Here is a 54,903-nt window from a genome sequence, read left to right as displayed (position 1 = left end):
CTTGGCCGACGCACGCGCCACCTTGTCCACGTCCACATGCTGCATGTGGATGTTGTGCGACCGGCGCAGCGCGAAGTGCAGCATGCCGGCGCCCACCGTGTTGTTGGTCAGGCGGTTGATGAGAATGAAACCACCCGTGTCACGGTTGTCCGTGTAGGCGTCGAACGCGATGGGACGGTCCAGGGCGAGGTTGACCACGCCGATCTCGTTCAGGTCGAGCTTCTTGGCCGCCAGGTGCTCCATCGTGTTGACGTTCACCTTGTACTTCGGCTCGGTGATCGAGGCGGTGACGGTCTGCGTGCCCACCTTCAGCAGGTAGGAGCGGCCAGGCATCATCGGCTCGTCGTGCATCCACACGAGCGTGGCCTCGAACTGGTCGGCCACCTCGGCGGGCGATTCCGCACCCGAGATGACGTCGCCGCGCGAGATGTCGATCTCGTCCTCGAGCGTGATGCAGACCGACTGCCCGGCCACGGCCATGGGCAGGTCGCCGTTGACGGTGACGATGCGCGCCACCTTGCTCTCGCGGCCCGAAGGCTGGGCGCGGATGCGGTCGCCCGGCTTGACCATGCCGCCGGTGACCACGCCGCAGAAGCCGCGGAAGTCCAGGTTGGGGCGGTTCACCCACTGCACCGGCATGCGGAAGGGCTGCTTCTGCATGCGGGTCTCGTCGATCTCGCAGGTTTCCAGGAAGCCCATCAGCGTGGGGCCGTGGTACCACGGCGTCTTCTCGCTGGCCACCAGCATGTTGTCGCCCTTCAGGCCCGACAGCGGGATGCTGGTGATGTCGGTCATGCCGATCTGCTTGGCGAACTCGCGGTATTCCTCGTTGATCTGGTTGAAGACCTTCTCGGAGTAGTCCACCAGGTCCATCTTGTTGATGGCCAGCACCACCTTGCGGATGCCGATCAGGCTCACCAGGTAGCTGTGGCGGCGCGTCTGCGTGAGCACGCCCTTGCGCGCGTCGATCAGGATCACGGCCACGTCGGCGGTGGAGGCGCCGGTGATCATGTTGCGCGTGTACTGCTCGTGGCCCGGGGTGTCGGCGACGATGAACTTGCGCTTGTCGGTGGAGAAGAAGCGGTAGGCGACGTCGATCGTGATGCCCTGCTCACGCTCGGCGGCCAGGCCGTCGACCAGCAGCGCGAAGTCGATGTCACCGCCCTGGGTGCCCCACTTCTTGGAGTCGTTCTCGATGGCGGCGAGCTGGTCCTCGAAGAGCATCTTCGATTCGTACAGCAGGCGGCCGATGACGGTGGACTTGCCGTCGTCCACCGAGCCGCAGGTGATGAAGCGCAGCAGGCTCTTCTTCTCGTGCTGCTTCAGGTACTTCTCGATGTCGACGGAGATCAGGTCCGATTGGTGGGCCATGATGAATCCTTAAATGCGTTCGTGTGTTCTGCCAAGTGGCACTCGGAAGGCGCAGGCATGTGCCAGCCCGGTGGCGTGCGCGGATACGGCTTCGCCGGTCCGCTGCGCGAGCCCCCTCGGGGGGGCAGCGCGCGCCAGCGCGCGTGGGGGCCTCAGAAATAGCCTTCTTGCTTCTTCTTCTCCATCGAGGCGGCGGCGTCGTGGTCGATCATGCGGCCCTGGCGCTCCGACGTCTTGGTCAGCAGCATCTCCTGGATGATCGACGGCAGCGTGTCGGCCTCGGACTCGACGGCACCCGACAGCGGGTAGCAGCCCAGCGTGCGGAAGCGCACCTTCTTCTTCATCGGGACCTCGCCCTCGCGCAGCGGGAAGCGGTCGTCGTCCACCATGATCAGCGTGCCGTCACGGTCGACCACGGGACGCTCGGCCGCGAAGTACAGCGGCACGATGGGCACGTTCTCGAGGTAGATGTACTGCCAGATGTCCAGTTCGGTCCAGTTGGAGATCGGGAAGACGCGGATCGACTCGCCCTTCTGCTTGCGGCCGTTGTACAGGCGCCAGAGCTCCGGGCGCTGGTTCTTCGGGTCCCAGCGGTGCTGCGCCGAGCGGAAGCTGAAGATGCGCTCCTTGGCGCGGCTCTTTTCCTCGTCGCGGCGGGCGCCGCCGAACGCGGCGTCGAAGCCGTACTTGTCCAGGGCCTGCTTCAGGCCCTGCGTCTTCCACATGTCGGTGTGGATCTGCGAGCCGTGGGTGAAGGGGTTGATGCCCATCTCCATGGCCTCGGGGTTGTGGTGCACCAGCAGCTCCATGCCGAGCTCCTTGGCCATGCGGTCGCGCATCTCGTACATCGCCCGGAACTTCCAGGTGGTGTCCACGTGCAGCAGCGGGAACGGCGGGGGCGACGGGAAGAAGGCCTTCTTCGCGAGATGCAGCATCACCGCGGAGTCCTTGCCGATGGAGTACAGCATCACCGGGTTGTCGGCCTCGGCGACGACCTCTCGCATGATGTGGATGCTCTCGGCCTCCAGCCGCTGCAGGTGGGTCAGGTTCATGGCAGTACGGTGTCCGTTTCTGGGTTCAGGCGGAAGGGAAAGGGAGGGGGCACCGGGCGAGGCCGGTGCGGCGGTTCGGGCACCCGGCGCGGCCGGTGCGGTCGGTGGCGCGGGGATGATCGCCGCGGTATCGGGCGCCTCCGGCGCCGCGGCAGGGGAAAACGTGACGGATGTGGCTGGCGCCGGCGAGCGGGGCAGGGGCGGCGCCTCGGCCGGCGGCGGCTCGGCCGCCTGCCGGGCGCGCGGCGCCACCGGACCGGTGTCCAGCGTCAGCCGGGGATGCGCGGTCAGCCAGCGCTGCACCGCCGGCACGCGCCGGAAATCCGGCCCGTGCAGGAACAGCTGCCAGGGCCCGACGGCGCTGCGCAGCAGCCGCGAGAAGAACTCGATGTAGGTGTCGGCAGCGGCCAGCGTGCCGGCCACCGGCCACCACATCAGGCTGCCCACCGGCCGGCTGGCCACCAGCAGGCCGCCGGGATGGGGCAGCTCCGGGTGGGCCAGGCTGCCGGCCCACGCCACCTGCGCCTTGCGAGCCCGGGCCGCCTCGACGGCCGGCGACCAGGTGTGCGCCAGCCACGCGGACTCGGCCGCGGGGCGTTCCACGCCCTCGGCCCGCAAGGGCACCAGTGCCAGCCCCCAGCGCTCCAGCATCCGGGAGACGGCGCGCGGCTCCAGCGCCGCGCCGAAGTGGCGCTCGGCCAGCGCGCGCAGGCCCGAGCCCGTCCAGAGCCCAGGCGGCAGCCCATGCTGCTCGGGCGTGTCGTGCAGGGCGGCCCGGCGCAGGGATGATTCTTGCGTGAGCGTCAGCACCCGCCCGTCGCCACGAGGGCGACCCCGCGGCCGCACGGCCACCGCCGCCCAGCCGCCGGCTTCGAAGGCCTTGCTCGCCTGGATGATCGTGGGCACGCTCAGGCCCGTGGCCTCGCGGATCCGCGCCAGGCTCAGGCCGTCGATGCGCAGCTCCACCGCACGCCGACGGCGCGCGTTCAGCGCAGCGATCTCGGGGGTCGGTGGAGAGGCCAATCACGGTCAGTAAATGTTTTAGGGGATTGGATTGTGGCATGCCCCGGGCACAATGGCACATCCCTCATTTGTTCATGAGTATTTCGATGACCACCTTCACGCCGACCGATGCCGCCGCTCTGCTCGACCGCCTGACGCCGCTGATCCGGGCTGCCGGTCAGGTGATCATGGACATCTACGCCACCGATTTCGATGTCACCCGCAAGGGCGACGATTCGCCCGTGACCCAGGCCGACCAGAAGGCCGAGGCGGTGATCCTGGCGGGCCTGAAGGAGATTGCACCTTCCATTCCCGTCGTGGCCGAAGAGGAAGTGGCCGCCGGCCGGACGCCTGATGTGAGCGATCGCTTCTTCCTGGTGGACCCGCTGGACGGCACCAAGGAGTTCATCAGCCGCAACGGCGAGTTCACGGTGAACATCGCCCTCATCGAGCAGGGCCGCCCCGTGCTGGGGCTGGTGTATGCACCGGCCGTGGGCGCCAAGGGGCGCCTGTTCACCGGCGCCGCCGGGCTGGGCGCCTGGCTGGAAGACACCGAGGGCAAGCGGGCCATCCAATGCCGTGCCGTGCCGGCCGAGGGGCTCACGGTGGTGGCCAGCCGCTCGCATGGCGACGAGACGGCGCTCGACGCCTTCCTCAACGGCCGCAAGGTGGCATCGCGCACCAACGCCGGCTCCTCGCTCAAGCTGTGCCTGGTGGCTGCCGGCGAGGCCGACCTGTACCCGCGCCTGGGCCGCACCATGGAATGGGACATCGCCGCCGGCGACGCCGTGCTGCGTGCCGCGGGCGGCCGGGTCACCGTGGTGGCCGACGGCACCGACCTGCGCTACGGCAAGCCGGGCTTCGACAACCCCCATTTCGCCGCCCAGGGCCTGTGATCCGGGTCGCCCCCCGCGGGGCACGCCGTGGTGCTTGATCCGCTGGCCGGCTGGCAGCGCGCCTGGGTGCAGCGTCCGCTGCTGCGGCGCACGTCCAGCCTGGCGGCGCTGCTGCCCGGCGTCACCCTGGTGCACGACCAGCGCCAGGGACGGCCCGACGGCGTGCTGGCCTGGGGCCGCAAGCCCAGCGCGGCGCGGGCCGAAGCCCGCGCGGCCGCGCTGGGCGTGCCGCTCGTGCGCGTCGAGGACGGCTTCCTGCGCTCGCTCGGGCTGGGCGAGGACGAGCCGCCGCTGGCGGTGGTGCTGGACGACCAGGGCATCTACTACGACGCCAGCCAGCCCTCGCGGCTGGAGCGGCTGATCGGCTTGCCGCTCAGCGCGGAACGTGCGATGCGCGCGCGGGCACTGGCGGCCGCCTGGCGGGCAGGCCGCGTGTCCAAGTACAACGCCGCGCGCGAGCAGCCCGGGGCCGTGGCGCCGGGCGACGTGCTGGTCGTCGACCAGACCTGGGGCGATGCCTCCATCACCTTCGGCGGCGCGGGTCCGGACCACTTCGCGCGCATGCTGGAGGCCGCGCTGGACGAGCATCCCCGCGCGCGCGTCGTGCTGAAGGTGCACCCGGATGTGCTCGCCGGTCGCAAGCGCGGCCACTTCGACCGCCTGTCGCCCGGCGCGGCGGCCAGGGTGCAGGTGCTGGCCACCTGGGCCCATGCGGCCGGGGTCATCGAGCCGGCCGCGGCCGTCTACACGGTCACCTCGCAGATGGGCTTCGAGGCGCTGCTCTGGGGGCGGCCGGTGCGCTGCTTCGGCCTGCCGTTCTATGGTGGCTGGGGCCTCACCGCGGACGAGCTGCCCCGGCCGGACCGCCGCACGCCGGTGCCGCTGGAGGCGCTCGTCCATGCCGCGCTGGTGGACTACGCGCGCTTCCTCGATCCGGAGACGCAGCAGCGCTGCGAGCCCGAGCGCCTGGTGGCGTGGATGGCCCTGCAGCGCCGCATGCGCGAGCGCTTTCCTGCGCACCTGGCCGCGGTGGGCTTCTCGCGCTGGAAGAAGCCCATTGCCCGGGCCTTCCTCGCGGGCAGCCAGCTGCGCTTCCAGCGTCCCACGCGCCCGGTGCCGGACGGCCTGCCCATGGTGCTGTGGGGGCGCCGGCCCGTGCCGTCGTCGGCCGTGCCCGCGGGGGCGCCGGTGCCGCCGGTCATCCGGCTGGAGGACGGTTTCCTGCGCTCGGTGGGCCTGGGCGCCGAGCTGGTGCGGCCGCTGTCGTGGGTGGTGGACGACCTCGGGCTGTACTACGACGCCAGCGCGCCGTCGCGACTGGAGCGGCTGCTCGCCGACACCACCTTCGACACCGCCCTGTGCGAGCGGGCGGCCCGGCTGCGCGAACGCATCCTCGCGCTCGGCCTGACCAAGTACAACGTGGGGCTCGCGCCCTGGTCGCGCCCCGACACGGCGCGACCGGTGGTGCTGGTCGTGGGCCAGGTGGAGTCCGACGCCTCCATCCGCTGGGGGGCGCCCGCACTGCGTGGCAATGTCGCCCTGCTCAAGGCGGTGCGCCAGGCCCGGCCTGACGCGCACCTGGTCTACAAGCCGCACCCGGATGTGGTGGCCCGCCTGCGCGAGCAGGGCCAGGGCGAGGGCGCGGCGGCGCGCTGGTGCGACGAGGTGGTGACCGATGCGCCGATGGACCACGTGCTGCGGGCGGTGGACGAGGTGCACGTGCTGACCTCGCTCGCCGGCTTCGAGGCGCTGCTGCGCGGCAAGCCGGTGGTGTGCTGGGGCGCGCCCTTCTATGCCGGCTGGGGGCTCACCGAGGACCGCGTGCCCACGCCGCGCCGCGGGCGTGCGCTGACCCTGGACGCCCTGGTGGCGGGCGTGCTGCTGCTGTACCCCACCTACGTGAGCCGCACCACGGGCCACTTCACGACGGCCGAGTGGGCGCTGGAGGAGCTGCAGGCCTGGCGGGAAGAGTCGCCCGGCGGCTCCACGGGCGTGACGCCGGTGCGGCGGGCCTGGCGCTGGACCTTGCGCCACCTCGTCGCCTGGCGCCGCCTGTGGACGGGTGAGGCGGCCTGAGCGCACCCGGGCGCCCGGCCTGCCGGCGCAGCATTTGCGGCAGGAACGACCGTCAACAACCGTCAACTCCCCCACGCAGACGGCCGAATCGTGGGATCGTCACATTCCCGGGCTTTCCCTAGAGTGTCACAGTGATTCGCCATCGTGGTGCCCAGCCGGGCGCCGCCTGGTGCCCGCGGGAACGCGGGTTGCTTCGCATTGCCGTTCCGCGCGACCGACCTCCGCCCGCATGATTCCCACCTCCCTCGAACGCCTGCTCGGCCAGCGACGCACGCTGCTGCTGCAAGGGCCGATGGGGCCGTTCTTCGAACGGCTCGGGGAGACCCTGCGGGCGCACGGCCAGCAGGTCTGGAAGGTCAACTTCAACGCCGGCGACGACTGGTTCCACCGGGGCGAGGGCGTCATCCGCTTCCAGCAGCCGCTGGACGCGTGGCCGGCCCGCCTGCGCGAGCTGCTGGCCGAGCTGCGCATCGACGCCATCGTGCTGTTCGGGCAGTCCCGCCGCATGCACCAGGCGGCCATCGAGGTGGCGCGCGCGCAGGGCATCACGGTGTTCGTGTTCGAGGAGGGCTACGTGCGGCCCGACTACGTCACGCTGGAGGTGGGCGGGGTCAATGCGGCGTCGCCGCTGCCGCGCGACCCGGCCTTCTACCGCGCGCTGAACCCGGAGCCGCAGGCCGCGCCGCAGCCCACCGGCCAGACCTTCGGCCGGGTGGCGCGCGCGGCCATGACCTATTCGCTGGCCCGCTGCATCGGCCATGGCCGCTACCCGCACTACCGCCACCACCGGTCCATCGCGCCGGTGCGTGAGGGCCTGAAGTGGGCCCACGGCGCGTGGCGCAAGTGGTGGTACCGGTTCGCCGAGCGGGGCATGCAGGACGCCCTCGCCGCGCCGCACAACCACAAGCAGTTCTTCCTGGTGCCGCTGCAGGTCTACAACGACAGCCAGATCCGCCGCCACTCGCGTTTCAAGGAAGTGCCGGCCTTCATCCGCGAGGTGCTCGGGTCCTTCGCCCGCCACGCGGCGCCGGACCAGCTCCTGGTGTTCAAGCACCATCCGCTGGACCGCCCCTACAACGATTACACCCGCCTCATCTCGCGCGAGGCGGAGGCGCTGGGCGTGGCCGACCGGGTGCAGTACCTCCATGACCAGCACCTGCCCACGCTGCTCAAGCACGCGGCTGGCGTGGTCACCGTCAACAGCACCACGGGCCTGCAGGCGCTCTACCACGGCACGCCGGTGATCGCGCTGGGCGAGTGCATGTGGGCCATCCCCGGCCTGGTGCACCCCGGCCCGCTCGACAGCTTCTGGCGCGACCCGGGCCCGGTGGACGCGGAGCTGTTCCAGCGCTACCGCAGCCACCTGGTGCGGCAGACGCAGCTCAACGCCAGCTTCTACGCCGCAGCGCCCGGCCTGCCGTCGATCACCGAGACGAGCCGCCGCCGCGCGGCATCGGCCGAGATGCCCAGCGCCGCCGCCCAGGCGCCCAGCTGGTCCTCGCCCACCGGCCCCACGTTGAAGTAGCGCGCCTCGGGGTGCGCCAGGTAGAAGCCGCTCACGCTGGCGGCCGGGGTCATGGCCAGGCTCTCGGTCAGGCCCATGCCGATCTCGTCGCAGCCCAGCACGCGGAACATGTCCGCCTTCACGCCGTGGTCCGGGCAGGCGGGGTAGCCGGGCGCCGGACGGATGCCGCGGTACTTCTCCGCGATGAGCGCCTCCAGGCTCAGCTGCTCGTCGGCCGCGTAGCCCCACAGCTCGCTGCGCACTCGCTGGTGCAGGCGCTCGGCGAAGGCTTCGGCGAGGCGGTCGGCCAGTGCCTTCAGCAGGATGGCGGAGTAGTCGTCGTGCGCCGCCTCGAAGGCGGCGGCGCGCGCCTCGCAGCCCACGCCGGCCGTCACAGCGAACAGGCCGATGTGGTCGGGCTGCACGCCCTTGGGGGCGATGAAGTCGGCCAGGCTGCGGTTGGGGCGGGGCACGCCGTCGATCACCGGGCGCTCGGTCTGCAGGCGCAGCGGCGCCCAGCGCATCAGCACCTCCTGGCGTGACTCGTCGGCATAGATCTCGATGACGTCGTCGTCCACGGTGTTGGCCGGGTACAGCGCCATCACGCCGTGCGCTTGCAGCCAGCGGCCGTCGACGATGCGCTTGAGCAGGGCCTGGCCATCGGCGAACACGCGCCGCGCGGCCTCGCCCACCACGGCGTCGTCCAGGATGGCAGGGTAGGGCCCGGCCAGGTCCCAGGTCTGGAAGAAGGGGCCCCAGTCGATGCAGCGGGCCAGCTCGGCCAGGTCGTACTGGCGGAACACGCGTCGGCCGATGAAGCGCGGCGCGGCCGGGGGCGAGGACCAGTCGATCGGCGTCTTGTTGGCCCGCGCCTGCGCCAGGCTGACCAGCGGCGTGGCCTTCTTGCCCGCGTGCAGCGTGCGCACGCGCTCGTAGTCGGCCTTCAGCTCGTCGATGTAGGCCGCGGCCCGGTCGTCGGACAGCAGCTCGGCGCACACGCCCACCGCGCGCGAGGCGTCGGGCACGTAGACCACGGGCCCTTCGTAGTGCGGCGCGATCTTCACGGCGGTGTGCACCCGGCTGGTGGTGGCGCCGCCGATCAGCAGCGGCAGCTTCTTCTCGCGGAACCAGGCGTCACGCTGCATCTCCGCGGCGACGTGCTGCATCTCCTCCAGGCTGGGCGTGATCAGGCCGGACAGGCCGATCAGGTCGGCCCCTTCGGCGCGCGCCTTCTCGAGGATGTCCTGGCACGGGACCATGACGCCCATGTTGACCACCTCGAAGTTGTTGCACTGGAGCACGACGGTGACGATGTTCTTGCCGATGTCGTGCACGTCGCCCTTCACGGTGGCGATCACCACCTTGCCCTTGGCGCGGGTCTCGCCGCCGGCCGCCGCCAGCGCCGCCTTCTCGGCCTCGATGTAGGGCAGCAGGTGGGCGACCGCCTGCTTCATCACGCGCGCGCTCTTGACCACCTGCGGCAGGAACATCTTGCCGGCGCCGAACAGGTCGCCCACGATGTTCATGCCGGCCATCAGCGGGCCTTCGATCACGTGCAGAGGCCGGCCGCCCCGCGCCTCGATGGCGCGCCAGGCTTCCTCGGTGTCCTCGGTGATGAAGTCGGTGATGCCGTGTACCAGGGCGTGCGACAGGCGTTCGTCCACCGTCGCCTGGCGCCAGGCCAGGCGCGTGGTCTCGTCCTTGGCCGCGCCCTTCACGCTCTCGGCGATCTCCAGCAGCCGCTCGGTGGCGTCGGTGCGGCGGTTGAGCACCACGTCCTCCACCCGCTCGCGCAGGCCGGGCTCGAGCTCGTCGTACACGCCCACCATGCCGGCGTTGACGATGCCCATGTCCATCCCCGCCTGGATGGCGTGGTACAGGAACACGGTGTGGATGGCCTCCCGCACGGGATCGTTGCCACGGAAGCTGAAGCTCACGTTGCTGACGCCGCCCGAGACCTTGGCACCCGGCAGGTGCTGCTTGATCCAGCGCGTGGCCTCGATGAAGTCCACCGCGTAGTTGGCGTGCTCCTCGATGCCGGTGGCGATGGCGAAGATGTTGGGGTCGAAGATGATGTCCTCGGCCGGGAAGCCCACCTCGTCCACCAGGATACGGTAGGCCCGGGCGCAGATCTCCGTCTTGCGCGCGAAGGTGTCGGCCTGGCCCTGCTCGTCGAAGGCCATCACCACGGCCGCCGCGCCGTAGCGGCGCACCAGCGTGGCCTGGCGCCGGAACTCGGCCTCGCCTTCCTTCAGCGAGATGGAGTTGACGATGCCCTTGCCCTGGATGCACTTCAGGCCGGCCTCGATCACGCTCCACTTGGACGAGTCGATCATGATCGGCACGCGCGCGATCTCGGGCTCGCCGGCGATGAGGTGCAGGAAACGCACCATGGCCGCCTGGCTGTCCAGCATGGCCTCGTCCATGTTGATGTCGATGACCTGGGCGCCGTTCTCCACCTGCTGGCGCGCGACGGCCAGCGCCTGCTCGTACTGGCCGGCCAGGACCATGCGGGCGAAGGCCTTGGAGCCGGTGACGTTGGTGCGCTCGCCGACGTTCACGAACAGCGAGCCGGCGCCGATGGACACGGGCTCCAGGCCGGACAGGCGCATCGGGGGCACGAGGGGAGAGGGTTCGGCGGCGGTGGTCATGGCGGCGGCAGGAAGGGGGCGGCCGCTGGAGCGCCACGGCTCACCCGCGGCGGCCGCGGCGCGGCCTGGGGTGAGCGCCGTTGTCGCACACGCGCCGAGCCGGCGGGGTGTGCCCGTGCCGAGCCTGGCGGGGCCCAGTAGGCGGGGCCACCGTCGCAACGCTCCTCGGACGGAAGAGCCGGGGATTGTACGGGGGCACCGTTCACCGCCACTGACGGCGCTTACACCTGGTCGCCGAGGGGTCGGCCGCCCGTTTGCTGCAATGGCGGCCATGCGTGACATCCTGCACGGCGCCGGCCGCCGCCCTTCGCCCCGCTTTCGCTGGCTCGCTGCGCTGGGCGCCATCGCGGCGCTGAGCGCTTGCCAGACCCCCACGCCGCCCAGCGGGCCCGCCGGCGCGGCGTCGGCGCCCACGTCGCCGGCCGCCCCGGCCGACCCGGCCGGCGGCCTGCCGCCCGGCGCGGCGCTGGCGGCCGAGGCGCGCTGGCTGGGGGAGCTTTTCGCCGGCACGCCGGTGCGTGTCGCCGGCGAGCGCGACGGTTCGGTGCGCCTGTCGGTGCCGGTGAAGTACGCCTACGACACCCCGGCGGCGCTGCCGCCGCGGCCGCCGCTGCAGGCGGTGCTGGACAAGCTGGCCCAGAGCCTGCAGCGCCAGCCGACCGCCCGCCTGGTGGTCAGCCCGCCCGGCAGCGCCGTCGCGGCCGGCCGCGTCGCCGCGATCGAGACCCACCTGGGCCGCCGCGGCGTGTCCGCCGCGCGCGTGTCCGCGGGGTCGGCCGGGGCCACCGAGGCGGCCGTGCTGCTGCGCCTGCTGCCGGGCCCCACCGCGATCCGCCGGCTGGACGACAGCCAGCTGCCGCCGCCCCCCCCGCCACCCTCGGCGGCCCGCTGAGCGCGGGGCCGGCCTCAAGAACCGGGCCGGCGCGCCGACATCCCTACCGAATGCGCCGAGTTGCCCCACGTTCATGAAGCTCGTCCCGATCAGCCCCGATGGCCTGGTTCCCGGCCACCCGCTGCCCTTCTCGCTGAGGGATGTGGAGGGGCGCGTGCTGGTCCAGCGCGGGGCGCCGATCGCGGACCGCCACCAGCTCAGCCTGCTGCTCGGACGCCGCCTGTTCGTGGAGGAAGGCGAGAGCGAGCTCGTGCAGCGCCGGCTGAACAACCAGGTGGACATGGCGTTCCGGGCCGGGGACACCACGCTTGGCGCCATCGCCGCGCTGCGGCCCGAATACGACCTGCGCACGCTGGAGGCCAGGCCGGTGGAGCGGCCGCTGGAGTGGCCGGACCTGGAGGGCCGGGCGCGCGTGCTGCTGGCCGACACCCAGGCCCCGGGCTGGCTCGGCCGCCTGGATGAACTGGGCGACACCATGCTGGCCCGGCTGGACCGCCAGCCCGATGGCACGCTGCTGCGCTTCGTCCACATGGCCGGCACCCGCCCGGAGGACTACAGCACCCACCACGCCATCCTCGTGATGATGCTGTGCGCACTGGCCGGGCCGCGCCTGCACGGCTGGGACGACGCCTGGCGCCGGCCGCTCACCCGCGCGGCGCTCACGATGAACGTCGGCATGGTGCCCCTGCAGAACGAGCTGGTGCGCCAGAGCACGCCGCTGACGGCCACCCAGCGCGCCGCGGTCGAGGGCCACGCGACCCGCGGCGCCGGGCTGCTGCAGGCCGCCGGCGTGGACGATGCGCTGTGGCTTGAGGCGGTGCGCCACCACCATAGCGCGCCCAGCGGCCCCCTGGCGACGCTGGCGCCGGGGCTGCGGCTGGCGCGCCTGATCCTGCGCGCCGACCGCTACGCGGCGCGCCTGAGCGCGCGCCGCAACCGGGCGGCGCTGTCGGCCAAGGCCGCGGCCCAGGCGGCCTTCTTCGACGAAGGCGGCCACCCGGACGAGGCGGGCCAGGCCCTGCTCGCGGAGACGGGCCTGCACCCGCCGGGTGCCTGGGTGAAGCTCGCGTGCGGCGAGATCGCGCTGGTGATGAAACGGCAGCCTAACCCGCGCGCGCCGCTCACGGTGGTGAGCCTGATCAACCGCGACGGGATGCCGCTGGCGGTGCCCGCGGTGCGCCACACGGCCTTGCCGAAGTTCAAGGTGGAGGCCGGCGTGCCCTCTGGCGAGGTGAAGCTGCAGCCCAACCTGGAGGCGCTGCAGAAGCTGGTCTGACGCCCCGCGCGCGGCTCAGGCGGCGGCGCTCACCAGGTGCGTCAACAGCGGGTCGCGGCGCGAGCGCGGGCGGTAGGTGCCCAGGCGCCGTGCGATCTCGGCGATGTGCGCGGGCGTGGTCCCGCAGCAGCCGCCGGCGATGTTGAGAAAGCCGCTGCGCGCGAAGTCCTCCAGCAGGCCGCCGGTGATCTCGGGCGTCTCGTCGAACCCCGTCTCGCTCATGGGGTTGGGCAGTCCCGCGTTGGGGTAGCAGCTGACGAAGGTGTCCTCGGCCAGGCGCGACAGCTCCTCGATGTAGGGCCGCATCAGCGTGGCGCCGAGCGCGCAGTTCAGCCCGATGGCCAGCGGCCGGGCATGCCGCACCGAGTGCCAGAAGGCCCCCACCGTCTGGCCGGACAGGATGCGGCCCGACGCGTCGGTCACCGTGCCGGAGATGATCACCGGCAGGCGCTCGCCCGTGTCCTCCATCAGCTCGTCGAGCGCGAAGATCGCCGCCTTGGCGTTCAGCGTGTCGAAGATGGTCTCCACGAGGAACATGTCCACGCCGCCTTCCAGCAGGCCTTCGGCCTGTTCGCGGTAGGCGTCACGCAGCTCGTCGAAGGTGACGTTGCGCGCGCCCGGGTCGTTCACGTCGGGGCTGATGCTGGCCGTGCGCGGCGTGGGGCCCAGGGCGCCGGCCACGAAGCGCGGCGAGTCCGGCGTGGCGCGGCGGTCGGCCTCCTGCCGGGCGATGCGCGCGGCGGCCACGTTCATCTCCCGCGCCAGGTGGGCCAGCCCGTAGTCCTCCTGGGCGATGGCGGTGGCGCCGAAGGTGTTGGTCTCGATGATGTCGGCGCCCGCGTCCAGGTACTGGCCGTGGATCTCGGCGATGACATCGGGGCGCGTCAGGACGAGCAGGTCGTTGTTGCCCTTCAGGTCGCGCGGGTGGTCCGCCAGCGCGGCGTGGCGGAAATCGGCCTCGCCGAGCCGGTAGCGCTGGATCATGGTGCCCATGGCCCCGTCGAGGATCACGATGCGCCGGGCCAGCAGCTCGGGCAGCCGGGCGGCACGGGTGTAGGGGGGCAGGGCACGGGTCATGGCCGGGATTGTAGGAAGCAGGCGCCGGGCCGGCAGGGAACGGGGCTTGCTGGGCGGCGCGGTCGCCACGGCTATGCTGCCTGCCGGACACCCACCCCATGAGCCCGTCGCCCGCCGCCCTCCCTTCCGCCCTGGCCTTCGTGGTCAACCCGGGCAGCGGGCAGTTGCAGGGGCAGCAGCGGCTGCAGGCCATCGCCGAGCGCATGGCCGGCGACGGGCGGCCGTTCCAGCTGTGGCCGCTGGGCGGCGCCGTGCCGGTCGAGGCGGCGGTGGACCAGGCCGTGGACTGGGCCATGGCGCGCGGCGGTGCCGTGGTGGCGGCGGGCGGTGACGGCACGTTGAACGCGGTGGCGCAGCGTGCGGTGGCCACCGGCTGCCCCATGGGCGTGCTGCCGCAGGGCACGTTCAACTACTTCGCCCGGGCACAGGGCATCCCGCTGGACCCGCCGGCCGCGCTGGACCACCTGCTGGCCGCCCGGCCCCGGCCGGTGCAGGTGGGCGAGGTCAACGGGCACGTGTTCCTGGTCAACGGCAGCCTCGGCCTGTACCCGCAGCTGCTGCAGGACCGCGAGGCCTTCAAGCGCCAGTACGGCCGCAACCGCTTCAACGCGCTGCTCGCCGCCGTGGGCACCATCATGAAGGACCACCGCGACTGGCTGCTCGACCTGGACCTGGGCGAACGCCGCCTCAGCCTGCGCACGGCCACGCTCTTCGTGGGCAACAACCCGCTGCAACTGCAGCAGGTGGGGCTGCCCGAGGCGGAGGTGGTGCCGCACGGGGCCCTGGCCGCGGTGGTGGTGCGGCCCATGGGCCGGCTGGCGATGATGGGCCTGGCCCTGCGCGGTGCGCTCGGCAACCTGGGCGACGACGACCGGGTGCTCAATTTCGCCTTCCGCGAGCTGGTGGTCGTGCGTGCGCGGCGTGCCGGCTGGCGCCGCGCGCGGCCGGTGCGCGTGGCGGTGGACGGCGAGCTGCTGCGCCTGCCGTCGCCGCTCACCTTCCGGGTGGGGCCGCGGCCGCTGCACCTGCTGCTGGCCGACGCGGGCGCCGACGGGGTGGCTCAGCCGTGAGCCCGCCGGTGCGCCTGCTGCAGGTCTCGGACGCCCACTTCGGCACCGAGAGCCCCGAGATGGTGGCGGCCCTGCGCCACCTGGTGAACCACCTCGCGCCCGAGTGGGCGGTGTGGACGGGCGACATCACGCAGCGCGCGCGCCGCGCGCAGTTCGACGCCGCCCGGCGTTTCATCGATTCGCTCTGGCCGGTGCGCTCGGTGGCCACGCCGGGCAACCATGACCTGCCCCTGTTCAACCTGCCGGGCCGGCTGCTGCGGCCCTACGGCGGCTTCCGCCGCGCCTTCGGCGGCGAGCTGGAGCCGGTGATCGACCGCCCGGGGCTGCTGCTGGTGATGGTGGACACCACGCGCCGCTGGCGCCACCAGCACGGGGAGCTCTCGCCGGCGCAGATCGACTGGGTGGCGCGCCGCCTGGCGGGCGCGTCGCCGGGACAGTGGCGCCTGGTGGCCACGCACCAGCCGCTGCACGAGATGGCGTATGCCAGCACCGGCCGGCGACGCCCCTGGGTGCGCCGGGGCGAGCAGGCCCTGTCGGTGTGGGCCGAGGCCGGGGCGGACCTGCTGCTGGCCGGCCACACGCACCACCCGGGGTGCTTCCCGCTGCGCCGGGGTGGACGCGACCTGTGGCTGGTGCAGGGCGGCACCTCGCTGTCGCACCGCGTGCGCGGCGGCGAGCCGAACTCGGTGAACCTGATGTCGCTGGGCACCGGCGACACCCTGCAGGGCGAGGTGCAGCGCTGGGACCACGACCCCCGCGACGGGCATTTCCGCTGCGTGGAGCGCGTGGCGCTGGCGCCCTCGCGTTGACCCGCTGGCCCGCCGAGAGGCCGGCTCCCCCGGCGCGCCCGCTCAGTCCAGGCTCAGGCCGACGTAGTTCTCGGCCATGGCGGTCATGGCGGCCTCGGAGTTCACGAGGTAGTCCAGCTCGGCCTGCTGCATGCGCCGGCCGAAGTCGCCCGTCTCCGGGAAGCGGTGCATCAGCGTGGTGAACCACCACGAGAAGCGCTCCGCCTTCCACACCCGCGACAGCGCCCGCTGCGAGTAGGTGTCGATGCCGGTGTCCGAGCCGCGGTAGTGCTCGGCCAGCGCGCGGCCCAGCAGCCCCACGTCGGACGCGGCCAGGTTCAGCCCCTTGGCGCCGGTGGGCGGCACGATGTGCGCGGCATCGCCGGCCAGGAACAGGCGGCCGAAGCGCATGGGCTCGACCACGAAGCTGCGCAGCGGCGCGATGCTCTTCTCGATGGACGGGCCTTCCACCAGGCGGGCCGCGTCGGCCTCGGGCAGGCGGCGCTTCAACTCGGCGAAAAAGCGCGCGTCGCTCCAGTCCTCCACATGGTCGTCCAGCGAGCACTGCACGTAGTAGCGCACGCGCGTCTTGCTGCGCATGCTGCACAGGGCGAAACCGCGCGAGTGGTTGGCGTAGATGAGCTCCTCGTGCACCGGCGGCACGTCGGCCAGCACGCCCAGCCAGCCGAAGGGATAGACCTTCTCGAAGTTCTGGATGGCGCTGGGCGGCACGCTGGCGCGCGCCACCCCGTGGAAGCCGTCGCAGCCAACGATGAAGTCGGCCTCTAGCGTGGCGTCCTCGCCGGCATGGCGGTAGCGCACCTGCGGCCGGGTGCCGTCGAAGCCGTGCAGGCTCACCTGCTCGGCTTCGTACACGGTGGTCAGGCCGGCGGCGTGCCGGGCATCCATGAGGTCGCGCGTCACCTCCGTCTGTCCATAGACCATCACCCGCTTGCCGGTCAGGCCGTGCAGGTCGATGCGGTGGTGGCGGCCGTCGAAGGCGAGCGAGAAGCCGTCGTGCGGCAGGCCTTCGCGGTGCATGCGCGCCCCCACGCCGGCCTCGTCGAGCAGGTCCACGGCCACCTGCTCCAGCACCCCGGCGCGGATGCGGCCCAGCACGTAGTCCGGCGTCTGCCGCTCCAGGATCACGTGGTCGATGCCCTGCTTGTGCAGCAGGGCGCCGAGCAGCAGGCCGGCCGGGCCGGCGCCGATGATGGCGACTTGGGTTCGCATGGGCTTGTCTCCTGTCTTGTGGGGGGCGATGGGCCGCCAGCGTAGGCGCCGGCACCGCCGGCCTCAATGGACGGATGCGGCAAGCACTTGCACAATTCGAACATGCCCACCCGCCCGGTGCCGTCGCGGCTGCCCACCTACCAGCTCTATGGCGACGCCGGCACTTCCGGCGTTCCGGAGCGGCTGCATGTGGAGACCATCTCGTCGCGCAGCCGCCTGCACGACTGGGAGATCGCGCCGCACCGCCACGAGGTGCTCTTTCAAATTCTGTACATCGCCAGTGGGCAGGCCGAGGCCCAGGTGGACGGCCGGCGCCAGGCCCTGGGCGGCCCGGCGGCGGTGCTGGTGCCGGCGGCCGCGGCGCACGGCTTCCGCTTCGAGCCGGGGGTGCAGGGCTGGGTCGTCACGGTGCAGGAGGCGCATGTGCGCCAGCTGCTGGCCAGCGAGCCGGGCCTGTGGGCCGCGCTGGGTCAGCGGCCCCAGGCGCTGGGCTGGGGACGCGCCGGCCCCGGCTGCCTGCGCGCCCAGGGGCTGCCGAACGACGTGGCGGCGCGCGTGGCTGAGCTGGCGGACGAGCACGCCGGCCATGCGCGCTGGCGCCAGGCGGCGCTGGACGCCGCACTCACGCGGCTGCTGCTGGCGCTGGCCCGTGCGCTGCCCCCCGTGGCGGAGGGGCCCGGCGCCGTGCCGGCGCCCGACGGCCACCTGGCCCGCTACCGGGCGCTGGTGGAGGCGCGCTTTCGCCTGCAGCCCAGCGTGGCGTCGCTGGCGGACGAACTCGGCATCACGCCCACCCAGCTCAACCGCATCTGCCGCGCCCAGCTCGGCCGCGGTGCGCTCGCGCTGCTGCACGCGCGCATGGCGCTCGAAGCCCAGCGCCAGCTGGCCTACACCACACAGAGCGTGAAGCACATCGCGCTGGACCTCGGGTTCGCCGACCCTGGCTACTTCACCCGCTTCTTCCAACGCGAGTGCGGGCTGTCCCCCACCGCCTGGCGGCGGCAGGCGCACCGCTGAACGCCCGCGTCAGACCCGCTCGAGCACCAGGGCGATGCCCTGGCCGACGCCGATGCACATGGTGCACAGCGCATAGCGGCCGCCGGTGGCGTGCAGCTGGTTCACCGCGGTGGTGGCCAGGCGGGCCCCGGAGGCGCCCAGCGGGTGGCCGAGCGCGATGGCGCCGCCGTTGGGGTTGACGCGCGGGTCGTCGTCGGCCACGCCCAGCTGCCGCAGCACGGCCAGGCCCTGCGCGGCAAAGGCCTCGTTGAGCTCGATGACGTCCATCTGCGCGATGGACAGCCCGGCCAGCGCCAGCACCTTGCGCGAGGCCGGTGCCGGGCCGATGCCCATGATGCGCGGCGCCACGCCGGCCGTGGCCATGGCCACCACGCGGGCCCGGGGCGTCAGCCCGTGGCGGCGCGCGGCCGCCTCGCTGGCCACGAGCAGCGCGCAGGCGCCGTCGTTCACGCCCGAGGCGTTGCCGGCGGTCACCGTGCCGTCGGGGCGCACCACGCCCCTGAGCTTCGCCAGCGCCTCCAGCGAGGTGTCGCGCGGGTGCTCGTCGCGGGCCACCACCAGCGGGTCACCTTTCTTCTGGGCGATGGTGACGGGGGTGATCTCGGCGTCGAAGAAGCCGCGCGCCTGCGCCGCCACGGCCTTGCGCTGGCTGGCCAAAGCCATCTTGTCCTGGTCCTCGCGGGAGATGCCGAACTCCGCGGCCACATGCTCGGCCGTCTCGGGCATGGAATCGATGCCGTGCTGCGCCTTCATCAGCGGGTTGACGAAGCGCCAACCGATGGTGGTGTCGTACACCGCGTTGTCGCGGCTGAAGGCGCTGGTGGCCTTGGGCATGACGAAGGGCGCGCGGCTCATGCTCTCCACGCCGCCGGCGATGACGAACTGCGCCTCGCCCGCGCGGATGGCCCGGGCGGCCGAGCCGACCGCGTCCAGCCCCGAGCCGCACAGGCGGTTGATCGTGGCGCCCGGCACGTCCACCGGCAGCCCGGCCAGCAGGGCCGCCATGCGGGCGACGTTGCGGTTGTCCTCGCCGGCCTGGTTGGCGCAGCCGTACAGCACCTCGTCCACGGCGGCCCAGTCGGTGCCGGGATGGCGGGCCATCAGGGCGCGGATGGGCACCGCGCCCAGGTCGTCGGCGCGCACGGGCGCCAGGGCGCCGCCATAGCGGCCGAAGGGAGTGCGCAGGGCGTCACACAGGAAGGCGTAGGTCATGTCGGGGCAGGGTTGGCAGGCGCAGCGCGCCATGCTAACGCCGGCCGGGCGGCGGGGTGGTGGCTCAAGTTGCGGCGGGAAACGCCGATCTTTCCCCGTAACGAACCGGGCTGTGGCCCGCCACGATCAGGGAGAACACCGTGTCCATGACCGCCACCGTCGAGCCCAACGACCTCCGGGTCGGGATGTTCATCCATCTCGACGGAGGCTGGATGTCGCATCCCTTTCCGCTGTCGAGCTTCAAGATCAGCAGCCAGGACCAGATCGACACGATCCGCGCCCTGGGGCTGACGCGGGTGCGCTGGTCGCCCGAGCGCAGCGACCTGCCGGTGGAGGCGCAGGTGGCCGCGACCGTCGGCGGGGGCGACGAGCCTGGGGCAGCCGGGGCCGTGGCGGTGCCCGTGGAGGACCCCGCCACGCGGGCGCGCCGGCTGGCCGATGCCCGCGACGAGGCCGACCGCGCCGCGGTGCGCCTGTGCGAGCGCCAGTACCAGGAGGCCTGCCGGGACCTGCGCCGCATCAATGACACCGTGGGGGCCGACCCCGAGCGGGCGCGCGACAGCGCCCAGGCCCTCACCCGGGCGATGCTGGACAAGATGATGGTGGACGGCGAGCTGTGCGTGCGCGTGCTGGGCGAACCCGCCGGCGACCGCCACAGCGCCCATGCCGTCAACGTCTCGGTCGTCTCGCTGCTGCTGGCCAAGTCCATGGGCGTGGCCGAGCCGGAGCTGGCCGACCTGGGTACGGGGGCGCTGCTGCACGACGTGGGCAAGCTCGACCTGCCCGACCGCGTGCGCCTGCCGCACGACGACTTCACGCACGCCGAGACCACGCTGTACCGCGACCACGTGAGCCACGGCATCGTGCAGGGCCGGCGCATGGGCTTGCCGCCCACGGCGCTGCTGGTGCTGGCCCAGCACCACGAGCTGGCCGACGGCAGCGGCTTTCCCAAGGGGGTGCCCACCGAGCGCATGGCCATGGCCGCGCGCATCGTGTCGCTGGTGAACTACTACGACAACCTGTGCAACGGGCCCACGCCCGCGCGTTCGCTGACGCCGCACGAGGCGCTGTCGCGCATGTTCGCGCAGTCGCGCAGCAAGTTCGACCCCGCCATCCTGAACGGCTTCATCCGCATGATGGGCATCTACCCGCCGGGCTCGCTGGTGCAGCTGTCCGACGACCGCTATGCCATCGTCACCTCGGTCAATTCCGCCCGGCCGCTCAAGCCGCACGTGCGGGTGCACGACCCGGCCCGCGGCGGCCGCAGCGTGCTGCTCAACCTGGAGGACTGCCCCGACCTGGGCATCCGCCGCAGCCTGAAGGCGGCCCAGCTGCCGGCGCGCGTGGCGGACGTGCTGTCCCCGCGCCAGCGCGTGGCCTACTACTTCGACGTGGCTGCCCGGCCGACGGCGGACGAGGCGTGATGAGCGGCCCAGACGCGGGGATCGCCTGGCTCGCCGGGCAGGCCAGCGCGCGCGCCGAACTGGTCGACAGCCTGGACGACCCGGCGTGGCTGGTCGATGCCGTGGACGCCACGGTGCAGCACGCGAACCGCGCCGCGGCGGCCTGGTTCGGCAGCGAGCCGGCGGCGCTGATCGGCCGGGCGGCCGACAGCCTGCTGCCCACGCTGGAGGACGCGGCGTTCTGGGGCGCGGTGCGCTGCGGTGCGCCGGGCGCCCTGGCCAGCGACACCGAGCTGCCGCGCCCCGGCGGTGAGACGGCCTGGGTGCACCGCCGCGTGGTGCCCATCGGCGGGCTCGCGGCCGGCGCGGCCGGCGTGCGCGGCTACCTCGTCATGCTGCGCGACCGCAGCGGCGAACGCCGGGCCGAGGGCGAGCGCGACCAGCTGCTGGCCGAGCTGCGCGCCACCCTGGAGGCGACGGCCGACGGCATCCTGGTCACGGGCCTGGACGACCGCATCCATGCGTTCAACCGGCGCTTTGCCGAACTGTGGTCGCTGCCGGAATCCGCCCTGACGCAGCGCGACGACGCGGCGGTGTACCGCTGGATGAGCCGCCAGACGGTGGCGCCCGCCACCTACGACGCCCGCCTGCAGCAGATCATGGCCCAGGCGCTGCTGTCGGCGGTGGACACCGTGCAGCTGGTCGACGGCACGCAGCTCGAGCGCCACATGCAGCCGCAGTGGAGCCAGGGCCGACCGATCGGCCGCGTGTTCTCCTTCCGCGTGCTCAACCCCCACCGCCGCGGCGTGCCGCGGCACCAGCGTGCCGTGCTGGACGAGACCAGCGGCCTCATCGAGCGCAGCGGCTTCGTGGCCGAGCTCGACGATGCGGTGGGCCACGCGCGCCGCGACGGCAGCCCGCTGGCGGTGCTGGCGGTGGAATACGACCGCGATCAGCTCTATGCCCTGGACGGCTCGGGCCAGGCCCGCAGCCTGAGCGACATCGTGGAGGGCCTGCGGGCGCTGGTGCCGGTGCGCTGCCGGCTGGCGCGCCTGGGCGGCATGCGCTTCGGGCTGCTGCTGACCGACGAAGGCGAGGCGACGGCGCAGGCGCTGGCGCGGCGCCTGGTGGAGCATGCGCGCGCCGACGGCGGCCTGCTGGCCACCCGGGCGCTGACGGTGTCGGTGGGCATCGCCACCTACCCCCACGGCGGGCTGGGTGCCGAGGACCTGCTGGCCAGCGCCGAGCTCGCGCTCGAGCACGCGCGGCTGGATGGGCGCAGCGCCTGGCGCGTGCAGGGCTACGACGGCGGCGACGACGGCGCCCGGCTGGCCCGCCTGCACCATGCGCTGCACGCCGGCGGCGGCGACGCGCTGCGGCTGCGCTACCTGCCGCGCGTGGACGCGGCCACCGGCGAGGTGCAGGCCATCGAGGCGCTGCTGCGCTGGAACGACGGCGCCAACGGGCTGCTGCCTCCCTCGCAGTTCCTGCCCCTGGCGGACAAGGCGGGCCTGGCCGGCGCGCTGGACGACTGGGCGCTCGAGCATGCGCTGCAGCAGGCGGCGCGCTGGCGCAGTGCGGGCCACACCTGGACCATCAACGTGAACCTGGGCAGCGTGCAATGCCTGCAGCCCGGGCTGGCGCGCCGCGTGGCGGCCGCGCTGCAGGCCGCCGACTGGCCCGCCGCGCGGCTGGAGCTCGACATCACCGAGGCCGCGCTGCGGCACGATCCGGTGCTGGCGCGCGCCCAGCTGCAGGCGCTGCGCGGCCTCGGCGTGCGCCTGCTGCTGGACGACTTCGGACGCGGTGAGGCCGGCCTGAACCTGCTGCGCCGCTTCCCGCTGGACGGCGTGAAGCTGGACCGCGACACGGTGCACGGGCTGGCGCGGGGGACCCAGCCGGACACCGGGCTGGCCACGGCGTTGGCCGGCGCGGCCCGGGCCTGCGGCCTGACGGTCTACGCCGAGGGCGTGGAGTCGGAGGCCCAGCGCCAGCCGCTGGCGGCGCTCGGCGTGAGCGGCTGGCAGGGGTTCCTGCGCACCCGGCCGCTGGACGCGGCCAGCGTGCCCGCCTGCGTGGCCACCTCGCCGGCGGCACGCAGCCTGCGCTAGGGTCTCCGCCCCCGTGCGATGATCGCCGGGCCATGATCTACAAGTTCAAGAGCCAGGCCGCCGGCGACGTCATCATGCTCGGCCCCACGGGCGAACGCGTGCTGGGCGTCATCGGCAAGGACGCCACCCCGCAGGGCATCATCGAGCCGGCCCAGATGCCGGCCGCCATCCAGGCCCTGGCCGAGGCCATCGCGGCCGACGACGCCCTGCGCGAGCAGGCCGCCCGCGGCGAGGCGCCGGCCGACGAGCCCGCCGCCGCGGCCGGCCGTGACGCCATCTCGCTGCGTCAGCGCGCCTGGCCGCTGGTGGAGATGATGAAGCGCTGCCAGGCCGCGGACGCGCCCATCACATGGGGCGTCTGAACGACGTGGGCGGCCTGCACGAGGTGACCCGCCTGCTGGCCGTGCGCCATGGCGAGACGGCCTGGAACGTCGATGCACGCCTGCAGGGCCAGCTCGACGTGGGGCTGAACGACCAGGGGCGCGCGCAGGCGCAGCGCCTGGCCGAGGCGCTGGCCGACGAGGGCCTGGAGGCCATCGTCAGCAGCGACCTGTCCCGCGCCCACGACACCGCCCAGGCGGTGGCCCGGCGCCTGGGGCTGCCGCTGGTCACCGACCCGGGGCTGCGCGAGCGCCATTTCGGCACCTTCCAGGGCCATACCTACGCCGAGGTCGAGCAGCGCTGGCCCGAGGCGAGCGCGCGCTGGAAGCGCAGGGAGGCCGACTTCGGCGCGCCCGGCGGCGAGACCCTGCAGGGCTTCTACGACCGCGTGGTGGAGGCGGTGACCCGCATCGCCAGCGCCCACGCCGGCCGCCACCTGCTCATCGTGACCCACGGGGGCGTGCTGGACTGCCTGTACCGCGCGGCCTCGCGCATCGCGCTGGATGCACCGCGCACCTGGGAGCTGCCCAACACCGGGGTGAACCGCCTGCTGCACACGCCCCAGGGCCTGTCGCTGGTGGGCTGGGGCTGCGTGCAGCACCTGCAGGACACCGCGCTGGACGAGCTCTGACGCGCCCCCGCGCCCTGGGCGCCCTCGGACTCAGCCGCCCGCCTCGGCGGTGAAGGTCCACGATCGCGTGACCGGCACCGTCCCGTCCTGCAGGGTGCCCGTGAAGTAGGCCGTGTAGGCCGCGCCCGGCGCCAGCGCCTGCAGCGGCTGCAGCCGCAGCGCACCGTCCGGCAGCCGCCCGTCGCCCACCACCGCGACCCCCGCGCCCTGCATGCCGGCGCCGCCCCAGGCCTGTGCCGGCACGGCTTCGCCCGTCGCGGCACGCAGCTCGAACTCCCACACCACCAGCGGCCGGTCCGCCGTGGCGCCGGTCACCCGCACCTCGGTGCCCGACACGGCCACCTCGGCCGGCGGCGGGCCGGGGTCGTCCCCGACCACGGGCGGCACGGGCGGCCAGGACACGGGCGGCGGCGCCCCGACCCCGCGCCGATGGGCGCCCGGCGGGCCGCCGTCGGGGAGCGGGCGGGCCGGCATGGCGGCGCGGGGGAGGGCGCCGGCGGCAGCGGCTCCGTCCACCGATGCCAACGATGCCACCGGAACGACCGGCGGCACCGGCGTCGGGCCGCCGCACGCGGTCAACAGGCCGATGGCAGGCCACAGGCACCAGGCGGACAGGGGCGGCAGGCAGGACATGGTGACCCTGCTTTCGGCGGGTGCGCGCTGCGTGTGAGTGCCCGCCCACGGCGCCGGCGGCAGGAGTGCACGGCCTCAGGGGTTTCCCGTGCCGGGTGTCGCCACGGTGGCCGCAGGCCCGATCATTCGGCGCTGGAGGCCCCATGTCCCTGACCCCTGCCCAAGTCATCGTGCTGGCCACGCCGGTGTTCCTGGCCCTGATCGCCATCGAGTTCGCCGTCGGCTGGCGCCGCGGGCGCAACACCTACCGCCTGGCCGACGCCATCAGCAGCATCGGCCTGGGCATGATGAGCCAGGTGGTGGGCCTGTTCACCAAGCTGGCGGCCATCGGCATCTACACCGCCGTGCACGAGCGGGCGGCGCTGTTCGAGCTCTCGGCCGGGTCGGCCTGGGTGTGGGTGGCGGGGCTGCTGCTCTACGATTTCTTCTACTACTGGCTGCACCGCTTCGGCCACACGGTGGCGCTGCTGTGGGCGGCGCACTCGGTGCACCACCAGAGCGAGGACTACAACCTGTCCACCGCGCTGCGCCAGACGAGCAGCGGCTGGATCGCCGGCTGGCTGTTCTACCTGCCCATGGCGGTGCTGGGCATTCCGCCGCTGGTCTTCGGCGTGGTGGCGCTGGTGGACCTGCTCTACCAGTACTGGGTGCACACGCAGCAGATCGGCAAGCTCGGCTGGTTCGACCGCTGGTTCTGCTCGCCCAGCAACCACCGGGTGCACCACGCCGTGAACGACCGGTACCTGGACAAGAACTTCGGCGGCATCCTGGTGGTATGGGACCGCCTGTTCGGCACCTTCGTGGAGGAGGACGACGCCCATCCGTGCGTGTACGGCACGCTCAAGCCGTTGCGCAGCTGGAACCCGCTGTGGGCCAACCTGGCGTTCTATGCCGAGCTCGCCCGCGACAGCTGGCGCACCCGGCGCTGGCGCGACAAGCTCAAGCGCTGGGTGGGCCCGCCGGGCTGGCGGCCGGAGGACGTGGCGGCCCTGGGCCCCGCACCGGAGCCGGTGGACCTGGCGCGCGCACCCTGGGGCCCGCCGCTGTCGCCCGGGCGGCAGCTGGCCGCGGGGGCGGTGTTCCTGGCCGCCATGGCCGCCACGCTCGCCCTGCTGTGGTGGGCGCACACGGTGGCGCTGCCTGCCCTGGCCGGCGCCGCGGCCGGCGTGATGGGGCTGCTGTGGCTGGCGGGCTGGCTGTGCACGCCGGCGCTGGCGGCCGCGCCGGCGGGCCAGGCCCAGCCGGCCTGAACGCGGCTGCTCAGCCGCCGGCGTCGAACAGGTCGCCCGGGCCGCGCGCCGGCGGCGCCAGGCCCAGGTGGCGCCAGGCCATCATCGTGGCCACGCGGCCGCGCGGCGTGCGCTGCAGGTAGCCCTGCTGGATCAGGTAGGGCTCGATCACGTCCTCGATGGTGCCGGGCTCCTCGCCGATGGCCGCGGCCACGTTGTCCAGGCCCACCGGCCCGCCGTCGAAGCGGTGCACCACCGCCTCCAGCAGCTTGCGGTCCATGAGGTCGAAGCCCATCGGGTCCACGTCGAGCATCTTCAGCGCCGCGTCCGCCGTGCCGGCGTCGATGTGCCCGGTGCCGCGTACGTCGGCGTAGTCGCGCACCCGGCGCAGCAGCCGGTTGGCGATGCGCGGCGTGCCGCGCGAGCGGCGGGCGATCTCCAGCGCGCCGGCCGGGTCGATGGGGGCCCCCAGCAGCCCGGCCGAGCGGGTGACGATGCGGGTGAGCTCCTCGGGCGTGTAGAACTCCAGCCGGGCGACGATGCCGAAGCGGTCGCGCAGCGGGTTGGTGAGCATGCCTGCGCGCGTGGTGGCGCCCACCAGGGTGAAGGGCTGCAGGTCCAGCTTGATCGAGCGGGCCGCCGGGCCCTCGCCGATCATGATGTCGATCTGGTAGTCCTCGAGCGCGGGGTAGAGGATCTCCTCGACCACCGGGCTCAGCCGGTGGATCTCGTCGATGAAGAGCACATCGTTCTTCTCGAGGTTGGTCAGCAGCGCCGCCAGGTCCTTGGGCTTTTCCAGTACCGGGCCGCTGGTCTGGCGCAGGTTCACGCCCAGCTCGTTGGCGATGATGTGCGACAGCGTCGTCTTGCCCAGCCCGGGCGGGCCGAACAGCAGCACGTGGTCCAGCGCCTCGGCGCGCTTGCGCGCGGCGCCGATGAAGATCTCCAGCTGCTCGCGCGCCTTGGCCTGGCCCACGTACTCCGCCAGGCCCTTGGGGCGCAGGGCGCGTTCCAGGGCTTCCTCCTGCGGCGAGGCCGCACGCGCGGTGACCACGCGGGAGGCGGTCCGCTCGGGGAGGCCGAAGTCGTCGGTCTGGATGGACATACAGCGATTATCACGCGGGCCGTCGGCCGCGATGCAGGCGCGCCGGCTTGCGCCAGGTCAAGCGCCGGGGTGCCGGGCACCCGGGGGGTGCGGCACCTTCCTAGAATGCGGCCGTGGTCCTGCACGCCCGCCTCCGTCGCCATGCCTGGATCGCCTTCCTGGCGATCGTGGCGCTGGCCTGCGGGCCGACAGTGTCGCGCGCCCTGGCGGCGCAGCAGCTGTTGCACCAGGCCTCGGCCGCCCCGCCGGCCTGGGCGCAGATCTGCCTGCACGGGGCGGTGGTGACCGCCGCCAGCCTGGCGGTGGACGGCCCCGAGGCGCCGCCCGCCGAGGCCGCGCCGGCGCTCGACCACTGCGGCCTGTGCGCCCTGGCCGGCGACCTGGCCGGCCCGCCGGCGCCGGCGGTGGGCACCGTGCCCGCCCCCGCCTGGCGCGAGCGGCCGCCGCGGTTCCTGCAGGCGCCTCATCACCTGCACGCCTGGGCGCCGGCCCAGGCGCGCGCGCCCCCCGTCCTCATCGGTTGAGCTGAAGCCGTCCGCCTCCCGGGGCGCCCTCACGGGGCCACGGCGGGGCGCTCCCGCGCAGGCCGCCGCGCCTGTGCCGCGCCGGCCGCATGCCCCTCGCATGCGCGGCGTCTCGACCGATCGTGTCCCATGTCATCCCCTTCCCGCGCCCACCCGGGCGCCACCCGCGGCCGCCCGTGCGGGCGCGCCCGCCAGATGGCCCTCGTGGCCGCCCTGCAGGCCGCCGGCCTGGCCGCCCACGCCCAGGGCGTGGCCACCGACACCGAGCTGCAAACCGTCACCGTCACCGGCCAGGTCGTGCGCAACGGGCTCGCACGCCATGTGCCGAGCACGCACGTCAGCAAGACCGCCGAGCAGCTGCGCGAGCAGAACCTCGTGAACCCCGAGGACGCCCTGCGCTTCGTGCCCAACACCACCATCCGCAAGCGCTACGCGGGCGACCGCAACGCGCTCATCGGTGGGCGCAGCTTCGGCACGCTGCAGCCCTCGCGCGGCCTGGCCTACGTGGACGGCTACCTCATCAGCAACTTCCTCGGCCGCTTCGACGCCCCCCGCTGGCACATGGCGACGCCCGAGGCCATGGCGCGGGTCGACGTGCTGTACGGTCCCTTCTCGGCCCTGTACCCCGGCAACTCCATCGGCACCACGGTGGCCATCACCGAGCGGCAGCCGACGCGGCTGGAAGGCTCCGCCCGCCTGACGGGCTGGAGCCAGTCCTTCCGCGAGTACGGGCATGGCGACGAGTACGGCGGCCACCAGGCGTCGGCCTTCCTGGGCTGGGCGGGCGAGGCGGCCGGCCGGCCGGTCTGGGCCAGCGTGGCGCTCAACCGCCAGGTGGCGACCTCGCAGCCCATGCAGTACCTCACCGTCACGGCCAATGCGGCCGGCGAGTTCCCGGCGGTCAGCCTGCCGCCGGGCAGCGTGCCCGCGCGGGTGACCGGCGTCGTGTACGACCGCGACCCCAAGGGGGCGCGCCGCGCCGTGCTGGGCGCGGGCAGCGGTGCCATCGAGGACAGCCGGCAGCACACCGCCAAGCTCAAGCTGGGCGTGGCACTCACGCCCGACTGGCAGGCCAGCGCCATGCTGGGCGGGTGGGACCATGCGGCCAGCGCGCGCAACGTGCCCTTCCTGCGCGACGCGGCCGGCGCCACCGTGTGGAGCGGCCCGGTGACGGACGGCACGCACGTGTTCGCCGTGCCGGCGACCGCCTTTGCGCCCACCTCGCGCGACGAGGCGCACCGGCATGGGGGCCTCACCGTGAAGAGCCGCTACCGCACCGGCTGGAACACCTCGGTGGTGGCGTCGGCCTACCGCATCGACCAGGACGTGGCGCGCCAGGCGCTGACGCCCGAGCCGCAGGCCGCCGCCGGCGGCGCCGGCACCGCCACCCACCGCGACGGGACCGGCTGGCACACGCTGGAGTGGCAGGCGGCCTACACGCCGCAGGCCGGCGACTGGGGCGGCGGGCACCATGCCCCGACCATGGGCCTGCACCGCAATGGCTACCGGCTCGACAGCCCCACCCATGCCACCGCCGACTGGCGCGATGAGGACACCGCGACCGCACTGAGCCAGCGCTTCCGCGGCCGCACCGCCGTGCAGGCGGTCTACCTGCAGGACGTGTGGTCGGTCGCGGGCGATCTCAAGCTCACGCTGGGCTGGCGCCACGAGCGGTTCCAGGCCAGCGACGGCGAGCAGCTGCTGCGCCTGGAGGCCGGGACGCCCTGCGTGCCGGGCCCGGGCGTCACCTGCGAGGTGCAGGACGACGGCAGCACGCGCAAGATCGCCCGCGCCGGCAGCCGCCGGCTCGCGGGCGACAGCCCCAAGGCGTCGATCGCCTGGACCTGGCCCGGCGCACTGGACGCCGACGGGGCGCTGGTGCTCAAGCTCAGCGCCGGGCGCGGGGTGCGGTTCCCCAACGTGGAGGAGCTGTACAACGGCACCGTCACCGCCACCAGCGCCACCCTGTCCGACCCCCACCTGCGGGCCGAGCGCGCCGATGCCGTCGAGCTGTCGGCCGAGCACGACTGGGAGCGCCATCGCGTGCGGGTGAGCCTGTTCCGCGACGAGGTGAGCGACGCCATCCTCCGCCAGAGCGAGGTGGTGGGCGGCACCACGGTCACCCGCATCTCGAATGTGGACCGGGTGCGCACGCACGGCGTGGAGGTGGGCTGGCAGGCCGAGGGCTGGCTCCACCCCCGGCTGACGCTGGATGCCAACGCGGCCTGGGCCGATGCGCGCGTGACCGCCAACTCCCGCGACCCGGCCATGGTGGGCCGGCAGTGGCTGCGCGTGCCGCGGGTGCGCGCCAACCTGCTGGCCGCCTGGCGGCCCGCCGAGGGGTGGATGGGCAGCGTCGGCGTGCGGCATGCCGGGCGCGCGTACAACGACCCCTACAACCTGGACACCCACCCCAACGTCTACGGCGGTGTGTCGTCCTTCACCTTCGTGGACCTGCGCGGCAGTGTCCGGCCGGCCAGGGGCGTGGAGCTGGCGCTCGGCGTGGACAACGCCACCGATGCCCGCGGCTACCAGGCGCACCCGTACCCGGGCCGCACCGTGAGCGCCGAAGTGCGCGTGGAGATGTGAATGGACCGTCGATGCCTGTGGCCCCGGGCGGCCGTTCTCGTTCGTGCGCGGGGCGTCGCAGCCCGCTGGGGGGCGAGCCTGTGGGTGGTGCTGCTGCTCGGCGTCCTGCCGCCGGGCCTGGCCGGCGCCGCCAGCGCCGCCTCCCCGGCTGCCTCCGCCCCCGTGGCCACCCGCCCCGCGCTGGGCAGCGGCGTGGCCGTGGCCCCCGACGGCCGGCTGTGGTGGGTGGGCCTGGACGAGGTGGGGCGCCTGTTCGTGCGCCACACGGCCGGGCCGGGCCAGGACTGGTCGCCGCCGCGCTGGCTGGAGGCCGACAGCCGCATCAGCGCCGATGGCGAGAACCGTCCCAAGATCGCCTTCGGTCCACCAGGCACGCCGGCGGCGGGCCAGGTGGTCATCACCTACACGCAGCCCCTGGCCCGGCCCTACACCGGCGCCGTGCGCCTGCTGCGCAGCAGCGACGGGGGGGAGCGCTTCTCCGCCCCGTCCACCGTGCATGCCGACCGGCAGGAGATCACCCACCGCTTCGATGCCGTGGCGTTCGATGCCGCCGGCGCCCTGCACGTGGCCTGGATCGACAAGCGGGACGTGGAGGAGGCCCGCGCCGGCGGCCGGGCCTACCGCGGCGCGGCCCTCTACCGCGCGGTCTCGCACGACGGCGGCGCCCATTTCGGGCCGGACACCCGCGTGGCCGACCACAGCTGCGAGTGCTGCCGCATCGCGCTCAGCCCGGCGCCCGGCGGTGGCATGGCGGCGCTGTGGCGCCATGTGTTCGCACCCAATGAGCGTGACCACGCCTTCGCGCGCTGGAGCGCCTCCCCCGACGCGCCGGCGACGCCGTCGGTCGACCCGGTGCGCGCCACCGAGGATGGCTGGCGGCTGGACGCCTGCCCGCACCACGGGCCGGGGCTGAGCCCGGCGGCCGGCGGCGGCTGGCATGCGGTGTGGTTCGGGGTGCGGGGCCTGGATGCGCAGGCGCAGGCGGCCGTGCGCGTGGGCCGGCTGGACGGGCAGGGCCGCCCCGCGGGCCCGGTGCAGGTGCTGCCCGATCCGGCGGCGGAGCACGCCGACATCGCCAGCGCGGGTGAGCAGGTGGTGGTGGTCTGGCGCAGCTTCGATGGCGACCGCACCCGGCTGCGGGCCTGGGTGTCGACCGACGGCGGCCGCCAGTTCCGCCTGCGCGAGATCGATGCGACACCCCTCGACAACGACCATCCCCGCCTGCTGGTGCGTGGCGGGCGTTTCCTCGTGTTCTGGCGCACGCGCCAAGGAGCTGTCGTCCATGACGTCCCCCTGTCCTGAGAGGGTCCCGCCCTGTCCTGCCCTGCGGCGCACCGGGCGCCTCGTGGCCGCCCGCGGGCTGGTGGTCGCTGCACTGGTCAGCGTGGCCGCGGCCGCGGTCTGCGCCGCACCGCCTGCCCGGGTGGAGGCCCTCGCCGACGGCGACTGGAGCCGCCTGCACGCCGCGGTGGCGGCGCCGGCCGTGGTCGTCTTCACCACCACCGATTGCGCCCACTGCCCCGCCGCCATCGCCCGCCTGGGGGCCGCCGTGCGCCAGCGTGGCGCCGGCGCGCGCCTGTGGGTGGTGGTGATGGACGTGCCGCCGGGCCAGGACGACGCCGCGCTCCTGGCCGATGCGCACCACGCGCCGGCCGACCGGCTGTTCGCCTTCGCGGGCGAGCCGGCCCGCCTGCGCCACCAGGTGAACCCCGCCTGGCGGGGCGTCACGCCCTACGTGGCCTGGCTGGCCCCCGCCCAGGCGCCGCGCTTCGTCACCGGTGCCCCGCCCGAGGCAGAGGTCCGCGCCTGGGCAGCGGGGCGATGACACCGCCCGCAGAAGCCGCTTGCGTTCTGCCGTACCCTGCCGTCCAACCGCCTTTCACAGGAGCTTTCCCATGACGACCTTCCGACCCCTTCCGCGCCGGTGCGCCCTGGCGCTGGGCGCGATCGCCCTCGCGGCGTCCGGCCTGGCCGCGCACGCCCAGACCACCGTGCAGGAACCCTGGGTGCGCGGCACGGTGCCTGGCCAGCAGGCCAGCGGCGCCTTCATGCGCCTGACCTCGGCGCAGGGCGGCCGCCTCGTCGCCGCGGCGTCCCCCGTGGCCGCCACGGTGGAGGTGCACGAGATGAAGATGGCCGACGGCGTGATGCGCATGGCCGCGGTGCCGGCGCTCGACCTGCCGCCCGGCCAGGTGGTGGAGCTCAAGCCCGGTGGCTACCACATCATGCTGATGGGCCTGAAGCAGACGCTCAAGGCAGGCGAGCCGGTGCCGCTGACGCTCACCGTGGAAGGCCGCGACGGCAAGCGCGAGACGCTGGAGCTGAAGGCGGACGTGCGTGCGCTCGGCGCCGCGCCGGCGCCCCACGGCCACACGGGGCACTGAGGCGGACGAGGGGCCTCAGCCCAGCGCCTTGAGCGCGAGCTTGATGCCCTCGCTCACGCCCACGTCGGCCGGCAGCTTCTTCAGCGCGCCGGCGGCGTCCTTCTCGCTGTAGCCCAGGGCGACCAGGGCCTGGACGATGTCGGCCTGGGCGTCGTTGGCGACGCTTGCCGCCGGCAGGCCCAGGTCGGGCGCCAGCTTGCCCTTGAGCTCCAGCAGCAGGCGCTCGGCGGTCTTCTTGCCGATGCCCGGCACCTTCTGCAGGCGGCCGCTCTCCTGGCGCGACACCGCGGCGGCGAGGTCCGCCACCGACAGGCCCGAGAGGATGGCCAGCGCGGTGCGCGGGCCGATGCCCGAGATCTTGATCAGCTCCCGGAAGGTGGCCCGCTCCTCCGCCGACAGGAAGCCGTACAGCAGGTGCGCGTCCTCGCGCACCACCGTGTGCGTCAGCAGCACCACCGGCTCGCCCAGCCCGGGCAGGTTGAAGAACGTGCTCATGGGCACGTCCACCTCGTAGCCCACGCCGTGGACGTCGACGAGCACGTGCGGGGGCGTCTTCTCCGCGAGCTGGCCCGAGAGGCGACCGATCATGCCAGGGCGTCGGTGCGGCGCACCGGGGTGTCGACAGTCCAGGGGCGGGGAGTCATGGACCGGATTATCGACGGGGCTGCCAGACGCTCGCGCCGTGACCGGGATCAGGCCGCACCAACTTCCTGTGGAGGCGTGCGCCGCCGCTTCCCCCTAGGATGCCGGGTTCGCATGACATGGAGCCACCTTCACGGACGGAGGTGGACAGGGGGATCGATGCAGACGACGTGGAAGCGCCCCGCGGCGCGCGCCTGGGTGCGCGTGCGCGCCTGGATGGCCCTGGCCCTGGTGGCTGGCTTGGCAGCCTGTGGGGGTGGGGGCGGTTCTTCCACCAGCGTGCAGTTGAGCCAGAGCGAGATCCGCCTGGCCGACAGCTACGACGATGCCCAGAGCCCCGCGCCGCAATCGGTCAGCGTCACGGTCGACGGCGATGACGTGGCCGCCGTCGGCGTCGGCTACGACTCCGGCTACCCCGCGGCGGACTGGGTTGGCGCCCAGCTGAGCGGCACGCGATCGCCCTACACGCTGCTGGTCGGCGTGGGCAGCGCGGCGCCGGTGGGCGAACACACCGCGCACCTGGTGGTGGGCGCGCTGGACGCCCAGGGCCGTGCGCTGGACATCAAGCCGCTGACCGTTCACTACAAGGTGCTGGCGCGCCTGCGGGCGGACAGCCCGTCGCTGGCCTTCGCCGGCATCAACGGCGCCACGCCGCCCGCGCCGCAGACGCTGTCGCTGCGGGCGGAGGGGCTCAGCTGGACCGCCGAGGCCGACCAGCCCTGGATCCTGCTGTCACAGGACAGTGGCACGGGTGCGACGGACCTGGCCGTGTCCGTCGATGATGCCGGCCTGGCGTCGGGCGCCCACACCGGGCACATTGCCTTCACCGCGTCGGATGGCCAGACCCTGACCGTCCCCGTGAGCTTCGAGCTGACCTCGACGGCGCTGACCGTCACGCCGTCCAGCCTCACGTTCGGCGGCGCCACCGGGCGCGACATGGCCGCGCAGGCCGTCGAACTCAGCCTGGGCACCGACGGCAATGCCTATGCATGGCGCGTGCAGTCGCTGCCCGCCTGGCTGGCGGCCGACATCCAGGCGGGCACGGTGTCGCAGACGCCGCAGACCATCCGCCTGACGCCCGACCCCGCACAGCTGGCCGCCGGCACGCACACCGCGCGCCTGGTGCTGTCCGCGGAGGTGAACGGGGACACGGTCACGCAGGAGGTGGCGCTGACGATCCATGTCGATGGCCGGCGCCTCTACCTGTCGCGTGACGGCGTGGCGTTCACCTCCTCGCCCGGCTGGTCGCGGCTGTCCCGCACGCTCACGGTGAAGGACAACTTCGGCACCGCCACGGCGTGGACGGCGTCCTCCGACCAGGGCTGGCTGACGGTCACCGGCAGCGGCATCGGCGGCGGTCAGCTTGCGCTCACCGCCAACCCGGCCGCGCTGGTCGAGGGCCTGCACATGGCCACGGTGACGGTGCGCAGCGCCGACGCTCGCTTCGCGTCATCCGTGGTGCACGTCGGTCTGTGGAAATCTGCCACCACGCCTGCCGCGACGGTCACGCGCACCGGGGTGAGCTACCGCCAGCTCGTCGCCGACACCGTCCGCCCCTTCGTGTATGTCCACTCGGGCGGAACCTCCATCGACGTGTTCAACCCGTACACCAACATCCGGGTGGCCACCATGTCCAACGTGGGCAACTCGCTGGGCGCCATGTCGGTCGCGCCCGACGGGCAGCGCCTGTACGTGGTGGACAACGGCTTCAGCCGCGTGGCGGTGGTGGACCTCAACACCCGTCGTCGCACGCACTTCATGGCGACCACGCCCAACAACGGCCACGGCCTGCTGGCCACGCGTGTGAAGGGCACGGACCTGGTGCTGGTAGGCAATCGCAGCGTCTACCGCGCGAGCGACGGTGCCCGGGTCGACGATGGCAGCGGTCCCATGGGCATCATGGTCGCCGGGCCGGGCGGTGAGCGGGTGTACACGCAGAACACCGGCACCAGCCCCTCGGGCGGCGGCGTGTATGCGGTGGACTACACCGGCGCATTCGGGGGCAGGTTCGTGTCCACCTCCGAGGGAGGGGGAGAGACCGGCAGCAACGGGCAGGACATCGCCGTCGCGCCCGATGGCGCCACCGTGTACACGGCCAGCGGTGCGCCCTACCGCATCCACACCTTCCGCGGCAGCGACTTCAGCCCCATCGGCGAGTTGCCGGAGTTCGATGCGTACCCGAACAACGTCGACGTGGGCACCGATGGCCGCGTGGCCGGCGGCATCAATGGCCTGTACTCGACCCATGACATCTGGGTCTACAGCAGGACGGGTGCGGTGCAGAAGCGCTACAAGGTCGTGGGCTACGCCTCCGGCCTGCGCACCGGCACGCTGAACTTCACGCCCGACGCGCTGATGCTGGCGACCTTGTCGGACGATGACCGCATGGTCTTCATCCCGGTCGGCCCCTGAACGCCGGGCGGCTTGTTTCACAATGCCGGTCTCGACGACTGACGGGACCGGCTTGATCCTCCGCCACACCTTCTCCCCGCTGGACAACACGCGCCTGGGCCACCTGTGCGGCCCCATGGATGAGCACCTGCGTGCCATCGAGGCGGTGCTGCCCGTCACCGTGACACGGCGGCAGGGCGCTTTCCGCATCGAGGGCGCCAAGCGCGACGCCGAGGCGGTGCTCGGGCTGCTGCAGACCCTGTACGAGCGGGCGAAGAAGCCCATTCCCGCGGATACCCTGCAGCTGGCGCTGGACGACCTGCGCCGTGCCGCCCGGCCGGCGCGGGCCGCACGCGCCGCCGCGGCGGAGGCCGAGCCGGCTGTGGCGGGCGAGGCGGACATCGTCCTGCACACCCGCCGCGCCGACCTCACCGGGCGCACGCCCAACCAGGTGCAGTACCTGCGCCAGATCCTGTCGCACGACATCACCTTCGGCATCGGGCCGGCGGGCACCGGCAAGACCTTCCTGGCCGTGGCCTGCGCGGTGGACGCGCTGGAGCGCAGCGGCGTGCAGCGCATCATCCTCACCCGCCCGGCGGTGGAGGCCGGCGAGCGCCTGGGCTTCCTGCCCGGCGACCTGACCCAGAAGGTCGATCCCTACCTGCGCCCGCTGTACGACGCGCTGTACGACCTGATGGGCTTCGACCGCGTCACCAAGGCCTTCGAGAAGGGACTGCTCGAGGTGGCGCCCCTGGCCTTCATGCGCGGTCGCACGCTCAACCACGCCTTCGTCATCCTCGACGAGGCGCAGAACACCACGCCCGAGCAGATGAAGATGTTTCTCACACGCATCGGTTTCGGCTCCAAGGCCGTGGTCAATGGCGACGTGAGCCAGATCGACCTGCCGCGCGGCATGCCCAGCGGCCTGATCGACGCCGCCGAGGTGCTGAAGAAGGTCAACGGCATCGCCATGACGCGCTTCACCTCGGGCGACGTGGTGCGCCACCCGCTGGTGGCGCGCATCGTGCAGGCCTACGAGGCGCGCGGGCCGCGCCAGGCAGGCGCCGCGGAGGCGCGGGAGTGAGCCGGGCCGCACGGCCGGCACTCGGCCTGAGCCTGCAGTTCGCCGACCCGAGCCACCGCGCCGCGCTGCCTCGCCACCAGGTGGCCCGCTGGATCCGCGCGGCACTGGAGGCGCCCGGGGAGATCGCCGTGCGCATCGTGGGTGAGGACGAGGGCCGCGAGCTCAACCGCAGCTACCGCGGCAAGGACTACGCCACCAACGTGCTCACCTTCGACTACGCGCAGGAGCCGCTGGTGCACGCCGACCTGGTGCTGTGCGCGCCGGTGGTGGAACGCGAGGCGCGCGAGCTGGGCCTGCCCCTGGCGGACCATTACGCGCACCTGCTGGTGCACGGCACCCTGCACGCGCAGGGCTGGGACCACGAGACCAGCGACGCCGATGCCGAGGCGATGGAAGCCCGCGAGACCGCGATCCTGCACGCGCTCGGACTGCACGATCCCTACGCCCGCGGCTAGCGGGCCTCACGGCCTGACGTGGGTGCCCAGGTAGCGCTTGCGCCAGAAGAACAGACCCAGGCCGATGCCCACGGCGGCCATCACGCCGGCGGCGATCCACACGCCGGTGGCCGAGTGGATGAGCGGCAGGGCGTCGAAGTTCATGCCGAAGAAGCCGGTGATGAGGTTCAGCGGCAGGAAGATGGCGGTCAGCACCGTCAGCGTGCGCATGATGTCGTTCGTGCGGTGCGACAGCGCCGAGAAGTGCATCTGCACCGCGGCCTCGGCCGAGGCCTCCAGCCGACGCACATGGCTGAGCACACGCTCGATGTGCTCCAGCACGTCGCGTGAGCGCACGCGCAGCAGCTCGCGCTCGCGCCGTGCGTCCGCGTCGCGCTCCTCGGGCCACTCGTCCAGCGCGTCGATCCATTCCTGCACGGCGCTGCGCTGGTCCTCGCAGGTGTCCTCCAGCTGGTGCAGCGCGTTGCGGCTGGCCAGCAGCACCTGCCAGTCGCTGAAGTGGCTGCGCGGGCGCAGCAGCTCGGCCTGCAGCGTGGCCAGCTGGCGCGTGAGCAGGCGGCGCAGATCGAGGTAGCTGTCCACCATGTGGTTCAGCATGCGCAGCATCAGGTCGGCGGGGCCCGAGGGCAGGCGGGCGCCACCGCGCAGGTCGGTCTCGTGGGCATGCTGCGCCAGGCGGCGCGCGAAGTGCTCGCGCACCGTGCAGTCGGTGGGGTGCACCGTCACCAGCACACGGTCGTAGACCACGAACCCGACGGGGCTGGTGTCGATCGCCTCGAAGGCCTTCTGCGCGGACGCCAGCGTGCCGTGCTCCTCGTCGACGAACAGGGCGCGGGCCTGCATGCTGGTGGCCAGCCGCCGGAACACCAGCATGTCGTACCAGGACGTGTCCTCGAAGTGCGAGGGCAGCTGGTGGTTGAGCAGGTCGCTCAGGTGCAGGTCGACGATGCCGCTGCCGGCCCAGCGCTGCAGGGCCGCCTGGATCTCGTGGCGGTGCACCTCGAACTCGCGCCGCCCGCTGCCGATCCAGAGGAATCCCGCGGGCGGCAGCGCCTCGGGCAGCGTGTCCAGCGCGGAGAAGTCGTCCGCCGTGATGTGGAAGATGCGCATGGGCGCCCGGTCAGGCGGCCTTCAGGCGCCGCGCGGCATCGAGTGCGAAGTAGGTGAGCACCCCGTCGGCACCCGCGCGCTTGAACGCCAGCAGCGATTCCATCATGACGGCGTCGTGGTCCAGCCAGCCGTTGGCGGCGGCGGCCTTCACCATGGCGTACTCGCCACTGACCTGGTAGGCAAAGGTGGGCATGTGGAACTCGTCCTTCACCCGCCGCACGATGTCCAGGTACGGCAGGCCCGGCTTGACCATCACCATGTCCGCCCCCTCGGCGATGTCGAGCGCCACCTCGCGCAGCGCCTCGTCGGTGTTGGCGGGGTCCATCTGGTAGGTCTTCTTGTCGCTCTTGCCCAGGTTTTTGGCCGAGCCCACCGCGTCGCGGAAGGGGCCGTAGAAGGCGCTGGCGTACTTGGCGCTGTACGCCATGATCCGGGTGTGGATGAAGCGGCGCGCTTCCAGCGCCTGGCGGATGGCGCCGATGCGGCCGTCCATCATGTCGCTCGGCGCGACGATGTCCACGCCGGCCTCGGCCTGCACCAGCGCCTGCTGCGTCAGCACCGCCACGGTCTCGTCGTTCAGGATGTAGCCGGTGTCGTCGAGCAGGCCGTCCTGGCCGTGGCTGGTGAAGGGGTCGAGCGCCACGTCGGTGAGCACGCCCAGCCCGGGAAAGCGGCTCTTCAGCGCCCGCACGGCGCGCGGCACCAGGCCGTCGGGGCGCGTGGCCTCGCGGCCGTCGGGCGTCTTGAGGGCCGGGTCGATCACGGGAAACAGCGCCATCACCGGCACGCCCAGCTCGCAGCAGGCCTCGGCCTGGGCGAAGAGACGGTCCACCGACAGGCGCTGCACGCCGGGCATGCTGGCCACGTCCTCGCAGCGGTTGTCGCCGTCCATCACGAAGACCGGGTAGATCAGGTCGGCCGCGGTGAGGTGGTGCTCGCGCACGAGGGCACGGCTGAAGGCATCGCGGCGCAGGCGACGCGGGCGGGCGGCGGGGTAGGCGGGCAGCATGGGCAGGGGTTTGTCTGGGGATCGAAGGCCTATGGTACAGAGCTGCCCACCGGTGTTAAAGTTATTGCTGAGTGGTGCCCGTGAGGGCGTTGCTCCCTGCTTTTCCTCCCTGAGCAGGTGCCTTTACGTGATGACAGCGTCAAGGCTTTTCAGCCCCGGCCGATGGCCGGGGCTCTTTCTTTTGCGGGGTGCCCTGGCGTCGGCGGCGGTGTTTTTGTGCACCGCATAATCAGTCGATGACCACCGCCTACCTCTGGATCAAGGCCCTGCACATCGTCTTCGTGGCGAGCTGGTTCGCCGGCCTGTTCTACCTGCCGCGCTTCTTCGTGAACCTGGCCGGCGTGCCGTCCGACAGCCATGCGGAGCGCGAGCGCCTGCTGCTCATGGCACGCCGGCTCTACCGCTTTTCCACCCTGCTCATGGTGCCGGCGCTGGTGCTCGGCCTGTGGCTGTGGCTGGGCTACCCGATGTGGCGCGGCCCGGGCAACGGCTGGCTGCATGCCAAGCTGGTGCTCGTGCTGGGCGTCGTGGGCTACCACCATGTGTGCCTGGCGCACCTGAAGCGCTTCGAGGCCCTGCAGAACCGCCGCAGCGAGCGCTGGTTCCGCGTGTTCAACGAGGTGACGGTGCTGCTGTTCGTCGTCATCGTGGTGCTGGTCGTCGTCAAGCCCTTCTGAGCGCGGCGCGCGCACGCATGGCCACGGCCACGGCCACGCCGCCCCCCCACCGCAGCTCCGCGCCGCCGCTGGCGGCGCTGGCGCTGGCGGTGGTGGTGTACGCCAGCCTGTACCCCTTCACCGGCTGGCGCTGGCCGGCCGGTGCGAGCTGGCTGGAGCTGGTCTGGCTGCCGCTGCCACCGCAGCGCTACCGGTTCGACATCTGGGCCAACTTCGTCGGCTACGTCCCGGTGGCTGCCCTGGTGCACCTGGCCGGCGTGCGCAGTGGCTGGCGGGCGGGCCGCTGGGCGGTGGGCACGGTGCTCGTGATGTCGGGGCTGTCGTTCGCGAACGAGTTCGTCCAGCAGTTTCTGCCGCTGCGCTACCCCTCCCGGCTCGACTGGGCGCTCAACAGCGGGGGGGCGCTGGCAGGGGTGACGCTGTCGATGCTGCTGCTGCGGCTGGGGGGCGTGGAGCGCTGGGAGCGGTCACGCGACCGCTGGTTCGGCCGCCACGGCGGGGGGGCGCTGGCGCTGCTGCTGGCCTGGCCGCTGGGCCTGCTGTTCCCCACGCCCCTGCCGCTCGGCCTGGGGCCCAGCTGGGCGCGCCTGCAGGACCGCCTGGCCACCGCCCTGGAGGGCGTGCGCGGCGCCGAGGGCGTGCTGCAGTGGCTGGCCAACGCGCCCGTGCCGGACGCCCCGCTGCCGGCACTGGCCGAGGTGCTGGCCGTCACGCTCGGGCTGCTGGGCCCGTGCCTGCTGGCCCACGTGGTCACCGCACCCGGGTGGCGCCGGCTGGTGATGTCCGCCGGCGCGGCTGCGCTCGGCCTGGCCGCGGCCACCTTGTCGGCCGCGCTGAACTTCGGCCCGGCCCATGCGCTGGCCTGGCTCACGCCGGCCGTGATGCCGGCGGTGGGGCTGGCGCTCGGGCTGGCCTTCGCCCTGTGGCGCGTGCCGCCCCGGCTGGCGGCCGTGCTGGGCGTGGCCACCGTGTCCGCCGGGATGATGCTGGTGGCCCAGGCGCCCGCCGACCCGTACTTCGCCAGCAGCCTGCAGGCCTGGGAGCAGGGCCGGTTCATCCACTTCCACGGCCTGGCGCAGTGGGTGGGGTGGCTGTGGCCGCTGGCCGCATTGGGCTGGCTGCTGGCCGACCTGTCCCACCGCGAGCGCCGCCCCTGAACCGGCGGTGCCGGCGACCCGGCTCCTACAATCCCGGGTGATGAGCTACTACCGCCACCATGTGTTCTTCTGCCTGAACCAGCGGTCCAACGGCGAGGCCTGCTGCATGCAGCACGCCGCGCAGGCCGGCTTCGACCGCTGCAAGGCGCAGGTCAAGGCCGCCGGCCTGGCCGGGGTGGGCGGCGTGCGCGTGAACAAGGCCGGCTGCCTCGACCGCTGTGCGGGCGGCCCGGTGGCGGTGGTCTACCCGGAGGCCGTCTGGTACACGTTCATCGACGAGCAGGACATCGACGAGATCGTGGAATCGCACCTGAAGAACGGCCGGCCCGTGCAGCGCCTCATGCTGCCGCCGGACGTGGGCCGCTGATGAACCTGGCCACCCGACGCCTCACCGTCACCGGCCCGGCCGGCACGCTGGAGGCGGCCGTCAACGAGCCGCTCGATGCCGCGCCGCGGGGCGTGGCGGTGGTGTGCCACCCGCACCCCCAGCATGGCGGCACCATGGACAACAAGGTCGCGCAGACGCTGGCGCGTGCGTTCGTGCAATTGGGCTGGCGCGCGGTGCGCTTCAACTTCCGCGGCGTCGGGGCCTCCACCGGCGCGTGGGACGCGGGCCAAGGCGAGATCGACGACGCGCTCGCCGTGGTGGCCGACCAGCGGGACGCCGCGCTGCCGTTCGCGCTCGCCGGCTTCTCCTTCGGTGGCTACGTGGCTTCACAGGCGGCGCGCCGTCTGGCCGACGCGGGCCACGCGGCCGACCGCCTGGTGCTCGTCGGGCCGGCCACCCAGAATTTCGACGTCGCCCCCGTGCCGCCCGGCACCCTGGTGATCCACGGGGAGGCCGACGAGGTGGTGCCGCTGTCGGCCACGCTCGACTGGGCCCGTCCCCAGCACCTGCCGGTCGTCGTGGTGCCCGGCGTGGGGCACTTTTTCCACGGGCAGCTGTCTCTGCTCAAGTCCATCGTCGTCGGCGCCTGCGGCGCCTGACCTTCCTTCGCGCGCCGCCTGCCGGGCCGGGTCCGGCAGGCGCGTGCCTTCCATCGCACCCCATGAACCGCATCCAACACATCCTCTGCGTGGCCACGCTCGGCGCCGGCCTGTCCCTGTTCGCCCTGGCCCCCGCGGCCGCCCAGGCGCCGCAGCCGCCCGAGGTGGCGGCCCGCTCCTACCTGCTCGTGGACATGAGCTCCGGCCAGGTGCTGGCCGAGCGCAACGCCGACGCGCCGGCGGAGCCCGCGTCGCTCACCAAGCTGATGACGGCCTACCTCACGTTCGTGGCGCTGAAGGAAAAGCGCCTGACGCTGGAGACGCGTCTGCCGGTGTCCGAGCGCGCCTGGGCCGAGCGCAAGGGCGGCGGCTCGCTGATGTTCATCGACCCGAAGATGACGCCCACGGTGGACGAGCTGCTGCGCGGCACGATCGCCGTGTCCGGCAACGATTCGTCGGTGGCGCTGGCCGAGGGCGTGGGCGGCTCGGTGGAGAACTTCGTTGCCATGATGAACCGCCAGGCCCAGGCCTGGGGCCTGAAGAACACCAGCTTCCGCAACGCCACCGGGCTGACCGAGGCCGGCCACACGAGCACCGCGCGCGACCTCGCCGTCATCGCCCAGCGCATCATCCGCGACTTCCCCGACCGCTACCCCTACTACTCGCTGAAGGAATACAGCTTCAACAACATCCGGCAGGACAACCGCAACCTGCTGCTGCGCCGCGACCCGACGGTGGACGGCATGAAGACCGGCTTCACCGAGGCTGCCGGCTACTGCCTGATCGCGTCGGCGCAGCGCGACTTCCCCAACGGCAAGCGGCGCCTGCTGTCCGTGGTGATGGGCACCGAGTCGATGCAGGCCCGTGCCAACGAGAGCCAGAAGCTGCTGAACTGGGGCTACACCGCCTACGACGCGGTGCGCCTGTTCGAGGCGGGCAAGCCGGTGGCCACCGTGCCGGTGTGGAAGGGCGCGGCCAGCGAGGCCCGGCTGGTCGGCGACGGCGCGGTGTACGTGTCGGTGCCACGCGGCGAGGGTGACAAGCTCAAGACCACCATCGAGCGCACCGACCCCCTGGTGGCGCCGCTCGCCAAGGGCCAGCGCGTGGGCACGCTCAAGGTCACCACGTCCGCCGGCACGCCGGTGGCCCAGGTGCCCCTGGTCGTGGCCGACGAGGTGCCGCAGGCCGGCCTGCTGGGCCGCGCATGGGATGCCATCCGCCTCTGGATCCAGTAACCTGACCGCCCCTTCTTGCCCGCGGAGGCCGCGATGAACACGACGCTGCCGGACACCCTGTGCGACCTCGACGGCGACCTCCTGCCCCTGTCGCAGGCCCGGGTGAGCGTGATGGACCGCGGCTTCCTCTTCGGCGACGGCGTGTACGAGGCCATTCCGGTGTACGCCCGGCGGCCCTTCCGCCTGGACGACCACCTGGACCGACTGGCGCGCAACCTGGACGCGCTGCGCATCCCGGCCCCGGCTGGCCTGGCCAGCCGCGAGGACTGGCGCACGCGGCTGCAGCGGGTGGTGCAGGCGCATCCCGCCGAGGACCAGATGCTGTACCTGCAGGTCACCCGCGGCGTGGCCCTGCGCGACCATGTGCCACCGCCTGGCCTGCAGCCCACCGTGTTCATCATGACCCAGCCCTGGTCGGGCGTGCCGGCCGCGCAGCGCCACCAGGGCGTGGCCTGCGTCACGGCGCGGGACGTGCGCTGGGAGCGTGGCCAGCTCAAGACCATCTCGCTGCTGGGCAATGTGCTGGCGCGACAGGTGGCGGCCGACCACGGCGCCGCCGAGACCATCCTGCTGCGCGACGGCGTGCCGGGCGGTCCGTGGCTCACCGAGGGCTCGTCCAGCAACGTCTGGCTCGTGCACGAGGGCGCGCTGCTCGGCCCGCCGATGAACGAGCACGTGCTGGCCGGCGTCCGGGTGGGCCTGCTGCGCGAGCTGTGCGAGGAAGAGGGCATTGCCTTCAACCTGCGCCCGCTGAGCGAGGCCGACCTGCGCGCCGCCGACGAGGTGCTGCTCAGTTCGGCCGGCCGCGAGGTGCTGGCCGTCACCCGCATCGACGACGAGCCCGTGGGCCACGGCGCACTGCGTGGCAAGCCAGGCCCGGTCTATGCCCGCCTGTACGAGGCGTACCAGCGCGCCAAGCGACAGCCCGCCTGAGGGCGCGGCCGCCCGACGCCATCCGGAATCTTCCTGCCATGCCCCCCATCCCCCCCGAACAGTCCCTCATCGAGTACCCCAGCGCCTTCCCGATCAAGGTGATGGGCGCGCACGTCGAAGGCTTTGTCGAGGCCATCGTCGCCGTGGCGCGTGCCTTCGACCCGGTGTTCGACGCCGAGACCGTGGAAACCCGTCCCAGCAAGGCGGGCACCTACCTCGGCATCACCATCACCGTCACGGCCACCAGCCGCGAGCAGCTCGACGAGCTGTACCGCACGCTGTCCAGCCACCCGATGGTGAAGGTGGTGCTGTGAGCCCGCGGCGCGCGCCGGTGCCCGCTCAGGGCGGCGCCAGCCGCGCGTCGATGTCCTTCAGCTTGCCCGGCGCGGCCTCGTCGCCCTGGCGGGCGGCGGCGGCGTACCAGTAGCGCGCCAGGCGCAGGTCGGCCTCGACGCCGTCGCCCCGTTCGTACAGCGAGGCCAGGATGTACTGCGCGCCCACGTCGCCCGCGTTCGCCGCGGCGCGGTACCAGCGGGCCGCCTGCGCCGCGTCCCGGCGCGCGCCGCGGCCCATGAAATAGGCGGTGGCCGCCTGCACCTGCGCGTCCATGCTGCCCGATTCGGCGGCGCGTTCGTACCAGGCCAGGGCCTGCACCAGGTCGGGCGCGCCCAGGCGGCCGCTTTCGTGCAACTCGCCCATGGCCAGCTGCGCCGTGACGAAGCCGCGGCCCGCGGCGCGCTCCAGCCACTGGCGGGCGGTCTGCACGTCCGCCTCCCGTACCTCGCCGCGCAGGTGCATCACGGCCAGGTTGTGCATGGCCACGGGCTGGCCGGCCGCCGCCAGCGCGGCGAAGGCGCGGGCCGCGGGGGCGAAGTCGCCCTGCGCGTACCAGCCCAGCGCGTCGGCCAGCGTCGGCTCGTCGGCTGACGCGAGCGCCCCCATGCCCAGGCCCATGCCCACGGCGAGTGCCAGGGCGCGGGACAGGCGGACCATCGGTTGCTTCATGCCGTTCACGATACGCCGGCGGGCGCCCGTGTGGGCCACGGGGTCTTGCGCCGGCGCGCCCGACAATGCGGACATGAGCCCCGACGCCGTCGACGACCTCGCCGCCGCCCCGCGCGTGCGGTGGCTGGGCCGCCAGCCCTACGCCCTGAGCTACGAGCAGATGCGTGCCTTCACCGCGGCGCGCGATGCGGCCACCGCCGACGAGATCTGGCTGGTCGAGCACCCGCCGGTCTTCACCCAGGGCATCGCCGGCAAGGCGGAGCACCTGCTGGCGCCGGGCGACATCCCCGTGGTGCCCACCAACCGCGGCGGCCAGGTCACCTTCCACGGCCCGGGCCAGGTGGTGGCCTATCCGCTCATCGACCTGCGCCGGCTGGGCATCTTCGTGAAGGAATACGTCTTCCGGCTGGAGAGCGCGGTGATCCAGACGCTGGAGCCGCTGGGCGTGGTGGGGCTGCGCGTGCCCGGTGCACCGGGCATCTACGTGAACCTGGCCCATCCGCACGCGGGCTTGCCGCCAGGCCCGCGCCCCGATCCGTTCGCCGGCCTCGGCAAGATCGCCGCCCTCGGCATCAAGGTGAGCAATCACTCCACGTACCATGGTGTTTCGCTCAACGTGGCCATGGACCTGGAGCCCTTCGAGCGCATCAACCCTTGCGGCTATGCCGGGCTGTGCACGGTGGACCTCGCTACACTGGGCGTCCGCGCGGAGCTGGACGCCGTCGCGAGCCGGCTGGCCGAGCGCCTGGCCGCGCACCTGAGCCGCTGACTCCGCGGCAACGCCGCCCGCGCGCGGGCCACTCGCACATCCCATGGCCACCCCGAACACCACCCAAGAAGCCAAGACCGGCGCCGAGTACGACGCCTCCGCCAAGCAGAAGGCCCAGGCCAAGACGGCGCGCATTCCCATCAAGGTGGTGCCGGCGGACGAGGTGCTGAAGAAGCCCGAGTGGATCCGCGTGAGGGCCGGTTCGCCCACCACGCGCTTCTACGAGATCAAGCAGATCCTGCGCGAGCACAAGCTGCACACGGTGTGCGAGGAGGCGTCCTGCCCCAACATCGGGGAGTGCTTCGGCCACGGCACGGCCACGTTCATGATCATGGGTGACAAGTGCACCCGCCGCTGCCCGTTCTGCGACGTGGGCCATGGCCGCCCGGACCCGCTGGACGTGAACGAGCCGGCGAACCTGGCCAAGACCATCGCCGCGCTCAAGCTGAAGTACGTGGTGATCACCAGCGTCGACCGCGACGACCTGCGCGACGGCGGTGCCGGCCATTTCGTGGCCTGCATCGAGGCGGTGCGCCGCGAGTCGCCCGCCACCCGCATCGAGATCCTCACGCCCGACTTCCGTGGCCGCATGGACCGCGCGCTGGACATCCTGCAGGCCGCGCCGCCCGACGTGATGAACCACAACCTGGAGACCGCGCCGCGCCTGTACCAGGAAGCGCGCCCCGGCTCGGACTACGCGTTCAGCCTCAACCTGCTCAAGCGCTTCAAGGAGCGTGTGCCTGGCGTGCCCACCAAGAGCGGCCTCATGGTGGGCCTGGGCGAGACGGACGAGGAGATCCTGCAGGTCATGCGCGACATGCGCGAGCACGGCGTGGACATGCTCACCATCGGCCAGTACCTGGCGCCGTCGGGCCACCACCTGCCGGTGCGCCGCTACGTGCACCCGGACACCTTCCGCATGTTCGAGCAGGAGGCGGCCGCGATGGGCTTCACCCACGCTGCCGTGGGCGCCCTCGTGCGCTCCAGCTACCACGCCGACCGCCAGGCGGCCGAGGCGGGGGTGACTTGAGCCCCCACGCCCCCTCCCGGGGGCTGCCCCCCGAGGGGGCTCGCGCAGCGGCCCGGCAAAGCCGGATCCGCGCACGCCACTTGAATGCGGTTGCCTGACGTCGTCAGGCTTCCCGCAACAGCTCTTCGATGAGGGCGTGCAGGGCGGCGAAGTCCGGCTCGCCCACGTACTTCTTGACGATTCCGCCGCGCTTGTCCAGTACGAAGGTGGTGGGTGTCAGCCGGATGTCGCCGAAAGCCTTGGCGATGCCGCCGGTGTTGTCGATGGCCACGCCGAAGGGCAGCTGCCGGCTCTGCGCGAAGCTGGACACGTACGCCGGCGGGTCGTAGCTCATCGCGACGGCCAGCGTGTCGTAGCCGCGCTCGCGGTACTTCTGGTGCGTGGCCACGATGTCCGGCATCTCCTTGACGCAGGTGGTGCAGCTCGTGGCCCAGAAGTTCACCAGCATCACCTTGCCCTGCTGCGCCTTCAGCGTCGTCTGGCGACCGTCCAGCAGGGTGTAGGACACGTCGGGCGCGGCCTGGCGCGACGAGCAGCCCGAGGCCAGCAGGGCCAGCGGGGCGCTGGCCAGCAACCCCGCGGAGAGGGCAAGATGGCGGCGTCGAACGAGATCCATCGGAGGTGGTACCTATGCAACGCAGGCAGTTTACGTCGGCGGCCCTGCTGGGGTGGGCGCTGCCCTGGCGTTCCCACGCGGCCGGGCTGGGTGAGGCGGACGCGGCGCTGGGCGTGCGCACCGCGCTCGAACGCGGCGCCGAGGCGGCGGTGTCGCTGCTGGGCCGGCGCGACGGCTTCCTGGGCAATGCCAAGGTGAGGATCCCCCTGCCGGGCGTGCTGCAGGACGCCGAGCCGCTCCTGCGGCTGTCGGGCCAGCAGCACCGGGTGGACGAACTGGTCACCGCCATGAACCGCGCCGCCGAGGCGGCGGTGCCGCACGCACGGGCGTTGCTGGTGGATGCGGTGCGCACGCTCACCGTGGCCGACGCGCTGCGCATCGTGCGGGGTGACGACACCGCCGTCACCGACTACTTCGAACGCCGCACGCGCGAGCCGCTGGCCGGCCGCTTCCTGCCCATCGTCACCCGCGAGACCGAGCGCGTCTCGCTGGCAGAAAAATACAACGCCGTGGCCCGCCGTGCCAGCGGCTTGGGGCTGGTGAAGCCCGAAGACGCCGACATCGCCAGCTACGTCACTCGCAAGGCGCTGGACGGCCTGTACTGGATGATCGGCGAGGAAGAGAAGAAGATCCGGCGCGACCCCGTGGGCACCGGCAGCGACATCCTGCGGCAGGTGTTCGGCGGCTGAGGCGACGGAGCGCCACAGGCACCGGAGGCGCCTGACACGGCCCCGGGCGCACGCCCGGGGTCACATCGCCCGCGACAGCTCGAAGATCAGGGCGGACGGCAAGGACGCGGACACCGCCTCTCGCCCGATGGTGGCGTGCGACCGTGCGCCCTCGTTCGACAGATGGAAGCCGTCGCCTTCGGGTGTTACCTCGATGAAGACGAACTGTGGCAGCTCGGCCTCGATGCTGGCCCGCAGCCGCTCGAACCTCTGCCCGCCCAGCGTGGATTCGTAGATCACCGCCTGCGGCAGGGCGTCGCGGCAGAACTCCTCGGCTTCCTCGACGGAGCCGACGAAGTCCACAACCAGGCCCATGTGACGGGTGGCATCACGGATGTCCGCGCGCAGGTCACGGCGCGCGGCCAGCACCAGCACCTGCGCGCCGGCCAGCGGCTTGGAGTTGTCTGACACCCCGAAGCCCTGGTCGATCTCGATGGCCGTCACGCCCTCGATCTGGTCCGTCACCGTCTGCGGAAACTCCAGTGTCACCGCCGTGGTGTCGCCGGCCCCTTCCACCCGCTCGATGCCCAGCTTGAGCGTCCAGGCGATCTGCTGCACCAGGCGCCAGCTCAACGTGTCGAGCCGGGCGGCGGTGCCCGCCTCCTCCTCGTCGCGCGCGACGATGCCGTCCTCCGGCATCGCCAGGGGCTGGTGGCTGAAGTGGCAGCTCAGCCGGGCGTGCGGCGGCCAGGGCCGCAGGTCGATGCGGAACTCCACGGCGCCGCGGGCATGCTCCAGCGTCCAGTCCACCAGCGCCTGCAGCAGCGTGTGCAGCAAGGTGGCGTCGACGATCACGTCCACGGGGCGCATCGCCTGGCGCACGTCCAGGCCACGTGCGGTGAGCTCGCGCCCTCGATGCACCAGGACATCGCGTGCCATCTGGGTCAGGCTCAGCGTCTCCGGAGACTGCCGGACACGGCCGGACGCGAAGCGCGCCAGCTGCTGGCCCATCATGCCCACGCGTCGCGCCAGCTCGATCTCGTCACGCAGGGCGCGCAGACCGGGCCGGTCGATCTTGCCGGTGGTGGCGAGGGCGTTGACGCGCTCCAGCGCACTGGACAGCGATTGGCCGATCTCGCTGCCGATCTGGGCGATCAGGCTGCGGTAGTGCTCGTCGGCACGGGGCTCGACGGCCCGGAGGTCGTCGGCGTGGGCCTGCGGCCAGGCAGAGGTGTCGGCGCGCATGGCAGGAGGGAGGCGGTCCGGGGCGTTCATGGCAGGTGCGATGGGCCGCGATCGTGACGATTTGTCACAGGGCGGCCCATCCCACGGTTGATGGAGCCCACCCCGCCGGACCGGCCCACCGTGAACTATTGCGCAGCTTGCCCGGGGCTGGCCATCCCGTGCAGCAGTTTCGCCAGGTCGTTGGGCGCCGTGATCATCGGGTCGTGGCCGGTGGCCAGCGTGTGCACGTGCCAGCCGGACTCCTCGCGCACGCGACGCCGGCTCACATCGACGGTGGGCAGCGCGGGCTCGGTGCAGTCCACGAAATGGCGCACCTGGCGTTGCCAGCGGTCGGCGTCGAAGTGGAGGGCCGCGTCATAGCAGCCGCCCGGCTGTGGCGTCTGTCGGCGGGCCACCCAGGCGTGGTCGTCGCCGGACAGGCCGAACACCTTGGGGTCGGGCGGCGCCAGGGCACCCGTGGCGGCGATCAGCGCCCGGCGCTCCGCCTGCGTCGCCGCCGCGTGGGTGGTGGACCAGGCCTCGCCCGGGCGCGGGACCACGGCATCGACGTACACGAGCGCGCCCACGCGGTCCGGCCGCTGGTCGGCGGCACCGGTGACCACGAGGCCGGCATAGCTGTGCCCCACCAGCACGGCGCCCCGCAGTTCTTCCGAGTCGAGCAGTTCGACGACGTCCTGGACGTGCTCGGACAGCCCGATGTCCGGCCGGAACAGATGCCGCCGAGCGCCCAGGCCGGTCAGGTCGAGTGCGAACGCCCGATGCCCGTGGCGCCACAGCAGCGGCAGCACCCGGCGCCAGCACCACGCCCCATGCCATGCGCCGTGGACCAGAACGAAATCCGCCATGTGTGTCCCTCCATCGGCCCGCCACACGGGGCCGGTGCGCATAATGCCTCGGATGCCTGCTTGTCTGCCCGGCCGGTCGGTGCGCCTGCGTGGTGGGGCCACGGCCGGTGCCACCTGCGCCGCCGCGTGCGCCCTGTCCGCCTGCGCGCCTGCCCTGGACTGGCGAGAGGCGCGCCTGCCCGGGGCCGGCCTGGTGGCGACTTTCCCCTGCCGCCCCGTGGCGCAGGAGCGGCGGGTGCCGTTGGCCGGCCAGGAGGTGACGCTGGTGCTGCATGCGTGTGAAGCGGCCGGCACCACGTTTGCGGTCGGCCTGGCGGATGTGGGCGACCCTCGCCGGGTCGGCCCGGTGCTGCAGGCCCTGCGCACGGCCTCCGTCGACAAGCTGGGCGCGCCAGGCGCGGCATCCGAGTCGGCGGCGGCGTCGGGGTCGGCGGCCGGCATGCCGTGGTCCGTGCCCGGTGCGACGCCCCAGGCGCAGGCCGTGCGCATGCAGTGGAGCGGGGCGCCGGGGCAACCCGCGGGGTGGCGGATGCAGACGGCGCTGTTTGGCCGCGGCACCTGGGTGGTGCAGGCCACTTGGCTGGGCACGCTGCCCGCAGCGCAGGCCGATCCGTTCTTCGACGGGCTCCGTTTCACCCCATGACGCGGGTGGGCGACACCGCGCATCCGGAATAATGGCGCCATGGCGGGTCTGGTGATCGTGGCACACGCACCCCTGGCCGCGGCCCTGCGGGCGGTGGCTGGCCACTGCTTTGCCGGCGAACACGGGGCCATCGAGGCCGTCGACGTGCCGCCGGGCTGGTCCGCCGAACAGGCCGAGGCCGAGGTGCGCGAGGCGGTGCGCCGGGCGGGTGGCGACGAGGTGCTGGTGCTGGCCGACGTGTTCGGCGCCACGCCGTGCAACGCCGCGCAGCGCGTGGCCGATGGCCAGCGTGTGCGCCTGGCGGTGGGCGTGAACGTGCCGATGCTGTGGCGGGCCATGTGCTACGCCGGGCTGCCGCTGGACCAGCGGATCGAGCGGGCGCTGTCGGGGGGCGCACAGGGCGTCATGCCGGCGTCGCCCCAGCGGCCGCAGGACCAGACACTACACTTGCAGCCCCATGATCCGTCGCACCGTCACCATCAGCAATAGGCTGGGCCTGCACGCCCGCGCATCGGCCAAGCTGACCAAACTGGCGGGCGGTTTCGCCTGCGAGGTGTTCATGAGCCGCAACGGCCGCCGCGTGAATGCCAAGAGCATCATGGGCGTCATGATGCTGGCTGCCGGCATGGGCACCCAGGTGGAGATCGAGACCGAGGGCGCCGACGAGCTGCCGGCGATGGACGCGCTGGTGGCCCTCATCGACGACAAGTTCGGCGAGGGCCAGTAGGGCGCCTGGGGCGGGGGCGGCTGTGGCCGCTCAGGCCCCGAGAAAGTGCCGGCGGTAGCGCGCCGGCAGGTCGGCCAGGCGCAGCAGCATGGGCAGGTCGGCAGTCTGGAAGTCCGGGTCCCAGGCCGGCGCGCCCAGCACGCGGGCGCCGCAGCGCAGGTAGCCCTTGATCAGCGCTGGCGGCTCCACATCCAGCGTCTGGTCGAGGTCATCCACGGGCAGCGGCAGGCGGGGCCGCACCTGGTATTCGACGCTGGCCAGGTGGCTGTCCCGCAGGCGCGCCCACAGGCTGGCGGCGCTGTGGCCCCCGTCGCGCATGCCTACACTGGCACAGCCCACCACGTTGTCCAGGCCGTTGCGGGTCATGAAGCCGGCCAGGGCCGCCCACAGCGACAGGATCACGCCCCCGCTGCGGTGGTCCGGGTGCACGCACGACCGGCCGAGCTCGGCCAGGCGCGGTCGCAGCGGGCGCAGTCTGGTGAGGTCGAACTCGGTCTCGCTGTAGAAGCCGCCGGCGCGTCGGGCCGCCTCCGGGGTGAGCACGCGGTAGGTGCCGATCACTTCGGCCGGCTGGTCGTCGGTGGGCATCGTGCGCACCAGCAGGTGCTCACAGAAGTCGTCGAAGAGGTCCACGTCGTGTCCGGCGGGCGCATGCGGCGGCGCGCTCAGCCGCGCGCCCATCTCGCCGGCGAACACCACGTGGCGCAGGCGTTGCGCGGCGCGCACTTCCTCCTGATGGCGGGCCCACACGACCTCGAAGGCGTCCTCCGCCCGGGTGGGAGCCGCCGGGCGCATCTCGGGCATTGACGTGGGTGCGCCCGTCCGCGCGGGCACGGCCATCCGGCCGGCGCGCTCGGTGGCAAGTTCGGTGCTCGCGCGGGCGCCGGCACCGAACAAGGTGAACAGCGGCATCGTGGGGATGGGAAGTTCCTTCATGGCGGCTCGGCGACGTGAGATGGGGCCATGGTGGGCAGTGCCGGTGACCTGTCGATGACCCCGCAATGACGCTGCCGTGACAGGGCCGCCGCTGCTACAGTGAAGCGATGAGCATCCAGGTCTTCGGTCAGCCGGTGTCGCGTGGCGTTGCGATCGGCCGGGCGGTGCTGGTGGCGTCGAGCCGAGTCGACGTGGCCCACTACTTCATCGGTACCGAGCAGGTCGAGGCGGAGGTCGGCCGCCTGCGGGAGGCGCGCGACGCCGTCGCGGCCGAACTGGTGGCTCTCAAGAGCGAAGTGCCGGAGGAAGCGCACGCCGAACTGGTGGCGCTGCTCGACGTGCACCTGATGCTGCTGCACGACGAGATGCTCGCCGAGGCGACCAAGCAATGGATCGTCGAGCGGCACTACAACGCGGAATGGGCCATGTCGGCGCAGCTCGAGGTCATCGCGCGCCAGTTCGACGAGATGGAGGACGACTACCTCCGTGAACGCAAGGCCGATCTCGAGCAGGTCGTCGAGCGCCTGCTCCGCGCGCTGGCGCGCCAAGCCAGCGGCATGCCGCCCGAGGCCGGCGCGGCACGTGATTTCGCCGGCGAAGACCCGCTGATCCTGGTGGCCAGCGACATCGCGCCTGCCGATATGTTGCAGTTCAAGCGCAGCGTCTTCACCGGTTTCGTCACCGATGTGGGGGGCCGCACGTCCCACACGGCCATCGTGGCGCGCAGCATGGACATCCCGGCGGTGGTCGGGGCCCGCGAGGCCAGCCAGCTGGTGCGCCAGGACGACTGGCTGATCGTCGATGGCGACGCCGGTGTGCTCATCGTGAACCCGTCCCCCATCGTGCTGGAGGAGTACCGCTTCCGCCAACGCCAGCTGGAACTCGAGCGGGCCAAGCTCGACCGGCTGCGTCACACACCCTCTGTCACGCTGGACGGGCAGCCGGTCGAGCTGCTGGCCAACATCGAGCTGCCCACCGACGCCGGGGCGGCGATGGCGGCAGGCGCGGTGGGGGTCGGGCTCTTCCGCAGCGAGTTTCTCTTCATGGGCCGGGAAGGGCGGTTGCCCGATGAGGAGGAGCAGTTCCAGGCCTACCGCCGTGTCGTCGAGGCGATGGGGGGCTTACCCGTCACGATTCGCACGGTCGACGTCGGCGCGGACAAGCCGCTGGACCGCATGTCGGCGCACGAGCTGCGCCACGAGCACACACTGAACCCGGCGCTAGGGCTGCGTGCCATCCGCTGGAGCCTGTCCGAGCCGGAGATGTTCGGCCAGCAGTTGCGCGCCATCCTGCGCGCCAGCGCATATGGCAAGGTCCGCATCCTGGTGCCGATGGTGGCTCACCGGGCAGAGGCCCTGCAGGTGCGCCAGGCGCTGGACCGTGCCCGCGCGCAGCTGGCGCAGTCCGGCCAACCGTATGCCGACGTCGAACTGGGCGCCATGATCGAGATCCCGGCGGCGGCGCTCATCATGCCCACCCTCATCCGGCACTTCGACTTCGTCTCCATTGGCACGAACGATCTCATTCAATACACGCTGGCCATCGACCGGGCGGATGAGTCGGTGGCCCACCTGTACGACCCTTGGCACCCGGCGGTGCTTCAGCTCATCGCGCAGACCATCGCGCGGGCGAATGAGGCGGGGCGCCCGGTGAGCGTGTGCGGAGAGATGGCAGGCGACCCGGCATTCACCGAGCTACTGCTGGCCATGGGGCTGCGCAGTTTCTCCATGCACCCGTCGCAAGTGGCTGCCATCAAGCAGCGCGTGATCCGCTCTGACGCCCGGGCGCTGGCCACCCAGCTGCCGGCCGTGCTCGCGGCAGAGGTGCCGCAGGAGGCGGGCCAGTCCCTGTTGCGCACCCGCGTGCACTGACCCGCTCTCGCGGCGCCGGGGCCGCACGGTACGTCTCGGCCCGGCAGCAAAAATTTCAGAAAGAAGCTTGCGCCGGCAAAAAGTGCTGTGCTACAGTCGAGGGCTTCGCTGATCACACGGCGCGACGCAGAAATGCAACGCGAATCGCGTGACCAACGGAGCGCTGCAGCGGCCCGGCTGCTGCAGCGAAGAAGCCGAGTAGTTGACAGGGTTTTAAATCTAGTTCATAATTCGCCTTCTTTGCTGCTGACGACAAGTTAGCAGCGCAGCGCGAAAGCAGCTGCAGGTTCTTTAAAAACTAACAGCCGATAAGCGTGGGTGTTTGAAGTTGGGTGCTTTGGGTCGAAAGACCTGAAGTCGTAAGGCTTCGAACGCTCATGGAAACTGAAGTGAAGTTCACTTCAATTCCTAATGAGTGAAATCAAGATCGAACTGAAGAGTTTGATCCTGGCTCAGATTGAACGCTGGCGGCATGCCTTACACATGCAAGTCGAACGGTAACGCGGGGCAACCTGGCGACGAGTGGCGAACGGGTGAGTAATGCATCGGAACGTGCCCAGTAGTGGGGGATAGCCCGGCGAAAGCCGGATTAATACCGCATACGACCTATGGGTGAAAGCGGGGGACCGTAAGGCCTCGCGCTATTGGAGCGGCCGATGTCAGATTAGGTAGTTGGTGGGGTAAAGGCCTACCAAGCCGACGATCTGTAGCTGGTCTGAGAGGACGACCAGCCACACTGGGACTGAGACACGGCCCAGACT

Annotated in this window: 50 protein-coding genes, 1 rRNA gene, 1 pseudogene and 1 riboswitch (1 of these 53 only partly in view); of the genes and pseudogenes, 36 read left to right on the top strand and 16 right to left on the bottom strand. The window is 72.6% G+C overall.

From position 1 onward, the window contains the following. Positions 1-1,371: the 5' portion of a sulfate adenylyltransferase subunit CysN gene (gene cysN / locus ACE3UN_RS08010; RefSeq protein WP_374674400.1), read on the bottom strand. 531 nt of this gene lie to the left of the window's left edge; the window shows 1,371 of its 1,902 coding nt (coding positions 1-1,371); it begins with the start codon at positions 1,369-1,371; its stop codon lies beyond the left edge, outside the window. Between the two features lie 152 nt (positions 1,372-1,523). Beyond that, a complete protein-coding gene (gene cysD, locus ACE3UN_RS08005) occupies positions 1,524-2,423 on the bottom strand; it encodes a sulfate adenylyltransferase subunit CysD (protein ID WP_374674520.1) in 900 nt (299 codons plus the stop codon). 1,097 nt (positions 2,424-3,520) lie between these two features. On the opposite strand from cysD, the gene cysQ reads away from it, so the two are divergent. From cysQ to ACE3UN_RS07990, 3 genes and pseudogenes are all read left to right on the top strand, one after another. Then, positions 3,521-4,321 carry a 3'(2'),5'-bisphosphate nucleotidase CysQ gene (gene cysQ, locus ACE3UN_RS08000; protein ID WP_374674399.1) on the top strand — a complete coding sequence of 267 codons (801 nt, stop codon included), beginning with the start codon at positions 3,521-3,523 and terminating at the stop codon, positions 4,319-4,321. Positions 4,322-4,348: 27 nt separating this feature from the next. Then, on the top strand, positions 4,349-6,397 hold the full coding sequence (locus ACE3UN_RS07995) for a capsular polysaccharide biosynthesis protein (RefSeq protein WP_374674398.1): 2,049 nt from the start codon (positions 4,349-4,351) through the stop codon (positions 6,395-6,397). Positions 6,398-6,626: 229 nt separating this feature from the next. After that, positions 6,627-7,736 (top strand): annotated as a pseudogene (locus tag ACE3UN_RS07990) (capsule biosynthesis protein); the annotation flags it as partial. 56 nt (positions 7,737-7,792) lie between these two features. Here ACE3UN_RS07990 and metH read toward each other — a convergent pair. Beyond that, entirely contained in the window at positions 7,793-10,552 is a 2,760-nt protein-coding gene (gene metH / locus ACE3UN_RS07985) for a methionine synthase (protein ID WP_374674397.1), read from the bottom strand. Between the two features lie 65 nt (positions 10,553-10,617). Continuing rightward, positions 10,618-10,725, bottom strand: a riboswitch (S-adenosyl-L-homocysteine riboswitch). A gap of 98 nt (positions 10,726-10,823) precedes the next feature. Here metH and ACE3UN_RS07980 point away from each other — a divergent pair. Both ACE3UN_RS07980 and ACE3UN_RS07975 read left to right on the top strand, forming a co-directional pair. After that, a complete protein-coding gene (locus ACE3UN_RS07980; protein WP_374674396.1) occupies positions 10,824-11,444 on the top strand; it encodes a hypothetical protein in 621 nt (206 codons plus the stop codon). A gap of 73 nt (positions 11,445-11,517) precedes the next feature. After that, positions 11,518-12,720, top strand: a complete 1,203-nt coding sequence (locus ACE3UN_RS07975) for an HD-GYP domain-containing protein (RefSeq protein ID WP_374674395.1) — start codon at positions 11,518-11,520, stop codon at positions 12,718-12,720. A 15-nt stretch (positions 12,721-12,735) separates the two neighbouring features. Here ACE3UN_RS07975 and ACE3UN_RS07970 read toward each other — a convergent pair whose 3' ends face one another. Further along, the gene (locus ACE3UN_RS07970; protein WP_374674394.1) at positions 12,736-13,797 is read right to left on the bottom strand and encodes a homocysteine S-methyltransferase family protein; all 1,062 of its coding nucleotides are present in this window, start codon (positions 13,795-13,797) and stop codon (positions 12,736-12,738) included. 98 nt (positions 13,798-13,895) lie between these two features. Between ACE3UN_RS07970 and ACE3UN_RS07965 the strand changes: the two genes are divergently transcribed. Together ACE3UN_RS07965 and ACE3UN_RS07960 are read left to right on the top strand one after the other, a co-directional pair. Beyond that, on the top strand, positions 13,896-14,867 hold the full coding sequence (locus ACE3UN_RS07965; protein WP_374674393.1) for a diacylglycerol kinase family protein: 972 nt from the start codon (positions 13,896-13,898) through the stop codon (positions 14,865-14,867). Next, on the top strand, positions 14,864-15,676 hold the full coding sequence (locus ACE3UN_RS07960; protein ID WP_374674392.1) for a metallophosphoesterase: 813 nt from the start codon (positions 14,864-14,866) through the stop codon (positions 15,674-15,676). Before ACE3UN_RS07965 ends, ACE3UN_RS07960 begins: the two co-directional genes overlap by 4 nt. A 42-nt stretch (positions 15,677-15,718) precedes the next feature. Here the strand turns inward: ACE3UN_RS07960 and pobA are convergent, their stop codons facing one another. Then, a complete protein-coding gene (pobA, locus tag ACE3UN_RS07955) occupies positions 15,719-16,888 on the bottom strand; it encodes a 4-hydroxybenzoate 3-monooxygenase (protein ID WP_374674391.1) in 1,170 nt (389 codons plus the stop codon). 102 nt (positions 16,889-16,990) lie between these two features. On the opposite strand from pobA, the gene ACE3UN_RS07950 reads away from it, so the two are divergent. Further along, positions 16,991-17,905 (top strand): helix-turn-helix domain-containing protein, encoded by a 915-nt coding sequence (locus tag ACE3UN_RS07950; protein ID WP_374674390.1) that lies wholly within the window; start codon positions 16,991-16,993, stop codon positions 17,903-17,905. Between the two features lie 9 nt (positions 17,906-17,914). On the opposite strand, the gene pcaF is transcribed toward ACE3UN_RS07950, so the two are convergent. After that, positions 17,915-19,117, bottom strand: a complete 1,203-nt coding sequence (gene pcaF / locus ACE3UN_RS07945) for a 3-oxoadipyl-CoA thiolase (protein ID WP_374674389.1) — start codon at positions 19,115-19,117, stop codon at positions 17,915-17,917. Positions 19,118-19,263: 146 nt separating this feature from the next. Here pcaF and ACE3UN_RS07940 point away from each other — a divergent pair, with 146 nt between their 5' ends. Genes ACE3UN_RS07940 through ACE3UN_RS07925 form a run of 4 tightly spaced genes read left to right on the top strand, consistent with a single transcriptional unit; the run spans position 19,264 to position 23,643 of the window. Next, entirely contained in the window at positions 19,264-20,541 is a 1,278-nt protein-coding gene (locus ACE3UN_RS07940) for an HD-GYP domain-containing protein (RefSeq protein ID WP_374674519.1), read from the top strand. Beyond that, positions 20,541-22,631 (top strand): EAL domain-containing protein, encoded by a 2,091-nt coding sequence (locus ACE3UN_RS07935; RefSeq protein WP_374674388.1) that lies wholly within the window; start codon positions 20,541-20,543, stop codon positions 22,629-22,631. The genes ACE3UN_RS07940 and ACE3UN_RS07935 overlap by 1 nt, the downstream gene beginning before the upstream one ends. Positions 22,632-22,663: 32 nt before the next feature. After that, on the top strand, positions 22,664-22,993 hold the full coding sequence (locus tag ACE3UN_RS07930; RefSeq protein WP_374674387.1) for a DUF1840 domain-containing protein: 330 nt from the start codon (positions 22,664-22,666) through the stop codon (positions 22,991-22,993). Then, the gene (locus ACE3UN_RS07925; protein WP_374674386.1) at positions 22,981-23,643 is read left to right on the top strand and encodes a histidine phosphatase family protein; all 663 of its coding nucleotides are present in this window, start codon (positions 22,981-22,983) and stop codon (positions 23,641-23,643) included. The genes ACE3UN_RS07930 and ACE3UN_RS07925 overlap by 13 nt, the downstream gene beginning before the upstream one ends. A 30-nt stretch (positions 23,644-23,673) precedes the next feature. Here ACE3UN_RS07925 and ACE3UN_RS07920 read toward each other — a convergent pair whose 3' ends face one another. Continuing rightward, positions 23,674-24,045: an Ig-like domain-containing protein gene (locus tag ACE3UN_RS07920; RefSeq protein WP_374674385.1), complete on the bottom strand. Its 372-nt coding sequence runs from the start codon at positions 24,043-24,045 to the stop codon at positions 23,674-23,676. A gap of 374 nt (positions 24,046-24,419) precedes the next feature. Here ACE3UN_RS07920 and ACE3UN_RS07915 point away from each other — a divergent pair, with 374 nt between their 5' ends. Continuing rightward, positions 24,420-25,526, top strand: coding sequence for a sterol desaturase family protein (locus tag ACE3UN_RS07915; protein ID WP_374674384.1), 1,107 nt, complete (start codon positions 24,420-24,422; stop codon positions 25,524-25,526). 10 nt (positions 25,527-25,536) lie between these two features. Here the strand turns inward: ACE3UN_RS07915 and ruvB are convergent, their stop codons facing one another. Continuing rightward, positions 25,537-26,610 (bottom strand): Holliday junction branch migration DNA helicase RuvB, encoded by a 1,074-nt coding sequence (gene ruvB / locus ACE3UN_RS07910; protein ID WP_374674383.1) that lies wholly within the window; start codon positions 26,608-26,610, stop codon positions 25,537-25,539. Positions 26,611-26,723: 113 nt separating this feature from the next. On the opposite strand from ruvB, the gene ACE3UN_RS07905 reads away from it, so the two are divergent. The 5 genes from ACE3UN_RS07905 (at position 26,724) to ACE3UN_RS07885 (ending at position 32,107) form a co-directional block, all read left to right on the top strand. Next, a complete protein-coding gene (locus ACE3UN_RS07905; RefSeq protein WP_374674382.1) occupies positions 26,724-27,134 on the top strand; it encodes a DUF2946 domain-containing protein in 411 nt (136 codons plus the stop codon). Positions 27,135-27,263: 129 nt separating this feature from the next. Then, complete coding sequence (locus tag ACE3UN_RS07900) at positions 27,264-29,723, top strand: TonB-dependent receptor (protein WP_374674381.1); 2,460 nt, start codon at positions 27,264-27,266, stop codon at positions 29,721-29,723. After that, on the top strand, positions 29,724-31,025 hold the full coding sequence (locus ACE3UN_RS07895) for a hypothetical protein (RefSeq protein WP_374674380.1): 1,302 nt from the start codon (positions 29,724-29,726) through the stop codon (positions 31,023-31,025). It begins immediately after the preceding gene. A 43-nt stretch (positions 31,026-31,068) separates the two neighbouring features. Then, positions 31,069-31,548 (top strand): hypothetical protein, encoded by a 480-nt coding sequence (locus tag ACE3UN_RS07890; RefSeq protein WP_374674379.1) that lies wholly within the window; start codon positions 31,069-31,071, stop codon positions 31,546-31,548. Positions 31,549-31,618: 70 nt separating this feature from the next. Next, positions 31,619-32,107, top strand: a complete 489-nt coding sequence (locus tag ACE3UN_RS07885; RefSeq protein ID WP_374674378.1) for a copper chaperone PCu(A)C — start codon at positions 31,619-31,621, stop codon at positions 32,105-32,107. Positions 32,108-32,122: 15 nt separating this feature from the next. Here ACE3UN_RS07885 and ruvA read toward each other — a convergent pair whose 3' ends face one another. Beyond that, positions 32,123-32,695, bottom strand: coding sequence for a Holliday junction branch migration protein RuvA (ruvA, locus tag ACE3UN_RS07880; protein WP_374674377.1), 573 nt, complete (start codon positions 32,693-32,695; stop codon positions 32,123-32,125). A 213-nt stretch (positions 32,696-32,908) separates the two neighbouring features. Between ruvA and ACE3UN_RS07875 the strand changes: the two genes are divergently transcribed. Genes ACE3UN_RS07875 through ybeY form a run of 3 tightly spaced genes read left to right on the top strand, consistent with a single transcriptional unit; the run spans position 32,909 to position 36,679 of the window. Then, a complete protein-coding gene (locus tag ACE3UN_RS07875) occupies positions 32,909-35,161 on the top strand; it encodes a hypothetical protein (protein WP_374674376.1) in 2,253 nt (750 codons plus the stop codon). 52 nt (positions 35,162-35,213) lie between these two features. Beyond that, a complete protein-coding gene (locus ACE3UN_RS07870; protein ID WP_374674375.1) occupies positions 35,214-36,224 on the top strand; it encodes a PhoH family protein in 1,011 nt (336 codons plus the stop codon). Further along, positions 36,221-36,679, top strand: coding sequence for an rRNA maturation RNase YbeY (gene ybeY, locus ACE3UN_RS07865; RefSeq protein WP_374674374.1), 459 nt, complete (start codon positions 36,221-36,223; stop codon positions 36,677-36,679). Before ACE3UN_RS07870 ends, ybeY begins: the two co-directional genes overlap by 4 nt. Before the next feature lie 6 nt (positions 36,680-36,685). On the opposite strand, the gene ACE3UN_RS07860 is transcribed toward ybeY, so the two are convergent. Next, positions 36,686-37,789, bottom strand: coding sequence for a magnesium transporter CorA family protein (locus ACE3UN_RS07860; protein WP_374674373.1), 1,104 nt, complete (start codon positions 37,787-37,789; stop codon positions 36,686-36,688). A gap of 10 nt (positions 37,790-37,799) precedes the next feature. Beyond that, positions 37,800-38,798, bottom strand: coding sequence for a porphobilinogen synthase (hemB, locus tag ACE3UN_RS07855; RefSeq protein WP_374674372.1), 999 nt, complete (start codon positions 38,796-38,798; stop codon positions 37,800-37,802). 236 nt (positions 38,799-39,034) lie between these two features. On the opposite strand from hemB, the gene ACE3UN_RS07850 reads away from it, so the two are divergent. The 7 genes from ACE3UN_RS07850 (at position 39,035) to ACE3UN_RS07820 (ending at position 44,101) form a co-directional block, all read left to right on the top strand. Continuing rightward, entirely contained in the window at positions 39,035-39,475 is a 441-nt protein-coding gene (locus ACE3UN_RS07850) for a CopD family protein (protein WP_374674371.1), read from the top strand. 17 nt (positions 39,476-39,492) lie between these two features. After that, positions 39,493-40,632, top strand: a complete 1,140-nt coding sequence (locus ACE3UN_RS07845; RefSeq protein WP_374674370.1) for a teicoplanin resistance protein VanZ — start codon at positions 39,493-39,495, stop codon at positions 40,630-40,632. 40 nt (positions 40,633-40,672) lie between these two features. Beyond that, on the top strand, positions 40,673-40,999 hold the full coding sequence (locus ACE3UN_RS07840; RefSeq protein WP_374674369.1) for a ferredoxin: 327 nt from the start codon (positions 40,673-40,675) through the stop codon (positions 40,997-40,999). Further along, on the top strand, positions 40,999-41,619 hold the full coding sequence (locus ACE3UN_RS07835; RefSeq protein ID WP_374674368.1) for an alpha/beta hydrolase: 621 nt from the start codon (positions 40,999-41,001) through the stop codon (positions 41,617-41,619). The genes ACE3UN_RS07840 and ACE3UN_RS07835 overlap by 1 nt, the downstream gene beginning before the upstream one ends. A gap of 62 nt (positions 41,620-41,681) precedes the next feature. After that, on the top strand, positions 41,682-42,854 hold the full coding sequence (locus tag ACE3UN_RS07830; protein WP_374674367.1) for a D-alanyl-D-alanine carboxypeptidase family protein: 1,173 nt from the start codon (positions 41,682-41,684) through the stop codon (positions 42,852-42,854). 33 nt (positions 42,855-42,887) lie between these two features. Continuing rightward, positions 42,888-43,787 (top strand): D-amino acid aminotransferase, encoded by a 900-nt coding sequence (locus ACE3UN_RS07825; protein WP_374674366.1) that lies wholly within the window; start codon positions 42,888-42,890, stop codon positions 43,785-43,787. Between the two features lie 38 nt (positions 43,788-43,825). Further along, positions 43,826-44,101: a YbeD family protein gene (locus ACE3UN_RS07820; RefSeq protein ID WP_374674365.1), complete on the top strand. Its 276-nt coding sequence runs from the start codon at positions 43,826-43,828 to the stop codon at positions 44,099-44,101. A gap of 25 nt (positions 44,102-44,126) precedes the next feature. On the opposite strand, the gene ACE3UN_RS07815 is transcribed toward ACE3UN_RS07820, so the two are convergent. After that, positions 44,127-44,792 (bottom strand): tetratricopeptide repeat protein, encoded by a 666-nt coding sequence (locus tag ACE3UN_RS07815; RefSeq protein WP_374674364.1) that lies wholly within the window; start codon positions 44,790-44,792, stop codon positions 44,127-44,129. Between the two features lie 73 nt (positions 44,793-44,865). Between ACE3UN_RS07815 and lipB the strand changes: the two genes are divergently transcribed. Together lipB and lipA are read left to right on the top strand one after the other, a co-directional pair. Further along, complete coding sequence (gene lipB, locus ACE3UN_RS07810; RefSeq protein WP_374674363.1) at positions 44,866-45,561, top strand: lipoyl(octanoyl) transferase LipB; 696 nt, start codon at positions 44,866-44,868, stop codon at positions 45,559-45,561. A gap of 43 nt (positions 45,562-45,604) precedes the next feature. After that, entirely contained in the window at positions 45,605-46,591 is a 987-nt protein-coding gene (gene lipA / locus ACE3UN_RS07805; RefSeq protein ID WP_374674362.1) for a lipoyl synthase, read from the top strand. A 103-nt stretch (positions 46,592-46,694) separates the two neighbouring features. Here lipA and ACE3UN_RS07800 read toward each other — a convergent pair whose 3' ends face one another. Beyond that, positions 46,695-47,207: a TlpA disulfide reductase family protein gene (locus ACE3UN_RS07800; RefSeq protein ID WP_374674361.1), complete on the bottom strand. Its 513-nt coding sequence runs from the start codon at positions 47,205-47,207 to the stop codon at positions 46,695-46,697. 14 nt (positions 47,208-47,221) lie between these two features. Here ACE3UN_RS07800 and ACE3UN_RS07795 point away from each other — a divergent pair, with 14 nt between their 5' ends. Continuing rightward, positions 47,222-47,896: a DUF4197 domain-containing protein gene (locus ACE3UN_RS07795; RefSeq protein WP_374674360.1), complete on the top strand. Its 675-nt coding sequence runs from the start codon at positions 47,222-47,224 to the stop codon at positions 47,894-47,896. Between the two features lie 60 nt (positions 47,897-47,956). On the opposite strand, the gene ACE3UN_RS07790 is transcribed toward ACE3UN_RS07795, so the two are convergent. Both ACE3UN_RS07790 and ACE3UN_RS07785 read right to left on the bottom strand, forming a co-directional pair. Further along, positions 47,957-49,120 carry a hypothetical protein gene (locus tag ACE3UN_RS07790; protein ID WP_374674359.1) on the bottom strand — a complete coding sequence of 388 codons (1,164 nt, stop codon included), beginning with the start codon at positions 49,118-49,120 and terminating at the stop codon, positions 47,957-47,959. A gap of 125 nt (positions 49,121-49,245) precedes the next feature. Then, entirely contained in the window at positions 49,246-49,965 is a 720-nt protein-coding gene (locus tag ACE3UN_RS07785) for an alpha/beta fold hydrolase (protein ID WP_374674358.1), read from the bottom strand. Positions 49,966-50,017: 52 nt separating this feature from the next. On the opposite strand from ACE3UN_RS07785, the gene ACE3UN_RS07780 reads away from it, so the two are divergent. Genes ACE3UN_RS07780 through ACE3UN_RS07770 form a run of 3 tightly spaced genes read left to right on the top strand, consistent with a single transcriptional unit; the run spans position 50,018 to position 51,335 of the window. Continuing rightward, positions 50,018-50,608, top strand: coding sequence for a hypothetical protein (locus tag ACE3UN_RS07780; protein WP_374674357.1), 591 nt, complete (start codon positions 50,018-50,020; stop codon positions 50,606-50,608). A gap of 39 nt (positions 50,609-50,647) precedes the next feature. Further along, a complete protein-coding gene (locus ACE3UN_RS07775) occupies positions 50,648-51,097 on the top strand; it encodes a PTS sugar transporter subunit IIA (RefSeq protein WP_374674356.1) in 450 nt (149 codons plus the stop codon). After that, positions 51,066-51,335 (top strand): HPr family phosphocarrier protein, encoded by a 270-nt coding sequence (locus ACE3UN_RS07770; RefSeq protein WP_374674355.1) that lies wholly within the window; start codon positions 51,066-51,068, stop codon positions 51,333-51,335. The genes ACE3UN_RS07775 and ACE3UN_RS07770 overlap by 32 nt, the downstream gene beginning before the upstream one ends. 30 nt (positions 51,336-51,365) lie before the next feature. On the opposite strand, the gene ACE3UN_RS07765 is transcribed toward ACE3UN_RS07770, so the two are convergent. Continuing rightward, on the bottom strand, positions 51,366-52,271 hold the full coding sequence (locus ACE3UN_RS07765) for a GNAT family N-acetyltransferase (RefSeq protein WP_374674354.1): 906 nt from the start codon (positions 52,269-52,271) through the stop codon (positions 51,366-51,368). Between the two features lie 107 nt (positions 52,272-52,378). Between ACE3UN_RS07765 and ptsP the strand changes: the two genes are divergently transcribed. Both ptsP and ACE3UN_RS07755 read left to right on the top strand, forming a co-directional pair. Continuing rightward, positions 52,379-54,142, top strand: coding sequence for a phosphoenolpyruvate--protein phosphotransferase (gene ptsP / locus ACE3UN_RS07760; protein ID WP_374674353.1), 1,764 nt, complete (start codon positions 52,379-52,381; stop codon positions 54,140-54,142). A 429-nt stretch (positions 54,143-54,571) separates the two neighbouring features. Then, positions 54,572-54,903: ribosomal RNA gene (locus ACE3UN_RS07755) — 16S ribosomal RNA — on the top strand; the annotation flags it as partial.

The organism is Ideonella sp. (genome assembly GCF_041918995.1).
Lineage (GTDB): Bacteria > Pseudomonadota > Gammaproteobacteria > Burkholderiales > Burkholderiaceae_C > Ideonella.
This window is presented reverse-complemented; position numbering and strand designations above follow the sequence as displayed.

What these genes read in the sequence shown, in the direction of transcription:
- ruvA (WP_374674377.1), bottom strand. Translation starts at nt 32,695, where the DNA reads ATGATCGGTCGCCTCTCGGGCCAGCTCGCGGAGAAGACGCCCCCGCAC.
- pobA (WP_374674391.1), bottom strand. Translation starts at nt 16,888, where the DNA reads ATGCGAACCCAAGTCGCCATCATCGGCGCCGGCCCGGCCGGCCTGCTG.
- ptsP (WP_374674353.1), top strand. Translation starts at nt 52,379, where the DNA reads ATGAGCATCCAGGTCTTCGGTCAGCCGGTGTCGCGTGGCGTTGCGATC.
- ACE3UN_RS07950 (WP_374674390.1), top strand. Translation starts at nt 16,991, where the DNA reads ATGCCCACCCGCCCGGTGCCGTCGCGGCTGCCCACCTACCAGCTCTAT.
- ACE3UN_RS07895 (WP_374674380.1), top strand. Translation starts at nt 29,724, where the DNA reads ATGGACCGTCGATGCCTGTGGCCCCGGGCGGCCGTTCTCGTTCGTGCG.
- ACE3UN_RS07835 (WP_374674368.1), top strand. Translation starts at nt 40,999, where the DNA reads ATGAACCTGGCCACCCGACGCCTCACCGTCACCGGCCCGGCCGGCACG.
- ruvB (WP_374674383.1), bottom strand. Translation starts at nt 26,610, where the DNA reads ATGTCCATCCAGACCGACGACTTCGGCCTCCCCGAGCGGACCGCCTCC.
- ACE3UN_RS07940 (WP_374674519.1), top strand. Translation starts at nt 19,264, where the DNA reads ATGACCGCCACCGTCGAGCCCAACGACCTCCGGGTCGGGATGTTCATC.
- ACE3UN_RS07770 (WP_374674355.1), top strand. Translation starts at nt 51,066, where the DNA reads ATGATCCGTCGCACCGTCACCATCAGCAATAGGCTGGGCCTGCACGCC.
- ACE3UN_RS07785 (WP_374674358.1), bottom strand. Translation starts at nt 49,965, where the DNA reads ATGGCGGATTTCGTTCTGGTCCACGGCGCATGGCATGGGGCGTGGTGC.
- ACE3UN_RS07925 (WP_374674386.1), top strand. Translation starts at nt 22,981, where the DNA reads ATGGGGCGTCTGAACGACGTGGGCGGCCTGCACGAGGTGACCCGCCTG.
- lipB (WP_374674363.1), top strand. Translation starts at nt 44,866, where the DNA reads ATGAGCCCCGACGCCGTCGACGACCTCGCCGCCGCCCCGCGCGTGCGG.
- ACE3UN_RS07830 (WP_374674367.1), top strand. Translation starts at nt 41,682, where the DNA reads ATGAACCGCATCCAACACATCCTCTGCGTGGCCACGCTCGGCGCCGGC.
- ACE3UN_RS07790 (WP_374674359.1), bottom strand. Translation starts at nt 49,120, where the DNA reads ATGCGCGCCGACACCTCTGCCTGGCCGCAGGCCCACGCCGACGACCTC.
- ACE3UN_RS07765 (WP_374674354.1), bottom strand. Translation starts at nt 52,271, where the DNA reads ATGAAGGAACTTCCCATCCCCACGATGCCGCTGTTCACCTTGTTCGGT.
- ACE3UN_RS07885 (WP_374674378.1), top strand. Translation starts at nt 31,619, where the DNA reads ATGACGACCTTCCGACCCCTTCCGCGCCGGTGCGCCCTGGCGCTGGGC.
- ACE3UN_RS07930 (WP_374674387.1), top strand. Translation starts at nt 22,664, where the DNA reads ATGATCTACAAGTTCAAGAGCCAGGCCGCCGGCGACGTCATCATGCTC.
- lipA (WP_374674362.1), top strand. Translation starts at nt 45,605, where the DNA reads ATGGCCACCCCGAACACCACCCAAGAAGCCAAGACCGGCGCCGAGTAC.
- ACE3UN_RS07845 (WP_374674370.1), top strand. Translation starts at nt 39,493, where the DNA reads ATGGCCACGGCCACGGCCACGCCGCCCCCCCACCGCAGCTCCGCGCCG.
- ACE3UN_RS07915 (WP_374674384.1), top strand. Translation starts at nt 24,420, where the DNA reads ATGTCCCTGACCCCTGCCCAAGTCATCGTGCTGGCCACGCCGGTGTTC.
- ACE3UN_RS07975 (WP_374674395.1), top strand. Translation starts at nt 11,518, where the DNA reads ATGAAGCTCGTCCCGATCAGCCCCGATGGCCTGGTTCCCGGCCACCCG.
- ACE3UN_RS07840 (WP_374674369.1), top strand. Translation starts at nt 40,673, where the DNA reads ATGAGCTACTACCGCCACCATGTGTTCTTCTGCCTGAACCAGCGGTCC.
- ACE3UN_RS07900 (WP_374674381.1), top strand. Translation starts at nt 27,264, where the DNA reads ATGTCATCCCCTTCCCGCGCCCACCCGGGCGCCACCCGCGGCCGCCCG.
- ACE3UN_RS07965 (WP_374674393.1), top strand. Translation starts at nt 13,896, where the DNA reads ATGAGCCCGTCGCCCGCCGCCCTCCCTTCCGCCCTGGCCTTCGTGGTC.
- cysQ (WP_374674399.1), top strand. Translation starts at nt 3,521, where the DNA reads ATGAGTATTTCGATGACCACCTTCACGCCGACCGATGCCGCCGCTCTG.
- cysD (WP_374674520.1), bottom strand. Translation starts at nt 2,423, where the DNA reads ATGAACCTGACCCACCTGCAGCGGCTGGAGGCCGAGAGCATCCACATC.
- hemB (WP_374674372.1), bottom strand. Translation starts at nt 38,798, where the DNA reads ATGCTGCCCGCCTACCCCGCCGCCCGCCCGCGTCGCCTGCGCCGCGAT.
- ACE3UN_RS07800 (WP_374674361.1), bottom strand. Translation starts at nt 47,207, where the DNA reads ATGGATCTCGTTCGACGCCGCCATCTTGCCCTCTCCGCGGGGTTGCTG.
- ACE3UN_RS07860 (WP_374674373.1), bottom strand. Translation starts at nt 37,789, where the DNA reads ATGCGCATCTTCCACATCACGGCGGACGACTTCTCCGCGCTGGACACG.
- pcaF (WP_374674389.1), bottom strand. Translation starts at nt 19,117, where the DNA reads ATGACCTACGCCTTCCTGTGTGACGCCCTGCGCACTCCCTTCGGCCGC.
- ACE3UN_RS07820 (WP_374674365.1), top strand. Translation starts at nt 43,826, where the DNA reads ATGCCCCCCATCCCCCCCGAACAGTCCCTCATCGAGTACCCCAGCGCC.
- ACE3UN_RS07850 (WP_374674371.1), top strand. Translation starts at nt 39,035, where the DNA reads ATGACCACCGCCTACCTCTGGATCAAGGCCCTGCACATCGTCTTCGTG.
- ACE3UN_RS07780 (WP_374674357.1), top strand. Translation starts at nt 50,018, where the DNA reads ATGCCTGCTTGTCTGCCCGGCCGGTCGGTGCGCCTGCGTGGTGGGGCC.
- ACE3UN_RS07970 (WP_374674394.1), bottom strand. Translation starts at nt 13,797, where the DNA reads ATGACCCGTGCCCTGCCCCCCTACACCCGTGCCGCCCGGCTGCCCGAG.
- ACE3UN_RS07795 (WP_374674360.1), top strand. Translation starts at nt 47,222, where the DNA reads ATGCAACGCAGGCAGTTTACGTCGGCGGCCCTGCTGGGGTGGGCGCTG.
- ACE3UN_RS07815 (WP_374674364.1), bottom strand. Translation starts at nt 44,792, where the DNA reads ATGAAGCAACCGATGGTCCGCCTGTCCCGCGCCCTGGCACTCGCCGTG.
- ACE3UN_RS07980 (WP_374674396.1), top strand. Translation starts at nt 10,824, where the DNA reads ATGCGTGACATCCTGCACGGCGCCGGCCGCCGCCCTTCGCCCCGCTTT.
- ACE3UN_RS07825 (WP_374674366.1), top strand. Translation starts at nt 42,888, where the DNA reads ATGAACACGACGCTGCCGGACACCCTGTGCGACCTCGACGGCGACCTC.
- ACE3UN_RS07775 (WP_374674356.1), top strand. Translation starts at nt 50,648, where the DNA reads ATGGCGGGTCTGGTGATCGTGGCACACGCACCCCTGGCCGCGGCCCTG.
- ACE3UN_RS07935 (WP_374674388.1), top strand. Translation starts at nt 20,541, where the DNA reads ATGAGCGGCCCAGACGCGGGGATCGCCTGGCTCGCCGGGCAGGCCAGC.
- metH (WP_374674397.1), bottom strand. Translation starts at nt 10,552, where the DNA reads ATGACCACCGCCGCCGAACCCTCTCCCCTCGTGCCCCCGATGCGCCTG.
- ACE3UN_RS07875 (WP_374674376.1), top strand. Translation starts at nt 32,909, where the DNA reads ATGCAGACGACGTGGAAGCGCCCCGCGGCGCGCGCCTGGGTGCGCGTG.